The 54,807-nt window shown below is 48.0% G+C and carries 36 protein-coding genes and 4 pseudogenes; 5 read left to right on the top strand and 35 right to left on the bottom strand.

The window, feature by feature from the left end; translation table 11 throughout:
- Positions 1-166: 166 nt before the first annotated feature.
- The 10 genes and pseudogenes from ACJHX3_RS18345 to yddG all read right to left on the bottom strand — a co-directional run bounded on the left by ACJHX3_RS18345 (position 167) and on the right by yddG (position 14,577).
- The gene (locus ACJHX3_RS18345; protein WP_000804396.1) at positions 167-1,060 is read right to left on the bottom strand and encodes a PhzF family isomerase; all 894 of its coding nucleotides are present in this window, start codon (positions 1,058-1,060) and stop codon (positions 167-169) included.
- A 79-nt stretch (positions 1,061-1,139) separates the two neighbouring features.
- Entirely contained in the window at positions 1,140-1,820 is a 681-nt protein-coding gene (gene narI / locus ACJHX3_RS18340; protein WP_000617123.1) for a respiratory nitrate reductase subunit gamma, read from the bottom strand.
- A complete protein-coding gene (narW, locus tag ACJHX3_RS18335) occupies positions 1,817-2,512 on the bottom strand; it encodes a nitrate reductase molybdenum cofactor assembly chaperone (protein WP_001166372.1) in 696 nt (231 codons plus the stop codon). Before narW ends, narI begins: the two co-directional genes overlap by 4 nt.
- On the bottom strand, positions 2,512-4,056 hold the full coding sequence (narH, locus tag ACJHX3_RS18330; protein ID WP_094308376.1) for a nitrate reductase subunit beta: 1,545 nt from the start codon (positions 4,054-4,056) through the stop codon (positions 2,512-2,514). The genes narW and narH overlap by 1 nt, the downstream gene beginning before the upstream one ends.
- Complete coding sequence (gene narZ, locus ACJHX3_RS18325; RefSeq protein ID WP_001306842.1) at positions 4,053-7,793, bottom strand: nitrate reductase Z subunit alpha; 3,741 nt, start codon at positions 7,791-7,793, stop codon at positions 4,053-4,055. The genes narH and narZ overlap by 4 nt, the downstream gene beginning before the upstream one ends.
- Positions 7,794-7,887: 94 nt before the next feature.
- A complete protein-coding gene (gene narU / locus ACJHX3_RS18320; protein WP_024216640.1) occupies positions 7,888-9,276 on the bottom strand; it encodes a nitrate/nitrite transporter NarU in 1,389 nt (462 codons plus the stop codon).
- Positions 9,277-9,590: 314 nt separating this feature from the next.
- Positions 9,591-10,845, bottom strand: a pseudogene (locus ACJHX3_RS18315) (leucine-rich repeat domain-containing protein).
- Between the two features lie 433 nt (positions 10,846-11,278).
- Positions 11,279-11,576: pseudogene (locus tag ACJHX3_RS18310) on the bottom strand (leucine Rich Repeat family protein); the annotation flags it as partial.
- Between the two features lie 760 nt (positions 11,577-12,336).
- Positions 12,337-13,437 carry a porin OmpC gene (gene ompC, locus ACJHX3_RS18305; protein WP_094321810.1) on the bottom strand — a complete coding sequence of 367 codons (1,101 nt, stop codon included), beginning with the start codon at positions 13,435-13,437 and terminating at the stop codon, positions 12,337-12,339.
- A 258-nt stretch (positions 13,438-13,695) separates the two neighbouring features.
- The gene (yddG, locus tag ACJHX3_RS18300) at positions 13,696-14,577 is read right to left on the bottom strand and encodes an aromatic amino acid efflux DMT transporter YddG (protein WP_000198203.1); all 882 of its coding nucleotides are present in this window, start codon (positions 14,575-14,577) and stop codon (positions 13,696-13,698) included.
- A gap of 231 nt (positions 14,578-14,808) precedes the next feature.
- Here yddG and fdnG point away from each other — a divergent pair, with 231 nt between their 5' ends.
- The 3 genes from fdnG to fdnI are packed head-to-tail and all read left to right on the top strand — an operon-like array spanning position 14,809 to position 19,399.
- The gene (gene fdnG / locus ACJHX3_RS18295; RefSeq protein WP_012767733.1) at positions 14,809-17,856 is read left to right on the top strand and encodes a formate dehydrogenase-N subunit alpha; all 3,048 of its coding nucleotides are present in this window, start codon (positions 14,809-14,811) and stop codon (positions 17,854-17,856) included.
- Positions 17,857-17,868: 12 nt separating this feature from the next.
- On the top strand, positions 17,869-18,753 hold the full coding sequence (fdnH, locus tag ACJHX3_RS18290; protein WP_001240582.1) for a formate dehydrogenase N subunit beta: 885 nt from the start codon (positions 17,869-17,871) through the stop codon (positions 18,751-18,753).
- Positions 18,746-19,399 carry a formate dehydrogenase-N subunit gamma gene (gene fdnI, locus ACJHX3_RS18285; protein ID WP_000045648.1) on the top strand — a complete coding sequence of 218 codons (654 nt, stop codon included), beginning with the start codon at positions 18,746-18,748 and terminating at the stop codon, positions 19,397-19,399. The genes fdnH and fdnI overlap by 8 nt, the downstream gene beginning before the upstream one ends.
- Positions 19,400-19,449: 50 nt before the next feature.
- On the opposite strand, the pseudogene ACJHX3_RS18280 reads toward fdnI, so the two are convergent.
- The 5 genes and pseudogenes from ACJHX3_RS18280 to bdm form a co-directional block, all read right to left on the bottom strand.
- A pseudogene (locus tag ACJHX3_RS18280) lies at positions 19,450-19,734 on the bottom strand (HigA family addiction module antitoxin).
- Positions 19,735-19,850: 116 nt separating this feature from the next.
- On the bottom strand, positions 19,851-20,861 hold the full coding sequence (gene adhP / locus ACJHX3_RS18275; protein WP_000642406.1) for an alcohol dehydrogenase AdhP: 1,011 nt from the start codon (positions 20,859-20,861) through the stop codon (positions 19,851-19,853).
- Positions 20,862-20,994: 133 nt separating this feature from the next.
- Positions 20,995-22,692: a malate dehydrogenase gene (gene maeA, locus ACJHX3_RS18270; protein ID WP_000433469.1), complete on the bottom strand. Its 1,698-nt coding sequence runs from the start codon at positions 22,690-22,692 to the stop codon at positions 20,995-20,997.
- Between the two features lie 156 nt (positions 22,693-22,848).
- Positions 22,849-22,986, bottom strand: a complete 138-nt coding sequence (gene sra / locus ACJHX3_RS18265; protein ID WP_000841554.1) for a stationary-phase-induced ribosome-associated protein — start codon at positions 22,984-22,986, stop codon at positions 22,849-22,851.
- A 101-nt stretch (positions 22,987-23,087) separates the two neighbouring features.
- Positions 23,088-23,303 (bottom strand): biofilm-dependent modulation protein, encoded by a 216-nt coding sequence (gene bdm / locus ACJHX3_RS18260; protein WP_000495766.1) that lies wholly within the window; start codon positions 23,301-23,303, stop codon positions 23,088-23,090.
- Positions 23,304-23,647: 344 nt separating this feature from the next.
- Here bdm and osmC point away from each other — a divergent pair, with 344 nt between their 5' ends.
- Positions 23,648-24,079, top strand: coding sequence for a peroxiredoxin OsmC (gene osmC, locus ACJHX3_RS18255; RefSeq protein WP_000152305.1), 432 nt, complete (start codon positions 23,648-23,650; stop codon positions 24,077-24,079).
- 55 nt (positions 24,080-24,134) lie between these two features.
- Here osmC and ACJHX3_RS18250 read toward each other — a convergent pair whose 3' ends face one another.
- The 14 genes and pseudogenes from ACJHX3_RS18250 to ACJHX3_RS18185 form a co-directional block, all read right to left on the bottom strand.
- Positions 24,135-25,061 carry an ABC transporter ATP-binding protein gene (locus tag ACJHX3_RS18250; protein ID WP_024044119.1) on the bottom strand — a complete coding sequence of 309 codons (927 nt, stop codon included), beginning with the start codon at positions 25,059-25,061 and terminating at the stop codon, positions 24,135-24,137.
- Positions 25,054-26,040, bottom strand: a complete 987-nt coding sequence (locus tag ACJHX3_RS18245) for an ABC transporter ATP-binding protein (protein ID WP_024044120.1) — start codon at positions 26,038-26,040, stop codon at positions 25,054-25,056. The genes ACJHX3_RS18250 and ACJHX3_RS18245 overlap by 8 nt, the downstream gene beginning before the upstream one ends.
- On the bottom strand, positions 26,037-26,933 hold the full coding sequence (gene ddpC, locus ACJHX3_RS18240) for a D,D-dipeptide ABC transporter permease (RefSeq protein ID WP_000979593.1): 897 nt from the start codon (positions 26,931-26,933) through the stop codon (positions 26,037-26,039). Before ddpC ends, ACJHX3_RS18245 begins: the two co-directional genes overlap by 4 nt.
- A complete protein-coding gene (locus ACJHX3_RS18235; RefSeq protein WP_024216641.1) occupies positions 26,930-27,952 on the bottom strand; it encodes an ABC transporter permease in 1,023 nt (340 codons plus the stop codon). The genes ddpC and ACJHX3_RS18235 overlap by 4 nt, the downstream gene beginning before the upstream one ends.
- Before the next feature lies 1 nt (position 27,953).
- On the bottom strand, positions 27,954-29,504 hold the full coding sequence (locus ACJHX3_RS18230; protein ID WP_042097726.1) for an ABC transporter substrate-binding protein: 1,551 nt from the start codon (positions 29,502-29,504) through the stop codon (positions 27,954-27,956).
- A 13-nt stretch (positions 29,505-29,517) separates the two neighbouring features.
- On the bottom strand, positions 29,518-30,099 hold the full coding sequence (ddpX, locus tag ACJHX3_RS18225) for a D-alanyl-D-alanine dipeptidase (protein WP_001285843.1): 582 nt from the start codon (positions 30,097-30,099) through the stop codon (positions 29,518-29,520).
- Between the two features lie 257 nt (positions 30,100-30,356).
- A complete protein-coding gene (dosP, locus tag ACJHX3_RS18220) occupies positions 30,357-32,756 on the bottom strand; it encodes an oxygen-sensing cyclic-di-GMP phosphodiesterase DosP (protein WP_024043988.1) in 2,400 nt (799 codons plus the stop codon).
- A 24-nt stretch (positions 32,757-32,780) separates the two neighbouring features.
- Positions 32,781-34,163 (bottom strand): diguanylate cyclase DosC, encoded by a 1,383-nt coding sequence (dosC, locus tag ACJHX3_RS18215; protein ID WP_000426279.1) that lies wholly within the window; start codon positions 34,161-34,163, stop codon positions 32,781-32,783.
- 375 nt (positions 34,164-34,538) lie between these two features.
- On the bottom strand, positions 34,539-35,858 hold the full coding sequence (locus ACJHX3_RS18210) for a family 10 glycosylhydrolase (protein ID WP_094308149.1): 1,320 nt from the start codon (positions 35,856-35,858) through the stop codon (positions 34,539-34,541).
- 130 nt (positions 35,859-35,988) lie between these two features.
- The gene (gene gadC / locus ACJHX3_RS18205) at positions 35,989-37,524 is read right to left on the bottom strand and encodes an acid resistance gamma-aminobutyrate antiporter GadC (RefSeq protein ID WP_000246024.1); all 1,536 of its coding nucleotides are present in this window, start codon (positions 37,522-37,524) and stop codon (positions 35,989-35,991) included.
- A gap of 155 nt (positions 37,525-37,679) precedes the next feature.
- Positions 37,680-39,080 (bottom strand): glutamate decarboxylase, encoded by a 1,401-nt coding sequence (locus ACJHX3_RS18200; protein WP_000358943.1) that lies wholly within the window; start codon positions 39,078-39,080, stop codon positions 37,680-37,682.
- A 361-nt stretch (positions 39,081-39,441) separates the two neighbouring features.
- Positions 39,442-42,225 carry a M16 family metallopeptidase gene (locus tag ACJHX3_RS18195; RefSeq protein ID WP_170933291.1) on the bottom strand — a complete coding sequence of 928 codons (2,784 nt, stop codon included), beginning with the start codon at positions 42,223-42,225 and terminating at the stop codon, positions 39,442-39,444.
- Positions 42,226-42,281: 56 nt separating this feature from the next.
- Positions 42,282-44,653, bottom strand: a pseudogene (locus ACJHX3_RS18190) (TonB-dependent receptor plug domain-containing protein).
- 28 nt (positions 44,654-44,681) lie between these two features.
- Complete coding sequence (locus ACJHX3_RS18185) at positions 44,682-46,376, bottom strand: ABC transporter ATP-binding protein/permease (protein ID WP_094321756.1); 1,695 nt, start codon at positions 46,374-46,376, stop codon at positions 44,682-44,684.
- Positions 46,377-46,578: 202 nt separating this feature from the next.
- Here ACJHX3_RS18185 and ACJHX3_RS18180 point away from each other — a divergent pair, with 202 nt between their 5' ends.
- The gene (locus ACJHX3_RS18180) at positions 46,579-46,701 is read left to right on the top strand and encodes a hypothetical protein (protein ID WP_122987202.1); all 123 of its coding nucleotides are present in this window, start codon (positions 46,579-46,581) and stop codon (positions 46,699-46,701) included.
- Here the strand turns inward: ACJHX3_RS18180 and ACJHX3_RS18175 are convergent.
- The 6 genes from ACJHX3_RS18175 to ACJHX3_RS18150 all read right to left on the bottom strand — a co-directional run bounded on the left by ACJHX3_RS18175 (position 46,667) and on the right by ACJHX3_RS18150 (position 54,773).
- Positions 46,667-47,824 carry an anaerobic sulfatase maturase gene (locus tag ACJHX3_RS18175; protein ID WP_094321757.1) on the bottom strand — a complete coding sequence of 386 codons (1,158 nt, stop codon included), beginning with the start codon at positions 47,822-47,824 and terminating at the stop codon, positions 46,667-46,669. The two genes, ACJHX3_RS18180 and ACJHX3_RS18175, sit on opposite strands and share 35 nt — an antisense overlap.
- Before the next feature lie 51 nt (positions 47,825-47,875).
- On the bottom strand, positions 47,876-49,558 hold the full coding sequence (locus ACJHX3_RS18170; protein WP_001303114.1) for a sulfatase-like hydrolase/transferase: 1,683 nt from the start codon (positions 49,556-49,558) through the stop codon (positions 47,876-47,878).
- A gap of 401 nt (positions 49,559-49,959) precedes the next feature.
- Complete coding sequence (gene ydeO / locus ACJHX3_RS18165) at positions 49,960-50,721, bottom strand: acid stress response transcriptional regulator YdeO (protein WP_094308172.1); 762 nt, start codon at positions 50,719-50,721, stop codon at positions 49,960-49,962.
- Positions 50,722-50,795: 74 nt separating this feature from the next.
- A complete protein-coding gene (gene safA / locus ACJHX3_RS18160) occupies positions 50,796-50,993 on the bottom strand; it encodes a two-component system connector SafA (RefSeq protein ID WP_001309504.1) in 198 nt (65 codons plus the stop codon).
- A gap of 247 nt (positions 50,994-51,240) precedes the next feature.
- Positions 51,241-53,520, bottom strand: a complete 2,280-nt coding sequence (ydeP, locus tag ACJHX3_RS18155) for an acid resistance putative oxidoreductase YdeP (RefSeq protein WP_094308171.1) — start codon at positions 53,518-53,520, stop codon at positions 51,241-51,243.
- Between the two features lie 338 nt (positions 53,521-53,858).
- Positions 53,859-54,773, bottom strand: a complete 915-nt coding sequence (locus tag ACJHX3_RS18150) for a fimbrial protein (RefSeq protein WP_001559145.1) — start codon at positions 54,771-54,773, stop codon at positions 53,859-53,861.
- Positions 54,774-54,807 lie beyond the last annotated feature (34 nt).

Below are 54,807 nucleotides of genomic sequence, written 5' to 3'. Positions count from 1 at the left end.
GCATGACCGGCCAGGTAATGATTTACAGCGGCAAGTTTTACTTCAAATGAATGTTTCATAAACTGCACCTTCAGATGTCAGATTATGTCCAACATTTGGGGTGCAGTTCAAAACGCCTTATCCGGCATACATAGACCTGATAAGCGAAGCGCATCAGGCAACGGTTTCAGAATTCAATTGCCCATTCGGCATGAAACAAAATCACCGCTGTGCCAGAAATGGTGACTTTCTCCGGTTGGTTATTGCGAATTATCACCGTCACTTCAATCACGCCGTCACGCCCCAATGCGCGCCCCTGATGGCCTTTAACACGCAACACGTTGCCATCGTGGGGCAATACGTTGTGATGTACCAACCATGCACCCATCGGGCCATTGGCATTGCCAGTCACCGGATCTTCCACAATACCAATGGCAGGCGAGAACATACGACCATCGGTTTCGTTTTTGCCTGGGCGGATCTGGAACGGGAAGAAACCATTGCAGCCAATCTGTTTGCTGATAGCGGTCAGCGCAGCAAGATCAGGCGAAAGGGCGTCGATATCCACTTCTGGTTTCAGTGGGATCATCACTTTTGAGTGTCCTGTGGTTGCCACCTGAATTGGCAAGCCTGGCAGAATATCGTCTTCAGTGAGATGAAGCGCGTTGATAATTGCCGTGCGAGCTTCACCTTCCAGCGGTGGCTCAAAGCCCGGCGGACCTTGTTCCAGTGAAATACGATAATCATCATTGTGATTTTCGATAGTCACGCGATGTTTTCCTGCCAGTGACGTTTGCCAGATCGTGCAATTTCCTAAACCTAGCACCTTCGCACGGACATAGTGCGCAGCTACTGTCGCGTGACCGCAAATCGGCACTTCAACCGTTGGCGTAAAGTAGCGGATGCGTACATCGCTGTCGTCGCTGTGCAGCAGAAAAGCAGTTTCGGAATGACCTAATTCGCGGGCGATAAGCTGCATTTGCGCTTCACTGAGATTATCGGCGGGGAAAACAACACCGGCAGAATTGCCGCGAAACGGTTGTGAGGTAAAAGCATCGACGTGGTACACCTGCGGTTTCATTAACGTTCTCCTGTGGCTGGAGAACTATCATAGCCTGCAAGTGGCCGGAGAGCGAAGGGCTATCCGGCCAGGGTGAAAATTATCGCCGCGAACGCACAATCTGATACCGACGAGTAAAGTACTCAAACGGCGCGCTCCACACATGCACCAGTCGGGTGAACGGGAAGAGCAGGAAGATGGTCATTCCCAATACCAGATGCAGGCGGAAAACGAACGCTACGCCGTTAAGCATTTCTGACGATCCACCACGGAAAGTGACAATGCTTTGCGCCCAACCCACCAGCTTCATCATTTCGCTACCATCAGGATACTGTGCTGAAAACGGTATGGTACTTAGCCCCAGCAGACACTGGATCAGCAAAATGCTCATGATGATAATATCCGGCGTAGTGGAAGTTGCACGCACACGCTGATTAGTCAGCCTGCGCCACAGCAGTCCTGCGCCGCCAATCAACGTCAATACACCGCAAATACCACCGAGCACCATCGCCATCTGCTGTTTTACCGCCACCGGCAGAAACCACGCGTACATCCAGTGCGGCGTTAACATGCCGAACAGGTGCCCGAAGAAAATCCCCAAAATGCCGATATGGAACAGATTCGACCATATCACCATCCCGCGTTTATCGAGCATCTGACTCGAGGAGGCGCGCCAGGTATACTGCCCGTAGTCGTAGCGCAGCCAGCTGCCGAGGAAAAACACTGTCGCACAAATGTACGGGTAGATATCATAAAAAAAGACGTTCAGATACTGAATCATTTCCCACCTCCCGCACTGATGTCGACATACTGCGGCGCGACATCCTGGCTAAAGCGTCGCTGATATTGATTAAGCGGCGAGCTGTCACACGCCGTGGCGTTATCTTCAATAAACTTCACCTGTTCCTCTTCCCACACCGCATCCAGTGCCTGGCGGGTGTCATCGCGCTCCTCACTGTTCACCTGTTTTGTGACACTGTCACTTGAAAGTGTACTTCCTGCCAGTTGCAACAGGGTGTCAAATAACGCGTACCACGATGCCTCGCGTTGTTTTAAGCGTCCGCCAAGCAGGGCGAGGATCGGCGCAACGTTGAGCAAGCCTTCTTTCGCCTGATCGTCCGGCAGTACGCTTAAGTACTCCAGATACAGCGGTAGATAATCGGGCAGTTCTCGACAATCCAACTGCAGGCCGACCTTTTCATACTCCGCCAGCAGGTCCACCATTGCCTGGCCGCGATCACGGGACTCGGCATGAACATGTTCGAACAGCAGCAGCGATGTGGTACGTCCACGGTCAAACACTTCGCACCATTCGGCCTGTTTATCCAGCAGCGGCGCGTTAAGCAGGTTGCGGGTAAAATCCGTAAGCATCGGTGCGTCGCGGCGGATCAACGCCAGCGCATCCTCCTTACATTCCCATAACAGCTCGTCCGGATACTCCATCAACAGGCCGATCACTTTGAGGATCTGCATTATTCGCCCTCCGCTTTGTCGCGCACTTCGGTGATGTTGATGGCATCGATACGGCTACTGTTGAACAGGTTGAATTTGCTGTCCGAGCCGTGGCAACCGTCGCCAAAGGTAAAACCGCAGCCATTGCGTTCTGCGAAGGCATCGCCCGCCATTTCCCGATGACTGGTTGGAATGACAAAACGGTCTTCATAGTTGGCAATGGCGAGGTAGCGATACATCTCTTCGACCTGGGCGACGCTCAGGCCTACTTCGTCAATGGCGCGGATATCGGTAACGCCTTCCACGGTTTGTGAACGCATATAGTGGCGCATCGCCATCATCCGTTTCAGCGCCCGCAGTACCGGACCGGTATCGCCGGCACTCAACATATTGGCGAGATATTGCACCGGAATACGCAGGCTTTCGATGGCGGGCAGCACGCCTTCGCTTTTCGGCAAGCCGCCCGCATCAGCGTAAGACTGAATCGGTGACAGCGGAGGAACGTACCAGACCATCGGCAGGGTGCGGTATTCAGGGTGCAGCGGTAACGCCAGTTTCCAGTCCATCGCCATTTTGTAGACTGGCGAACGCTGAGCAGCTTCAATCACGTTTTGTGGAATACCTTGTTTCAGGGCTTCTTCGATCACTGAGGGATCGAGCGGATCGAGGAACACTTCGCACTGGCGTTCATAGAGGTCAACTTCGCGCTCGGTGCTCGCCGCTTCCTCGATGCGGTCGGCGTCGTAAAGCAGCACGCCCAGATACCGGATGCGACCCACGCAGGTTTCTGAGCACACGGTGGGTTGGCCTGACTCAATTCGTGGGTAACAGAAGATACATTTTTCTGACTTGCCGCTTTTCCAGTTGAAGTAGATTTTTTTGTACGGACAACCGCTAATGCACAAACGCCAGCCACGGCATTTATCCTGATCGATCAGCACAATGCCGTCTTCTTCGCGTTTGTAGATAGCGCCGCTTGGGCAGGTTGCCACGCAACTGGGATTGAGGCAGTGTTCGCACAGGCGCGGCAGGTACATCATGAAGGTGTTTTCAAACTGCCCGTACATCTCCTTTTGCATGGCCTCGAAGTTGCGGTCACGGGCGCGTTTTTCGAATTCGCCGCCCAACAATTCTTCCCAGTTTGGCCCCCAGATCACTTTGTCCATCCGTTTGCCGTCAATCAGTGAACGCGGGCGAGCAGTAGGGATATGTTTGCCTTCCGGTGCGCTATGCAAATGTTCGTAGTCGAAGGTGAAAGGTTCGTAGTAATCATCAATCTGCGGCACCACCGGGTTGGCGAAGATTTTGGTTATTACGCCCATCTTGCTGCCCAGACGCGGGCGGATCTTGCCATTCACATCACGCACCCAGCCGCCTTGCCACTCTTCCTGATCTTCCCAGTTTTTCGGATAACCAATGCCCGGTTTGGTTTCGACGTTGTTAAACCATGCGTACTCCATGCCTTCGCGTCCGGTCCAGACGTTTTTACAGGTCACCGAACAGGTATGGCAGCCGATACATTTATCGAGGTTAAGCACCATGCCGACTTGCGAACGTATTTTCATTTTTTCGCCTCCTGTACCTGATCGCGACCTTCATCATCCAGCCAGTTAACGTTCTTCATCTTGCGGATCATGATGAATTCATCGCGGTTCGAGCCGACGGTGCCGTAGTAGTTAAAGCCCCAGGCCAGCTGCGCGTAACCGCCAATCATATGCGTTGGTTTCGGACAAACGCGGGTGACCGAGTTATGAATGCCGCCGCGCATGCCAGTTACTTCCGAACCAGGAATATTCATAATGCGTTCCTGAGCGTGATACATCATGGTCATACCCGGCGGTACACGTTGGCTGACCACCGCGCGGGCAGTCAGCGCGCCGTTGGCGTTAAACACTTCCACCCAGTCGTTATCGACAATGGTCAGTTCACGGGCATCGGTTTCGCTAATCCAGACAATCGGTCCACCGCGAGAGAGCGTCAGCATTAGCAGGTTTTCACTGTAGGTTGAGTGAATGCCCCATTTCTGGTGCGGCGTCAGGAAGTTAAGTGCTTTTTCCGGGAAGCCGTTTGGCGGTATCTGGCGCATTTCACTGACGCTACGGGTGTCGATAGGCGGGCGATAAGCCACCAGGCTTTCACCAAAAGCACGCATCCACGGATGATCCTGATAAAGCTGCTGGCGTCCCGACAGCGTGCGCCACGGAATTAACTCATGAACGTTGGTGTATCCCGCGTTATAGGAAACGTGATCGCTTTCCAGACCGGACCATGTGGGGCTGGAGATAATTTTACGTGGCTGCGCCTGAATATCGCGAAAGCGAATCTTCTCGTCCTCTTTGTGCAGCGCCAGATGGGTATGTTCGCGTCCGGTGATCTCGCCCAGTGCCTGCCACGCTTTGACTGCAACATGACCGTTGGTTTCCGGTGCCAGCGCCAGAATCACTTCTGATGCGTCAATGGCGGTGTCAATCAGCGGACGCCCCTGTGCCGGGCCTTCACGCTTGGTGTAGTTGAGTTTGCCGAGGAAATCGATTTCATCCTGGGTATTCCACGAAATCCCTTTACCGCCGTTGCCAAGTTTGTCCATCAATGGCCCGAGCGAGGTAAAGCGTTCATAGGTAGCAGGGTAGTCGCGTTCCACCGCCACAATATTGGGCGCAGTTTTACCTGGAATCAGATCGCATTCGCCTTTGCGCCAGTCGAGCACTTCACACGGCTGTGAGAGTTCTGCCGGAGAGTCATGCAGCAGTGGTTGTAATACCACGTCGGTTTCTTTGCCAAGATGGCCCACGCACACTTGCGAAAAGGCTTTGGCAATACCTTTGTAGATTTCCCAGTCGCTGCGTGATTCCCACGCCGGATCGACCGCCGCAGAAAGCGGATGAATAAACGGATGCATATCCGAGGTGTTCATATCGTCTTTTTCGTACCAGGTGGCGGTGGGCAGAACGATATCGGAGAACAGGCAGGTACTGGACATACGGAAGTCGAGCGTCACCAGCAGGTCGAGCTTGCCTTCAATCGCCGCAGTTTGCCACTCGACTTCTTCTGGTTTGATCCCGTCGCTGGCACCGAGTTCCTGACCCTGAATCCCACTTTCGGTTCCCAGCAGATACTTCTGCATATACTCGTGGCCTTTGCCGGAGGAGCCAAGCAGGTTAGAACGCCAGACAAACAAATTACGCGGATGATTGCTGCCGCTATCTGGTTGTTCGCAGGCCATGCGTAAATCGCCCGATTTCAGCGCCTGGGCGGTAAACTCTGTGGGGGATAATCCGGCCTTGTCGGCTTCAGCTTTAATCCCGAGCGGGTTACGCCCCAGCTGCGGCGCAGAAGGTAGCCAGCCCATACGTTCGGCGCGAACGTTGAAATCAATCAGATGACCGCTGTACTTACTGGCATCGGCGAGCGGTGAAAGTAACTCCTGAGCAGAGACTTTTTCATAGCGCCATTGGCTGGAATGATTGTAGAAAAACGAGGTGCTGTTCATCTGGCGCGGTGGGCGGTTCCAGTCGAGCGCAAAGGCCAGCGGCAACCAGCCGGTTTGTGGGCGCAGTTTTTCCTGACCGACATAGTGTGCCCATCCGCCACCGCTTTGCCCGACACAACCGCAGAAGATCAGCATGTTGATCATCCCACGGTAGTTCATGTCCATGTGGTACCAGTGGTTAACACCTGCGCCGAGGATAATCATCGAGCGCCCATGCGTTTTATGGGCAGTATCGGCAAATTCACGAGCGATGGTTTCAATATACTGGCGCGGCACACCGGTAATTTGCTCACCCCAGGCTGGGGTGTACGGTTTGATTTCAGCGTAATCTTTCGCGCTGTTTTCATCTTCCAGCCCGCGATCGAGGCCGTAATTCGCCAGTACCAAATCATAAACGCTGACCACCGGACAGGTGCTGCCATCGGCTAATGTCAGGTTTTTAACGGGTAATTGACGCACCAGGACAGGATTGTTTTTTACGCTGCGAAAATGCGGATTTTCAATGCCGCCAAAGTAGGGGAAGGCCACGCCTGCAACGGCATCATGTTGACCGAGCAGAGTTAACGACAATTCGGTTTCCGTACCGGCGGCAATGGATTCCAGATTCCATTTGCCTTTTTCTCCCCAGCGAAAACCAATCGAACCGTTCGGCACCACCAGTTCACCTGCGGTATTAACCGCCACGGTTTTCCACTGCGGATTGTTGCTTTCGCCCAGTCCATCCACCAGGTCAGATGCGCGGACCATGCGCCCGGGAACGTAGCTGCCGTCGTCGCGAGGTTCCAGCATTACCAGCATCGGCATGTCGCTGTAGCGGCGGCAGTAGTTGATAAAATAATCGCTGGGATTATCGAGATGAAACTCTTTTAAAATGACATGGCCCATTGCCATTGCCAGGGCACTATCAGTGCCTTGTTTCGGTGCCAGCCACTGGTCGCACAATTTGGCCACTTCAGAGTAGTCAGGGGTAATGGCGATGGTTTTAGTGCCTTTGTAGCGTACTTCGGTAAAGAAATGGGCGTCCGGCGTACGTGTCTGCGGTACGTTAGACCCCCAGGCGATGATGTAACTGGAGTTATACCAGTCGGCAGATTCCGGCACGTCGGTTTGTTCGCCCCAGGTCATCGGCGAGGCGGGCGGCAGGTCGCAATACCAGTCGTAGAAGCTTAAACAGGTGCCACCTAATAGTGAAAGATAACGTGTTCCGGCGGCGTAAGAAACCATCGACATCGCCGGGATCGGCGAGAAACCGGCAACGCGATCCGGGCCGTAAGTTTTGATGGTCCAGACGTTAGCAGCGGCAATCAGCTGGTTTAGCTCCTGCCAGTTGGAGCGGATAAAGCCGCCGCGTCCACGTACTTGTTTGTAGCTTAGGCACTTTTGCGGATCGTTCATAATCGATGCCCACGCCAGTACCGGATCGCTGTGTTGCTTGAGGGCTTCGCGCCACAGTTCAATCAGTCGTTTACGAATGAGCGGGTATTTCAGACGGTTAGCGCTGTAGAGATACCAGGAGTAACTTGCGCCACGCGGGCAGCCGCGAGGTTCATGATTGGGCAGGTCAGGGCGAGTGCGCGGGTAGTCAGTCTGTTGGATTTCCCAGGTCACCAGACCATTTTTAACGTAGATTTTCCAGCTACAGGAGCCTGTACAGTTAACACCGTGGGTGGAACGCACGATTTTGTCGAACTGCCAACGCTGGCGATAGCTGTCCTCCCAGTCGCGGTTGCTATGCATCACCTGTCCGTGATCATCGGCAAAGGTTTCGCCCTTTTGTTTGAAGTAGCGAAAGCGATCCAAAAGTTTACTCATGACATAACTCCTGCTCCAGGAATGAATTGGGATCTGATGCCTTGTCGGATGCGACACGGTTGTAGCCTGATAAGACGTGTCAGGCATCGATCTCTTATTTTTGGCTGAACTTCCGCCGACCATAAACCAGCCAGGTCAGCAGCACACAAATGATGTAGAAGATTAAAAACACTTTCATCGCGCCTACCGGAGAGCCGGTCATATTGAGCGACATGCCAAACGCCTGCGGAATGAAAAAGCCGCCCACTGCGCCAATGGCTGAGATAAAGCCCAGAGCCGCCGCCGTTTCGGTGACGGCTTCTCTCTGAGCTTGCTCATCACTACCGCCTTTCATCTTCACCCGATAAATGGTTATCTGGCGAAAGATGACGGCGATCATCTGGAAAGTAGAACCACTTCCCAGACCTGCGGTCAGAAACAACCCCATAAATACGGCGTAAAATGCGATGAAATTACCGGAGCCTGTGCCCGGTAAGGTAAGGAACAGCAGGGCGCTGAAAATCGCCATAAAAATGAAGTTGATCAACGTCACCCGCACGCCGCCGAATTTATCGGAAATAGCACCACCAACCGACCGCGCGATGGCACCAATAAATGGGCCAAAGAACGCCAGGCGCAGAATATTCACATCAGGGAACTGAGTTTTCGCCAGCATGGCAAAACCCGCAGAAAAACCGATAAACGAACCGAAGGTGGCAAGGTAAAGCAGGCTCAGCAGCCAGAGATGCAGGCGTTGTAACACTGGCAGCTGGTCGGCAATTGACGCGCGTGAACTGGCTATATCATTCATCCCTGACCAGGCGGCGATCGTGGCAATCGCCAGTAATGGCACCCAAATCCATGCGGCATTCGCCAGCGACATCACCGAACCGTCGGCCTGCGGTACGCCATTGACGCCGAGAAAGGCAAATACGGGTACAAAAATGACCAACGGTGCAACCAGCTGCATCACACTTACACCTAAGTTTCCTAATCCGCCATTAATCCCAAGTGCGCTCCCTTGTTTGGCTTTTGGGAAGAAGAAACTGATATTGCCCATGCTCGAAGCAAAGTTCGCACCTGCAAAACCGCAAAGCAAAGCGATAACGATAAATATCCCAAAAGGAGTATTCGGATTCTGCACGGCAATTCCGAGCCAGACGCAAGGAATAATCAGGATTGCAGTACTAAAAACCGTCCATCGGCGTCCACCAAATATAGGCACCATAAAGGAGTAGGGGACACGCAATAATGCGCCAGAAACGGAGGGTAATGCGGTTAATAAAAAGAGTTGATCGGTAGTGAAATTAAAACCGATTTTATTGAGATTAACAGTAACTGCGCTAAATAGCATCCAGACACAGAAGGCAAGAAGTAGACAACTGACTGATATCCAGAGGTTTCTTCGTGCAATATGTTTTCCTTTATTTTCCCAGAAGGCCGGATTTTCTGGTTTCCAGTCGCGCAAAAGATAACGACTAGTTTTCTCATTTTGCAGTGCCATATTGTTCCTCACATGTACACATTGGTAATGAAAAAAAGACAAAACAGGAGGTAAGGCGCAATAGCCAGTTATTAGAATTAAGGATGAATTGGGTGAAGTGCTAATTGAAAGAATAGATAAGAAAGCGTAACCGCGGGGGCAGAATGGGGATTAAACAGACAGATATGTGTTACTAAATGTAACTAACAAGCTAACCATTAAACGGATGTTAAGCTATGTATGCATGTCATGATCCAACCCTTCAGATGATGAATCCAAAGGGTTTATATTTTTAACAAGACCAGACACTTATAGAATTAGTGATAATTTATTCACTAAAAAGGCCATGAACTGGAGGAAAACGTTCTGTCCAGAAAGTCTATCGGTTCCTCTCTTATCGCCTCATTGTAATAATCGTTATTACAGTAAGTATTGTTTATTTCATCTAAGGTCATATTTTTAATTTTTATATTCCTCTGGTTTACAACTTCTTCTGTTTTATAAGTATGTATATTATATGGGTTACATGCATTTTTAATATGATAGTGAAACAATTCGTTATCCACATATACTCCGTCAGAGTGAACTTCAAATGCACCAGGCGAAAGAATTGCCAGACCAGTATTAAGCTTAAGTGCTGGGGAAAACAAATTAAATAACATGAGCTGCATAGTAGGGCAGTTGTTCTCGCCAGAAACATTTAAAAAATTTAAGTTTTTGCTCTGTTTTATTATGGGGAATAAAGTTTCAATATCGGATGTATTCTTAGTGTCAATGCGGGTTATTTTATTATTGTCCAGCCTTAAACTTTTGATAGATGAAAGATAAGTCAGGAAATGAAGGTTTATTTTTTCCAACTGATTGTTCGCAGCGTTTAATGTCTGAACATTACAGAAGTTGCTAAAGAATATTTTAATTTCAGAAAGCAAGTTGTTGTTAATAAGTAACGTATTCAAGTTGGGAAATAAGACATTATGTAAACTTGTTAGTTTATTATGGGATAGATCCAGCAGTAAAAGTTCATCTTTATTCCCTGCAACAATATCAGTTAATTGATTGTGGCTGAGATTCAGGTACTGCAACCTTTCGCAACATTCTAATTGCACAAACTCTAGTTGATTATGTGCCGCACTAAAATAAGTAACTGATGAAAGCCTATCTATATCAATATTTCTGAGAACATTATTATTCATAGATATATGTGTAATACTTACATTTCTGCCTTGAGGAAAATTTATTGACTCAAGAGCATTACTATTCAGACTAAGGTTGATGAGTTTATCGTAGTTGGTTGCATCAAAATGTTTGAGTTGGTTCTCATCAAGATTGATAGAGGTGAAGTTTTGCAGCCCTGGTGGTTGGATAGTTAAATTAAGTCCTGATAAATCAATGTCATTCTGTTTTGACATAAAAGCACAGTTTATCCTTTCAGCGGCTTCTTTTCGGCATTCCGGACGATGGATTTCACCTGTAAGTGTACGTTCTACTTTCCATTTATTTAATTCGAGCATCCAGTTAAGTTCATTTTTTTTCTGGGAGTTGCTGTATGGATTGTGGTTTTATTTTATTAAAGATTGAAGGGAATTTCATAACTGCTCCGTAGTAATACAATGTTTTTCTGATTTATCACCCTTGATAAATCAGGATGTGTTTTATAACTCTGTAGAAAAGGATTGGCTTAACCAATTATTGGCTGTTGGACCATAACCTAAGGAAGGTTTATCCTCATTATGAATATAATAACAGACGGGTGTGCCCGTTGGGTCCTTTAGCCCCGAGTGTGAGGATAGAGAAGAGGAATTTGACTTATAGTCACCAACCCCGTACATGCGACGCATAGGCAGAATAGCTTTTAGTTCTGCGTCAGAAAATATTGTATCTTCTTCTATTAAGGCGTACTCTCTGGAATAATATTTTGATCTATAACGAATAGACATTGAGTCATTGTCTTTTATATGATTTCCTTCGGAATTATCGCTTACTTCTACAAGATGTTCATCACTGGTATCGATATTTGTGATTGCCAGGTTATAAGATAAATCAATGGTCACTTCATTAGTGTCATCAATTATATTTCTTACTGCAGTCCAGTACTGCATTTGGGCAAGTGGATCATTGTTGACGCCGTTAACTAATACATGCCAAAGATGTTTTGATGATATTAGTTGATCAATTTCACTGGTTGGCAATAAATTGTTATTGCTTAAGTTTAAATATTCTAGCTTTGTAGTGGTTTTCGCGTTTAAATGTGCAATATGGTTGTCGTTTAAAGTGATTTTCTCCACTATGGGGTGATTGTGTAATATTAGGTCATTGATCATATTGTGATGGGCACTTAACTCAATCAGAGATTCTTGCCGGGAGAGATCCAGCGATGCTAGCTTGTTATAATCAAGGTTAAGAAATTTCAGTTTATAACTATCAGAAATATTAATTTTTGTCAGTTTGTTATTTTGCGCTTCCAGATTGACCAATGAATGCTGATTTTTTAAATCCAAATTTTCCAGATTGTTGTGATCAATATAAATATTTTCCAGTTTTGATTCATTTGGAAAGGTTATCGTTTTAATTTTATTAAAGCTGAGGTTGATATTGACGAGGCTGGCATTGTCAGTAAAGTCAAGACAAGTGAGACAATTGTTTTCCAGATTTAACGTGTTAACTGTCGAGGGGATAGGCGGTAACTCACTCAAATCAAGATATGACAAATCAAGAGATGCCATGTTCGAATTGTAAGCTTCTTTAATTCGCTCTACGGCAATTGCTCTTTCTTCACCATTATTAAGCGACTTATTACCCCATTGTGCCAGTCGTTCACAAAAATTGCTGGAGATGGTTTCTTTGTTAGGTAATGCGTTATTTAATTGATAACTGGCATTATTTTTTACACAAGCTGTATTAATATTGGTCATAATCACTCATCAATAAATATTATAGTAAGATGTCCCCGGAGGGTATGGAAGAATATTAATTGAGGTGAATGACCAGAAATATCAAAAATTGCTCATTTTTACTTAAGGAGTCATACAGCAGCACTTAAATCAAAAACCAGCCCAGAGAAGGGCTGGTCAGGAGAGGATGTTAGAACTGATAGGTAATGCCCGTTGCGACGATGTTATCGGTGCGAATATCTACGGCACGGGTAAAGTCGCTTTCATCAATCAGGTTGATTTTATAATCAACATAGGTCGACATATTTTTGTTGAAGAAATACGTCGCACCAACGTCGATATACTCAATCATGTCCTGGTCGCCGTAGCGGCCCAAATCTCTGCCTTTTGATTTCAGGTAAGCGAGTGATGGGCGCAAGCCGAAGTCGAATTGATATTGTGCCACTACTTCAAAACTTTGTGCTTTGTTAGAGATATAACCATCGCCATAGGTGGTCATGTTTAATGTTTCAGCGTAATTAGCTGCAAAGTAGATGTTGTTGGCATCATATTTTATACCTGTAGCCCACAGTTCTGCATTCTTACCGGAGGCATTGAGAGGATTAGCAGCGGCTCTTTCCTGCGCATTTGTCCGATCGGATTTGGTATACACCGCACCGATACCAAAGCCATCATAAACATAAGTTGAGGAGATACCGAAACCGTCACCATTGGCACGCGTGTAGTCAGCACCATAAAGATGGCCATTGTCAGTGCGTTCATTTTTGCCTTGATATTGCGCGACAAAGTTCAGACCTTCAATTAAGCCGAAGAAATCGTAGTTGCGATAGGTTGCCACACCGGTAGTACGGAATGTCATGAAGACATCTTTCTGACTCCAGGTATCGCCACCAAATTCTGGCAACATATCGGTCCATGAACCAATGTCATAGCCGACACCGTAGTTACGACCATAGTCCAGAGAGCCAAATTCACTAATTTTTAAACCTGCATAGGCCAGACGGGTCTTGTTACCGCGCGAGCCGTTGGCTTCATCGTTATAGCCTTTAAAATCATATTCCCAGTGACCAAAACCAATCATTTGATCATTGATTTGCGTTTCTCCTTTAAAGCCGAGACGGGCATAAGTTTTATCACCATCGTCACGCTTATCATCAGTAAAATAACGTAGAGCGGTAACCTTGCCATAAAGGTCGAGTTTATTACCATCCTTGTTATAGACTTCGGCAGCGTGTGCTACGTTCGCAGCTAACAAACCAGTTACAACCACCGCAACTATTTTTAATTTCATTTAACAGAATCCTTTTAATTATCGTTAAACGTATTTTCTAAACGAATTTTAAACGGCGTCATTTATAAATGACATACTGTTTTTAAAATAGAATGGTGATTAAAAACAATGAGAAAAATAGATGAAATAATATTATTTATCGATATGTGATCGAAGTCGAAATGAAATATAAGGTGAACTACTGGTATTTGAAATTTATTTTTTTATGTTGTCGGAATTTATCTGTTTAACTGCCGGGCCGTAGACCCGACAATTATTTTAGCCACGACGTGTCGCCAGCCAGCAGAGCAGGGAACCGCCGCAGACCATTAGCGCGCCTTGCCAGAACGAGAACGACAGCGGGGCGCTGAGCAGCACGGCTGCAAGCGCTGAGGAAAGGACGGGCGTAAAATACGAACCTACCGCCATAATGGTGACGTTGCCATGTAATATACCGACGTTCCATGCAGCATAAGCAAATCCTAAGGTAAATGCCGCAGAGATGAGTTTAATCATGACGGGCGTGCTAAATACCATTTCTGGTTGTGGCGTGAGAAAATAGTAAACCCACAGACTTGCTCCCGTTAGCAGGACAAAAACGGTAATTCCGTTAAATCCGCGTGCGTATTTATTCGTTACTGTGCAATAGGCTGCCCAGATAAACGCACCAATAAACGCCAGGAAATAACTCAATGGGCTGGTGGTGATATTATTGATGATTTCATCATAATGTAACCCATTGTCACCGCCTAACACCCAGCAGACGCCAACCAGGGCCAATAATAATCCTGGTACAATCAGCCAGTTGGTTTTCTGACCATTAAACAGAATGGCAAAGAGAATTGTCAGGCTGGGCCACAGATAGTTCACCATACCCACTTCAATCGCCTGATGACGGGTCGCCGCATATCCTAAGGAAAGCGCCAGACAGATTTCATAGCTGACGAATAACAGACACCCGGCGAGTAAATAGCCTTTCGGGATCTGCCGAATACGCGGAAATCCAACCGTGAAGATTAACAGCAGCCCGCTTAATGAATAGATAGCAGCTGCGCCGCCGACCGGGCCGAGCCCCTCACTGACACCGCGAATCAATCCTACCATCGTGCTCCACAGGACGATCGCTATTAGCCCTATGAGCGTTGCTTTTTGTCGTGTCATGCTCGCTGTTTTGTCTCTCTTGCCGTTAAAAATTAAGCTGAATTTTATAGCATTTTTTTAACTGGCCTGTCAGGCAGTGGTGCGTTTTTCTACCGCTATTGAGGTAGGTCAATTTGCGCAGGCGGATTATTTTGTGGCAAACACGTGTTCTTTTTGATTTCGCGCAAAAAGATTCAGAATTTTACTGTTAGTTTCCTCGCGCAGTAATACCCCTGAAAAAAGAGGAAAGCAATGGACGTCAGTCGCAGACAATTTTTTAAAATCTGCGCGGGCGGTATGGCTGGAACAACAGTAGCAGCATTGGGCTTTGCCCCAAAGCAAGCACTGGCTCAGGCGCGAAACTACAAATTATTACGCGCTAAAGAGATCCGTAACACCTGCACATACTGTTCCGTAGGTTGCGGGCTATTGATGTATAGCCTGGGTGATGGCGCGAAAAACGCCAGAGAAGCGATTTATCACATTGAAGGTGACCCGGATCATCCGGTAAGCCGTGGTGCGCTGTGCCCGAAAGGGGCCGGTTTGCTGGATTACGTCAACAGCGAAAACCGTCTGCGCTACCCGGAATATCGTGCGCCAGGTTCTGATAAATGGCAGCGCATTAGCTGGGAAGAAGCATTCTCGCGTATTGCGAAGCTGATGAAAGCTGACCGTGACGCTAACTTTATTGAAAAGAACGAGCAGGGCGTAACGGTAAACCGTTGGCTTTCTACCGGTATGCTGTGTGCCTCCGGTGCCAGCAACGAAACCGGGATGCTGACTCAAAAATTTGCCCGCTCCCTCGGGATGCTGGCGGTAGACAACCAGGCGCGCGTCTGACACGGACCAACGGTAGCAAGTCTTGCTCCAACATTTGGTCGCGGTGCGATGACCAACCACTGGGTGGATATCAAAAACGCTAACGTCGTAATGGTGATGGGTGGTAACGCTGCTGAAGCACATCCCGTCGGTTTCCGCTGGGCGATGGAAGCGAAAAACAACAACGATGCAACCTTGATCGTTGTCGATCCCCGTTTTACGCGTACCGCTTCTGTAGCGGATATTTACGCACCTATTCGTTCCGGTACGGACATTACGTTCCTGTCTGGCGTTTTGCGCTACCTGATCGAAAACAACAAAATCAACGCCGAATACGTTAAGCATTACACCAACGCCAGTCTGCTGGTGCGTGATGATTTTGCTTTCGAAGACGGTCTGTTCAGCGGCTACGACGCTGAAAAACGTCAATACGATAAATCGTCCTGGAACTATCAGTTCGATGAAAACGGCTATGCGAAACGCGATGAAACACTGACTCATCCGCGCTGTGTGTGGAACTTGCTGAAAGAGCACGTTTCCCGCTACACGCCGGACGTAGTAGAAAACATCTGTGGTACGCCAAAAGCCGACTTCCTGAAAGTGTGTGAAGTGCTGGCCTCCACCAGCGCACCGGATCGCACAACCACCTTCCTTTACGCGCTGGGCTGGACGCAGCACACCGTGGGTGCGCAGAACATCCGTACTATGGCGATGATCCAGTTACTGCTCGGTAACATGGGTATGGCCGGTGGCGGCGTGAACGCATTGCGTGGTCACTCCAACATTCAGGGGCTGACCGACTTAGGCCTGCTCTCTACCAGCCTGCCGGGTTATCTGACGCTGCCGTCAGAAAAACAGGTTGATTTGCAGTCGTATCTGGAAGCGAACACGCCGAAAGCGACGCTGGCTGATCAGGTGAACTACTGGAGCAACTATCCGAAGTTCTTCGTTAGCCTGATGAAATCTTTCTACGGCGATGCCGCGCAGAAAGAGAATAACTGGGGCTACGACTGGCTGCCTAAGTGGGACCAGACCTACGACGTCATCAAGTATTTCAACATGATGGACGAAGGCAAAGTCACCGGTTATTTCTGCCAGGGCTTTAACCCGGTTGCGTCCTTCCCGGACAAAAACAAAGTGGTGAGCTGCCTGAGCAAACTGAAGTACATGGTGGTTATCGATCCGCTGGTGACTGAAACCTCTACCTTCTGGCAGAACCACGGCGAGTCGAACGATGTCGATCCGGCATCTATTCAGACTGAAGTATTCCGTCTGCCTTCGACCTGCTTTGCTGAAGAAGATGGTTCTATCGCTAACTCCGGTCGCTGGTTACAGTGGCACTGGAAAGGTCAGGACGCGCCGGGCGAAGCGCGTAACGACGGCGAAATTCTGGCGGGTATCTACCATCATCTGCGCGAGTTGTACCAGGCCGAAGGTGGTAAAGGCGTAGAACCGCTGATGAAGATGAGCTGGAACTACAAGCAGCCGCACGAACCGCAATCTGACGAAGTAGCTAAAGAGAACAACGGCTATGCGCTGGAAGATCTCTATGATGCTAATGGCGTGCTGATTGCGAAGAAAGGTCAGTTGCTGAGTAGCTTTGCGCATCTGCGTGATGACGGTACAACCGCATCTTCTTGCTGGATCTACACCGGTAGCTGGACAGAGCAGGGCAACCAGATGGCTAACCGCGATAACTCCGACCCGTCCGGTCTGGGGAATACGCTGGGATGGGCCTGGGCGTGGCCGCTCAACCGTCGCGTACTCTACAACCGTGCTTCGGCGGATATCAACGGTAAACCGTGGGATCCGAAACGGATGCTGATCCAGTGGAACGGCAGCAAGTGGACGGGTAACGATATTCCGGACTTCGGCAATGCCGCGCCAGGTACACCAACCGGACCGTTTATCATGCAGCCGGAAGGGATGGGACGCCTGTTTGCCATCAACAAAATGGCGGAAGGTCCGTTCCCGGAACACTACGAGCCAATCGAAACGCCGCTGGGCACTAACCCGCTGCATCCGAACGTGGTGTCTAACCCGGTTGTTCGTCTGTATGAACAAGACGCGCTGCGGATGGGTAAAAAAGAGCAGTTCCCGTATGTGGGTACGACCTATCGTCTGACCGAGCACTTCCACACCTGGACCAAGCACGCGTTGCTCAACGCAATTGCTCAGCCGGAACAGTTTGTGGAAATCAGCGAAACGCTGGCGGCGGCGAAAGGCATTAATAATGGCGATCGTGTCACTGTCTCAAGCAAGCGTGGCTTTATCCGCGCGGTGGCGGTGGTAACGCGCCGTCTGAAACCGCTGAATGTAAACGGTCAGCAGGTTGAAACGGTGGGTATTCCAATCCACTGGGGCTTTGAGGGTGTCGCGCGTAAAGGTTATATCGCTAACACTCTGACGCCGAATGTCGGTGATGCAAACTCGCAAACGCCGGAATATAAAGCGTTCTTAGTCAACATCGAGAAGGCGTAAGGGGGCGAACAGATGGCTATGGAAACGCAGGACATTATCAAAAGGTCCGCAACTAACTCCATCACGCCGCCTTCTCAGGTGCGTGATTACAAAGCAGAAGTCGCGAAACTTATTGACGTTTCCACCTGTATCGGCTGTAAAGCCTGTCAGGTGGCGTGTTCGGAGTGGAACGACATCCGTGATGAAGTGGGGCACTGCGTCGGGGTTTACGATAACCCCGCCGATCTGAGCGCCAAGTCCTGGACGGTGATGCGCTTTAGCGAAACCGAACAGAACGGCAAGCTGGAGTGGCTGATCCGTAAAGACGGCTGTATGCACTGTGAAGATCCGGGCTGCCTGAAGGCGTGCCCGTCTGCTGGTGCAATCATTCAGTACGCTAACGGGATTGTCGATTTCCAGTCGGAAAACTGCATCGGCTGTGGTTACTGCATTGCCGGGTGTCCGTTTAATATTCCGCGCCTCAACAAAGAGGATAACCGGGTATATAAATGCACGCTCTGCGTCGATCGCGTCAGCGTCGGCCAGGAACCGGCTTGTGTGAAAACCTGTCCGACCGGGGCTATCCACTTCGGCACCAAGAAGGAGATGCTGGAGCTGGCGGAACAGCGCGTGGCGAAACTGAAAGCGCGTGGTTACGAACATGCTGGCGTCTACAACCCGGAAGGGGTCGGTGGTACGCACGTTATGTACGTGCTGCATCACGCCGATCAGCCGGAGCTGTATCACGGTCTGCCGAAAGATCCGAAGATCGATACCTCGGTAAGCCTGTGGAAAGGCGCGTTGAAACCGCTGGCAGCGGCTGGCTTTATTGCCACTTTTGCCGGGTTGATTTTCCACTACATCGGTATTGGCCCGAATAAGGAAGTGGACGATGACGAGGAGGATCATCATGAGTAAGTCGAAAATGATTGTGCGCACCAAATTTATTGATCGCGCCTGTCACTGGACCGTGGTGATTTGCTTCTTCCTGGTGGCGCTGTCCGGGATTTCGTTCTTCTTCCCGACGCTGCAATGGCTGACGCAAACCTTCGGTACGCCGCAGATGGGACGCATTTTGCACCCGTTCTTCGGCATTGCGATTTTCGTCGCGCTGATGTTTATGTTTGTGCGTTTTGTGCATCACAACATCCCGGATAAGAAAGATATTCCGTGGCTGTTGAACATTGTCGAAGTATTAAAAGGCAATGAGCACAAAGTGGCGGATGTCGGTAAGTACAACGCCGGGCAAAAGATGATGTTCTGGTCGATCATGAGCATGATTTTCGTGCTGCTGGTGACCGGGGTGATTATCTGGCGTCCGTACTTTGCGCAGTACTTCCCGATGCAGGTTGTTCGCTACAGCCTGCTGATTCACGCGGCTGCGGGTATCATCCTGATCCACGCCATCCTGATCCATATGTATATGGCATTCTGGGTGAAAGGGTCGATTAAAGGGATGATCGAAGGGAAGGTGAGCCGTCGCTGGGCGAAGAAACACCATCCACGCTGGTATCGTGAAATCGAGAAGGCAGAAGCGAAAAAAGAGAGTGAAGAAGGGATATAATCTCTTTTGAACTTTAAGCTGAAAATGGCGCTTTAAGAAGCGCCATTTTTTTATTGCGTAACCAGACGGCGCAGTCGCGACACATCCACTGTTTTTTCTGCCTCTGCCAGACTCCAGGCATTTTGCAGATTCAGCCACATTTGCGGCGAACTGCCGATCACCACGGAAAGTTTAATCGCCATTTCTGGTGTCAAAGCTGCTTTTCCGGTCAGCAATCAGCTTGCCGTTGAGGGCGCAATTTCCATTGCTTTGGCAAACTCGCGCAGGCTGACATTAAGTTCGTCCAGTGATTCCTGAATAATGTCCCCCGGGCGGGGATGATTGGCCATTTTCATTAGTGTCTTTACTCTCAGTAGCGTTCCTTCCTACGCAACAATAATCCATTTAGCCATTTCATGTTGGAGAGTGTGCGATGCTGCGACCCGAACATGGCAGTCGCAGCAAAGGCCTCTTAGTGACGGAAATCAATCACCATACGGCCACGGATTTTGCCTTCTTCCATCTCAGTAAAGATGGTGTTGATGTCCGCTAACGGACGCAGGGCGACCTTCGGTACCACTTTGCCTTCGGCGGCAAACTGGAAGGCTTCGGTGAGATCCTGGCGCGTGCCGACCAGCGAACCGACCACTTCAATACCATCCAGCACAAGGCGTGGGATATCCAGGCTCATAGACTCCGGCGGCAGACCGACTGCCACAACACGCCCGCCTGCACGGACAGCATCAACTGCCGAGTTAAACGCAGCTTTAGCTACCGCTGTCACCACCGCGGCGTGAGCGCCACCGGTTTTTTCTTGCACAATTTTGGCGGCGTCTTCAGTGCGTGAGTTAATCGCTAAATCAGCGCCCATTTCGGTTGCCAGTTTTAACTGCTCATCATTGACATCAATGGCGATCACTTTCGCGTTAAAGACATTCTTCGCGTATTGCAGGGCGAGGTTACCCAGACCGCCAAGACCGTAGATAGCAATCCACTGCCCTGGACGAATTTTTGACAGCTTAACGGCTTTGTAGGTGGTGACCCCTGCACAGGTAATGCTGCTGGCCGCCGCCGAGTCCAGGCCATCTGGCACTTTTACCGCGTAATCCGCCACCACGATGCACTCTTCCGCCATCCCGCCATCAACGCTGTATCCGGCATTTTTAACTGAACGGCAGAGCGTTTCGTTACCACTGTTACAGTATTCGCAATGACCGCATCCTTCGTAAAACCACGCCACGCTGGCACGATCGCCTGGTTTTAATGAGGTGACTCCTGGGCCAACTTCTGCCACCACACCGATGCCTTCATGGCCCAGAATTACGCCGGTTTTGTCACCAAAATCGCCATTCTTAACATGAAGATCAGTATGACATACACCACAACACTCCATTTTCAGCAGGGCTTCGCCATGTTTCAGTGAGCGCAGTGTTTTATCCGTAACGTCAACATGATGATCCTTCGTAACAACTGCAGCCTTCATAGTTCCTCCTTTTCGGATGATGTTCTGCATAGCAGGTGAGGCAAATGAGATTTATTCGCCACTACCCAGTATGGATGAGATCTGAAAAAGGGAGAGGAAAATTGCCCGGCAGCTTTCACCACCGGGCGCAGACTTAGATGGAGGTACGGCGGTAGTCGCGGTATTCGGCGTGCCAGAAATTATCATCAATGGCTTGTTGCAAAGCTTCGGCAGACGTTTTCACCGCCACGCCTTGCTGCTGCGCCATTTTGCCAACCGCAAACGCAATTGCGCGGGAGACTTTCTGAATATCTTTCAGTTCCGGTAGTACCAGACCTTCGCCGTTCAGGACCAGCGGCGAATACTGAGCAAGCGTTTCACTTGCCGACATCAGCATCTCATCGGTGATACGTGACGCGCCGGAAGCAATAACGCCCAGCCCGATGCCCGGGAAAATGAAGGCGTTGTTGCACTGGGCGATAGGGTAGATTTTATCTTTCCATACCACTGGATTAAACGGACTGCCAGTGGCGACCAGCGCGTTACCTTCAGTCCAGGCGATAATGTCCTGCGGTGTGGCTTCCACGCGTGACGTCGGGTTAGACAGCGGCATCACGATCGGACGCGGACAGTGTTTATGCATCTCACGGATGATCTCTTCCGTAAACAGCCCGGTCTGTCCTGAGACGCCAATCAGAATATCTGGTTTTACATTACGCACCACATCCAGCAGTGACAGCACATCGCTGTCGGTATCCCAGTCACTGAGGTTTTCGCGTTTCTGCACCAGTTTGGTCTGGAAAGGCAGCAGATTCGGCATCTTGTCGGTCAGCAGGCCAAAGCGATCGACCATAAAGACTTTCTGCCGCGCCGTTTCCTCGCTTAATCCTTCGCGCTGAGTCTGGGCAATGATCATTTCGGCAATGCCGCATCCCGCTGAACCTGCGCCAAGGAAGACGATTTTTTTCTCGCTTAACTGACCACCTGCCGCGCGGCTGGCTGCGATCAGTGTGCCGACCGTTACCGCCGCGGTGCCCTGAATGTCATCGTTAAAAGAACAAATTTCATTGCGATAGCGGTTAAGTAACGGCATCGCATTTTTTTGTGCGAAGTCTTCAAACTGCAACAGTACGTCCGGCCAGCGTTGTTTCACAGCCTGGATAAATTCATCAACGAATTCATAGTATTCGTCGTCAGTGATACGCGGATTACGCCAGCCCATATACAGCGGATCGTTAAGCAGCTGTTGGTTGTTCGTCCCGACATCCAGCACCACCGGAAGGGTATACGCCGGGCTGATGCCGCCACAGGCAGTATAGAGTGACAGTTTACCGATCGGAATGCCCATCCCGCCGATGCCCTGGTCACCAAGCCCCAGAATACGTTCACCGTCAGTCACCACAATCACTTTAATATTATGGTTCGGCACGTTTTGCAGAATATCGTCCATATTGTGGCGGTTCTGGTAAGAGATAAACACGCCGCGTGAACGGCGGTAGATCTCAGAAAAACGCTCACAGGCTGCGCCGACGGTTGGGGTATAAATAACAGGCATCATCTCATCAAGATGATTGTTTACCAGACGGTAGAAGAGGGTTTCGTTAGTGTCCTGGATGTTACGCAGGTAGATGTGTTTGTCGATTTCGGTTTTGAATCCCTGATACTGGATCCATGCTCGTTCCGCTTGTTCTTCGATGGTTTCGACCACTTCCGGCAGTAACCCCAGCAGGTTGAAGTTACGGCGTTCTTCCATGCTGAAGGCGCTGCCTTTATTCAACAACGGAAATTCCAGCAGTACAGGGCCAGCGTAAGGAATATAAAGCGAACGCTGTTTTTTTGTTTTTGGTTCCATGTCACTCACTCTTTTTTGAATATCCATCCCTGGCACGCTTTTATCGTCTTTGCTTTACAGCCAGGGCGTCGGCCCCAAGTATAAAGCAGATAAAAACAAAAACACCATTGCGCAGGCAATGGTGTTTAATCGTCATTGAGGACTGATGGTTATGAATTACTTTTCAGCGGGGCGTTTTCTGCCGGTTGGGTTATTTACCACGCTGGATTTGTCACCTTCGGTAACTATTTTGCGCTGGTTAGAAATTTTATGGTCCAGTCCAAGAATATGACGTGCCTGACGGTTCGATTTCATTTTAACTCCTCAATCCTGTTGCTAGTTTTAAGGACAACATCGCCGTAGCGAAGAAACACGTGCTAAACCCCTAAATTAGGTTGCCGATCAAGCATAGCACCTTAAAGCGTAGGGTGCTGGCCACTGACCACATAATTGATCGTTTGCTGGTAGATATCACTGAGGATGTCGTTATCAGAAGCTTCCACCCATTTGGTCAGCTCCATGAGAATGTCATCTTCAGTGACAACACCGTGCTCTGCCCGAAGGCCTTGCTCAATGGCATTAACCAGAGCGGGTTCTGCTGTTGAATTTTCTGCCTGATAATAAGTAAACATAGCGATTCTCCGTGTCTGTGTATTTTTGGTGTCTGCTACGGATCGCAGATTTATAAAGCACATTCAGCATGGCAAATATTTGCCGCTTCGTTGTTAAGATTAGTCCTGGTTGATAATTTTTATATTTTAACACCATGATATTAATAGGAATTGTAATTGGGGCGATCCGATTAATATTGATACAATATCTTTTGGATTATATATTCCCCGTTATCTATTGTGGGAATTTAATTTAAGTTCAGAGATAATGTTTTCGCCGGATTTTATTCGGAATATCCTGCTTATCCTCGTGCGGTTTCTCACGTAGTCTATAATTTCCTTTTTAAGCCCACAGGAGAGCAACAATGACAATCCATAAGAAAGGTCAGGCACACTGGGAAGGCGATATCAAACGCGGGAAGGGAACAGTATCCACCGAGAGCGGCGTGCTGAACCAACAGCCGTATGGATTTAACACGCGTTTTGAAGGCGAAAAAGGAACCAACCCTGAAGAACTGATTGGCGCAGCGCATGCCGCATGTTTCTCAATGGCGCTTTCATTAATGCTGGGGGAAGCGGGATTCACGCCAACATCGATTGATACCACCGCCGATGTGTCGCTGGATAAAGTGGATGCCGGTTTTGCGATTACTAAAATCGCACTGAAGAGCGAAGTTGCGGTGCCGGGTATTGATGCCTCTACCTTTGACGGCATCATCCAGAAAGCAAAAGCAGGATGTCCGGTTTCACAGGTACTGAAAGCGGAAATTACGCTGGATTACCAGTTGAAATCGTAAAGCGTTGCCGGATGACGCGTCAGGCGCGTGATTGCCTGATGCGTTGTTAGCGTCTCTACAGCGCCCGCCAGCACCGGATCTCACGTCCGTCCTCCCTTATTGTTAATGATTGCCGGACTTCACATCCGTGGGTTGCCAGAGGGCAGCGTTCGCGGAAAAAACAGCCTTGTGGCAACGTGCGGTTTCCTGGTAGATCCGTTTTACGTAATGCCCATTCTTCCTCCAGCGGTTTATCAATGGCGGGGAGGGAATCCAGCAATAATCGGGTGTATGGATGTGCCGGAGCTGTCAGCACCTGTTGCGCGTCTCCTAATTCCACAATCTGTCCGAGATACATCACCGCCACCCGATCGCTCATATGACGTATCACCGAGACATTGTGTGAAATCAGCACATAAGTCAGCCCGTGATTTTCCTGTAGCGTTACCAGTAAATTGAGGATCTGCGCCTGCACGGAGATATCCAGCGCAGAGGTTGGCTCATCAAGCACAATCACGTCAGGCTGCGAAGAGAGTGCTCTGGCAATGGCGATGCGTTGCCGCTGCCCGCCGGAGAACGCATGAGGCAGGCGGTCGAGATACTCCGGACGAATACCCACCTGCACAGCCAGCTCCTCTGCCAACGCTCGCCGCTGTTGTTCACTACTACGCTTAGCAATCCAGAGCGGTTCCGTGATGATGCGCCACACCGGTAAGCGCGGATTAAGCGAAGAGAGCGGGTCCTGAAACACCATCTGCATAATGCGTTGTGATCCTGAACGGATGTACTGCCCGTGGCTCGGTTGCAGCATACCCATTAAAAGCTGTGCGAGGGTGCTTTTGCCGCAGCCTGACTCACCGACGATCCCTAAGGTTTCACCACGACGGATCTGTAAATCAATACCATTGATGGCATGAACATGTTCCGTAGTTTTACCAAGCCAGTTTTTTCGGGCCGGGAAATTGATATGGACGTCGCGTAACGTTAATAACGTGTCAGACACTAATGACCTCCTGCTGAGGATACCAACAGGCGCAGCGGTGGTTGTTGTCACCATACGCTGTTAGCGCCGGGACGTTTTCACACTGTGCACCTGCCGCATAGCAACGATCGCGAAAAGCGCAGCCGTCAGGCAAATGGGTGAGGTTTGGTACCGTCCCCGGAATAGCGGGTAATGGCTGGCGCGGTATTCCATGTTCCGGTGCGCATTGCAGCAAACCAATGGTATACGGATGCCGGGGATGATGGATAACGTCTGCCGTCACGCCGCTCTCAATCACGCTTCCGGCATACATCACGTAAACGCTATCGCACAGTTGCGACACCACGGCCATATCATGGCTGATGAACAGTACCGCAGTTCCACTGGCGCGGGCTTTATGTTTAAGCAGACGCAGTACCTGCAACTGTACCGTGACGTCCAGCGCCGTAGTCGGTTCGTCGGCAATAATCAATTGCGGCTCGCAGGAGAATGCCAGCGCAATCATTACCCGCTGTCGCATACCACCTGAAAGCTCAAACGGATAGCGCGACATAACTTCCACGGCATCCGGGATTTGCATCTCTTCCAGCAGGGCAATCGCTTTAGCTCTGGCTTCCCGACGACTTATTGGTTGATGATGGCGGATCACGTCCATCATCTGAAGACCTATTCGACGTGTCGGATTAAGGGCGGTCATCGGTTCCTGAAAGATCATCGCCACTCGTGCGCCGCGCCACTGACGAAGCTGCTTTTCCCGAGCGTTAAGAGCATCTTCTCCCAGCAGTGAAATATGTCCCCGATGTACGCAATAACTGCCCGTCGGTAACAGACGCATAATCAACATTGCAGTGACTGATTTACCCGAGCCGGATTCTCCCACCAGACCGACAATTTCACCGCGGTTGATTTTCAATGACACATTGTTGAGCGCGTGAACATCACCGTTAAAACCGGGGAAACTCAAATGCAGTTGTTGAATGTCCAGAACGGGTTGGGTCATGACTGCTTTCCTCCTGCTTTCGGGTCAAGCAGATCGCGAATACCATCACCAAAGAGATTAAACCCGACGGCGGTAAGCAAAATCGCTGCCCCCGGAAATGCGCAATACCACCACTGATCGAGCACATAGTTGCGACCATTCGCCACCATCGCCCCCCATTCAGCACTCGGTTGTTGAGCACCCAGGCCAATAAATCCCAACGTGGCGGCCATTAAAATCGCGCTACCAATATCCAGCGATGCCTGCACAATCAGCGGCGGCAGCGAGTTACGTAAAATATGCCAGTTGATCAGATGCCAACGCGACGCACCAAAGGTTTTCGCCGCCTGAACGTAAGTGTACTGGCGAACAACTAATGTTTGCCCCCGCGCCAGGCGCACATAAAAGGGAATTCGCACAATAGCAATCGCCAGCATGGCGTTAAACAAACTCGGCCCGAGAGCGGCTGCCAGTGCCATTGTCAGCACCAGCGAAGGAATCGACAGCATAATGTCCATGATGCGCATGATAATCGCGTCTGCGCGTCCGCCAAGCACACCGGATAGACACCCGAGTAGCGACCCCATCATACCTGCAATGGCGACTACCACTAATCCGGCGAGAATTGATTGCTGACTGCCGACCAGTACGCGGCTAAACAGATCGCGTCCCACTTCATCGGTGCCAAACCAGTGCGCCGCAGAAGGCGGCAAAAGGCGGGCGGTTAAATCAATGGCGTTGGGATCATGCGTCGCCAGCCACGGTGAAAAAATCATCATCAGTAGCATTAATACAATGATGACTGCGCCGGTCACGGTAAGCGGGCTGCCTTTCAGCATCCATACCAGTTTTGCACCGTTAAATCGCGTTTGTTTTGGTGGGCGCACGGCTGACGTTTCCTCGCTTAGCATCATTCACCACCTCCACGTCCGATACGCGGATCAATCCACAAATAGAGCAAATCCACCACCAGGTTGACCAGCACATAAGCAAATGAAACCACGACGGCAAAGCCCATCACTGCCGGGAAGTCGAGCGCCTGTATTGATGTTACTACCCATGCACCCATTCCGGGCCAGGCAAAAACGGTTTCGGTGAGCACTGCGCCATACAACAAATCGCCCAGCGCCAGACCCAATACGGTAATCGAGGGGATCAACGCATTGGGTAGCGCATAACATAAAACGATATACCAGCCGGGCAAGCCGCTGGCCCGGGCGGTACGAATGTAATCTTCACTCAATTGTTCCAGCATAGCTGAGCGGATCTGGCGAGCGACAATTCCCAGGTGAACGAACGCCAGCGTTAATGCCGGTAAGATGAGATGTTGCAGCGCATTGAAGAAGACTTCACCGTTACCTTCAAGCAGCGCATCGAGCAGATAAAAGCCGGTAACGTGCGTTGGTGGATCCAGCCAGTCATCAAGCCTTCCGCCGCCGGGAAGAATTTGCAGATGACCATATAACAGCACAATGACGCCCAGCCCAAGCCAGAACGCAGGTGTGGAGATTCCGGTAATGGCCATTATTCGCACCAGATGATCCAGCCAGCGATTTCGCCAGACTGCAGAGAGTATGCCCAGCGGGATGCCAATCAGGAGTGCCAGCAGCAGGGCACAAAAAGCCAGTTCCAGCGTCGCCGGGAAAAATATGCGCAACTCTTCCAGCACCGGACGCCCGGTACGAATGGATGTTCCCAGGTCACCCTGAAACAGGTCGCTGACGTAGCGGTAAAACTGTACATACAGTGGCTGGTCCAGTCCCAGTTGCTGGCGAATATTATCCACGATAGCATCGCTGGCGCGGTCACCCGCCAGTAACCGCGCCGGATCGCCGGGGATCAGGTGCGAGATAATAAACGTAATCACGCAGACGCCCGCCACCACGAGCACCAGCCCCCAGCAGCGTTGGCGTAAAATGCTCCAGAAGGTCACGTTATTTACTCATGGTATTGATATTGAAGACCTGTTCCAGCATGGGATTGAACACAAAGCCTTTCACCTCTTTGTTCATCGCCAGTTGGTAGTTTTTCTGGAACAGGTACACATAAGCAGCGTCATCAATGACGATTTTCTGTGCCTGCTGGTAGTCCCGGGTACGCTGCGTCTGGTCGGTGGTCGCTAGCGCATTGCGCAGTAACTTATCGACCTCACTGTTTTCATAGAACGAGCGGTTACCCGGCAGACCTTTTTTGTCTGACTCAAACCAGTAATTCATAAACATATACGGGTCGGCAAAATCCGGACTCCAGTTGCCAATCGCAATGTCATAATCACCTTTACCCACTCTGTCGCGCATGGTGGCATTCGCCAGCTTTTCCAGCTTCACATTGATGCCCAGCTTGTTGAGACTGGATTGTGTCGCCAGAGCAATAGGCTCCCAGTTCGGATCATTATCAGAATAGAGAAACGTCAGGCTGGTGGGTTTGTTCGTCACTTTATCCCATTCAGCTTTGGCTTTCGTTTCGTCATGGTTGTATTGCATTGCCGTCGCATCGTATCCCCACATGCCTTCCGGAATCGGGCCGCGCATTTGTTTTCCGTTACCACTCAGAATGCCGTTAACCATACCCTGATAATCGGTAGACCAGGAAATGGCCCGACGCAGATCCGCCTGATTAAGTGGCGCTTTGCTGTTATTCAGATACAGATAGGTGACGCGCAGTGACGGATACTCTGCCACATTGACTTTGTTTTCCTGCTTCAGGGCGTTGAGTTGATCCACCGGCAGCGCATCGGCAATGTCAATGTCGCCACGGGAGAGCTGCAGGCGACGGGAGGCACTTTCACCGATAATTTTTACCGATACTCGTTTAAAGTTCGGTTTATTGCCGGGGTAATGCGGATTTGGCACCAGAACTAATTGCTGACCTTTTTGCCAGCTTTTCAGCATAAACGGTCCGGAGCCAGCGGTATTTTGCGCGAGGAAACCACGGGCATCATCCGCCGCATGCTCCTTTAAGACCGCCGGATTGATAATGGATGCACCGTCATTCGCCAGCGTGTAGAGGAACGGTGCGAATGGCTGGCTAAGGGTAAACTTCACCGTATGTTCGTCGGGAGCATCAATCTTTAAATCTTTGGGAAATGCTTCTGCTGGCCCCTGGCCGATTTTTAGTAACCGCTCAAAAGAGAGTTTTACTGCTTCGGCAGTGACAGGTGTGCCATCGGCAAATTTAGCATTGTCCTTCAGAGTGAACGTCCACTCTTTTTGATCGTCAGACGCTTTCCAGCTACTTGCCAGATCGCCTTCAACGTCTGTTGAGCCTTTATCACCGTCCGTTTTGTACTGAACCAGTCGCTGATAAGACGGGTAGGTCACTGTCCAGTCGTTATTATCAATTGTCACCGCTGGGTCGAGGGTTTGTGGGTCGGCAGCTTTACCGATCACCAGCATATCTTTCGGTACGGCGGCGTGCGCAACCGGCATTGTTGTGGCAAGGACGATCGCGAGCAATGTAGGACGAAACGATATCGATCTCTTCATGACAGTTTCCTGATTAACTGGCGTGCTGTGTGCCAGGGGATATAAAACAGGTGAATTGATCAGCGAGTAGTGGGTAACTCGCTGCCTGGGGTAATTCGAAGTGCCACCATTCGCTCGGGATACCGACAAAGCCACCGCCAGTCATAATCGCATTCAGCAACAGCCGATTGCGCTGAGCAGCGGGCGGGACAGAAGGGTGATAAGCATGGGAACGTTCGTGCATTTCATCGAACTCTGCACCCATATCCAGGATGTTCCCGTGCTCATCACGAAGCGTCAGGTCGATCGCCGTGCCACGGCTGTGATTAGAACCGACCGTCACATCAACAACATATTGCGGGTCTGGGCAGGTTTGCCACAACATCGCCTGTGCTTGTTGTGGGCGATACGCATCGTAAATCACCAGTTGTAAGCCTGACAGCTGGGCGATACTGATACTTTTCGCCAGCGCAGTAATCGCATCCTTGTGTAACAGACAACGCGCTTGCTGATAAATAGCTTTACCTGTGATGTTATCAGCGCAGGCGTATTTCAATTCGATCTCCAGATCAGGGAAGATCACGGCTAAATCAACCAGTTCGGTGGTATCCGACATAAACGGTTCCTGTATAAGACAAAAATTGCTGCGCTTTCCGCTTATGCAGATCTCATGCCATGCCGGGATAAGCGCCAGAATGCTGGCTTAAAGTTATATTTTTTAACTTTTGATCAACATTTGTGCAGCGTAGTGCAGTTTTGGTGCAAGAGGGGAAGTTAAAGAAGGAATCTCCCGGAATCGTAGCTGAAATCACAGTATTTAAGTGACAGTGTCACGTTAAAGGAAAACCCGCGAGTGCGGGCGAGAGGAATTTGTCAGATTTTCAGCGGTAACACGCTGCTCATCCAGCCTGGAATTTCTTCGGCGGGAAGGGGGCGGGAAAAGAAATATCCCTGAATAACGCGACAGTGGATCTTGCGTAGCATCTCAAATTGCTCTTTGGTTTCGACGCCTTCCGCCACGACGGTTAAATTGAGGCTTTGCCCAATGCTGGTAATGGCTTCAAGTAAGGCAAGGATGCGTTTTTCCGTCAGACAACGATCGACAAAACTTTTGTCAATTTTGATTTCCGTTACTGGAAGACTGACTAAGCGTGATAATCCGGAAAAGCCCGTGCCAAAATCATCTACCGATAAACCCACGCCCATATCGCGCAGGATCTGAATGCGCTTAAAGATTTCGGTATCGTGTTCCATCATCATGCTTTCCGTGATTTCCACCGTCAGCTGGTGGCCGTCAATACCCCAGGCGTGCATTGCATCAGACACCTGATTAGGCAGTTGATTACTGCGAAAGTGCAGCGCCGACAAGTTAACGGAAAGCGCCGGGATATGAATATTCTGGCTACGCCATTCTGCTAACTGACGACAAGCTTCCGCGATGACCCAGCGTCCAATATTTTCGATTTCACCGATCTCTTCTGCAAGAGGAATAAACCGTGAAGGGGGCACGTGACCATGCAGGGGATCGTGCCAGCGAGCAAGGGCTTCGATGCCGTACAGTTCACCCGTTTCTGCGAAGATTTGCGGCTGGTAAACCAGTTTTAGTTGGTTATTGCTAATCGCTTCTTTCAGCGCTGCGCCTAAAACCAAACGCTCTTTTACCATTTCGTTCATCGCCGGGCTGAAGAACTGCCAGCCGTTACCGCCATTTTTGCGAATAAAATCCATTGCATTGTGAGCAGTGGAGAGCAGGTAATCGCGGTTTTTACCCACGTCGTAGCTGATGCCAATGCTCAAGGTGAGCGGGAATGGTTTATCGTCAATCATTATCGGCTTGCTGACCACATTCCGTAGCTCATCGGCGATCTGCGTAATGTTACTGACGTCGTTTTCCAGGCTCACGAGGACAAACTGCGTACCTTCGATACGACAGAGATATTGATCCGGTTTGAGTTTTTCACGAAAGCGATTGACCACTTCCAGCAATGCCTGATCGGCCCACGCATAGCCAAGGCTATCAATCACATCCTGAATATGGTCAACACCGATGAGATAGACCACCGGAGAGACGGCTTTGTCGACCAGGTCATCGAGGTAATTGTGCAGGTTATTGCGATTTGGCAGACCGGTCATCGGATCAAATTGGATGAGTTGTTCAATATGCTGACGGCTTTTTTCCTGTTCCAGCGCCAGCGCGGCCATATGCTGGCTGATATCTGCCACGCGTTCGATAAAGGCGCTGGTTTCTGCTCCTGACGAGGTTTTAATTTGCAGGATCCCCGCCGGCGCGCCATCACGCTGACGAATGGTCGCTGACCAGCTTTGCGCATTTTGAACTTCTGTACCGTGCGAAGATGACGCCCAGTGTATCGGCATCCCGTTGCGCAGCGCGAACAGCGAAACATGCGATTCGTTGAGAACAGATTCGATGTTACGACAAATGATTTCCCCCATTTCATGAAATGGCGGGCTGCTGCACATGGCGGCGAGAATATTGCCTTCAAGCTGGCGGATTTGCCGTTCTTCGGTGATATCCGAGAAAGTCATTACCAGGTTCTGCAGATGCGCGAGCACGTCATAAACCGGGCTGATAGAGGCTTTAATCCAGATTTTTTCACCGGTGCGCGTCAACAGCAGAAATTCGTCCTGATCGCGGGCGGTTTTCCAAAGCAACTGTTGTAAACGAATGCGGTTATCAGCAGGGAATTCTGGAATGTTAAGGAGTGAATCGGGCTGCATACCGCTGGCTTCGCTAATGCAGTAACCAAACATTTCGGTAAATGCGCGATTGCACTGCACAATATGGCGTTCCGGATCGAGGACAATCACCGGTCGGTCGAGATGGTCAACGGCAATAATCAATTGTCGGGTCTGTTCTTTTTGCGCCATTTCTACGCTGGCATCCCGTACCAGCGCCAGGTAATAAATTTTACCCTCGGCGCTCACTTTCGATAGCGCAAAACGTGTCCAGATTTTACTGCCGTCTTTTTTCTCCAGCTGCAGCTCCCGACTCATCCCCTCGACGCGCGCTTTACCGCCTTCACGGTTGTGACGGATGTATTCAGGATGCGCGGGACGCAAATCCCGCGGAATCAGCATATCAATGTTATTGCCAATAACTTCTTCACGTTTGTACCCCCAGAGCTTCTCTGCGGCGGGGTTGAAAAACATCACTTCATCATTTTCGTTAATTAACACCGCGCCCATCATATTTTGCTCAAGGGCGGGGAAAAAAATGCCATCGGCGGCATTATCCGCATCGGTTAGCTTCATGATTACCTCTGCATCCTGGCGCATCTAAAGACTGGCTTTCCAGAGTTCAACACGGTTTCTACCTCGTCTTTTGGCGATATACAGAGCTTCATCGGCTATTTGAATGAGGCGCTCATAGTCAGGATGACCATTAAACATGGCAGCACCGATGGAAAGTGAGAGGGCAATATCCTCGCCGTTTGCGGCTTTCAGTTTGGTTTTCTCTACCCGACTGCGAATACGTTCTGCGGTACGTAACGTTTCGTTTTCCGAAGCTTCAGTCAAAACAATGATAAATTCATCGCCCCCGTAGCGGAAAACATAATCACTACTGCGGACGTTGTCATAAAAGGCCTGAGAGACTTTACGCAGAATTTCATCGCCAGTGTTATGGCCCCACGTATCGTTAATCTCTTTGAATTTATCAACGTCAATAATCAGCACTGACAGCGGTGTACCGGTCCGGTTGGCATGGGCAATTTCGCGTTTGAAGATCGTCGGCAGGAAACGGCGGTTAAGTAATTTCGTCAGTACATCCATACCGACTTCGTGGCGCGATACTTCTTCAAACAATTCACGCAGCAAGGTAATAATTTGCGATACGGTATTTCTTATCTGTAATAAAAATTTCACCCGCAAACTTCTGTTATTCAAATTCCTGGTGTTACGCATGGTTTGATTGAAAATACCGTCGAAATCCTGAATCAGACGGGAGATATGGCCCACTTCGGCTATGCCGCTAAAATAATGTCGACCTTTATGGTTAAACCACAGGCCAAAATCAGCCTGGCTTAAAGGCAAACTACTGCCTAAATCAGAATCCAGTAGGACTTTATAGATAATATCTATTTCCCATGAAAGTAATGAGGCTATTTGCCGTTCTTTTTCTTCTTCGGCATTTTCCAGTAACGAGAAGATACGATAGTTTTCATCTTCCTTTGAGGCACTACTGTCACTAAAGGTAAACGCGCGGGTCATCACTTCCATAGCGATATCAATACTGTTAATAGAGAAATGGTAGACCTGAAGTTTTTCTGCGGCGGAATAATCCGAAGAGAAGATGACCGGATAGAGGATTTTTTTCAGCACCCGAAACCCCATCTCGACAATTTCTACTGGAATTCCTATGCGGGCATGCACTTCCGCGACGGTATGCTGGATTTGTATTAGCCTTTCGACATCGTCAACCTGGGCAGAAAGCACGTTAATAATCCAGCGTTCCATCGCACTTTTCAACTGCCGCTCAACTTGTTCATTACTCAAGAATTCTTCGGCATGCGGGTCGATACGGACAATTCGGTAAAACTCAATACTCAGATAATGGGCATGCGCAACGGCAATTTCCGCGGCTTTAGCACGAATGAGCGGATCTGCTTGTTCGACAAGCCCGGTCCACTCATCTTTCATTCTTTTAAAATACATCTCCATAATTCACACCCTTATAAGGCTGGGAAAGCAGACGGAATCAAAACGAAACGCAACGTGCGAGATCGACTAACTGCACCATATTCTCCTGAAATATGAAGATATACTGAAAACAAATAAGCGACTTAGGACAGTTTCAATCTACGCTACTGTTCTTCAGAAGAGTATAGCCCATCGTAATTATTTTTCGGTGACAGCGAATATCGTATGTTTTTTCATATTCATACATTTTTATTAGGGGATTTATGACTGTTTAACTAAGTGTGGTTAATTGCGTAGTTAATTTGACTTAAGTAAGCATGATTACTAGTGGGATATTTCAAGAGGGTAACAAGCCGGGGGGAAAGCACCGGCTTGTTACAAAGTAAGAATGGGAGTTTAACTGCCCCAACGACTTTGCAGATAGCTAACCGCTTGTTGAGTCTGTGGTTTATTCAGATAGTCCTCACGGAACAAGATTGTGCCGCTAATTTCTGGCACGGCATCGTTAAGATCGAGCTGTTTTTTCAGTTCCGGTACGCCGCCGTTAATCATCCAGTCTGGCTCTATCTTTGAAGGTTCACCCACTTTATAGAAGGCGATACCGATATACAGGCGGGTCCTGGTCGGTTTAACGACATCCGCCCACCATTTTGCCAAAACGTCATAACGTGCGGCACTCCGTGAGAACGGCCAGTAAATTTGGGGAGCAATGTAATCCAGCAATCCTTGTTCCACCCATCGACGGGTGTCAGCGTAGGATTCGTCATAGGCTGCCGCGCCTCGGGTATCGGAACCGAGCGGATCGTGTGATCGGTTACGCCACACGCCTGCCGGGCTAACGCCAAATTCGACTTCCGGCTTAATGCTTTTAATGGTGTGCGATACCTTCGCAATTAACTGCTGAGTATTGTTGCGCCGCCAGTCTGCTTTTGACGCAAATGCGCCTCCGTATTTGCGGTACGTTTCGTTATCATTTAGCCGTGAACCTGGTGACTCAGTATAGAAATAGTCGTCAAACTGCACGCCATCTACCGGATAGCGGGAAACCACTTCCGCGACTATTGATGTGATCCAGTCCTGAACTTCAGGGATGCCCGGGTCGAGGACAAAGCGATCGCCGGACGTTCTGATCCAGTCGCGGTGTTGCACATAGACGCTCGCTGGTTGTTGAGCCAGAGTGCTATTCAGTTCCCTGATAGTACCGGGCTTCGTATTAACCGATACGCGATAGGGGTTAAACCAGGCGTGTACTTTCATCCCACGCTTGTGGGCTTCGTCGAGCATAAATTGCAGCGGATCGTAACCTGGATTTTCACCAATCTTTCCGGTCATAAGATCGGACCACGGCAAAATTTTCGATGGCCACAGGGCGGTACCGTCCGGCTTGACCTGGAAAAAGACCGTGTTTATGCCGAGACGTTGCAGATGATCCAGTTTGTCGATCATCGCCTGTTGTTGTACACGGGCCCGGCTGGTGGGGTTACTAATGTTAACCGAGGAAACCGGTGGCCAGTCGAGGCGAGACACCGTAGCCAGCCAGATGCCACGCATCGGTTGTGACGATTGTTGCGTCGTAGCTGGTGGCTTCGAACCTGTTGGTGGTGTCACCATTGACTCTGGAGGCGTGCTTTTGCAACTGCACAGTAAAAGTGCCAGTGCAACCAGTACCGCTGGTCTTCTAATCGCTAATTTCTCGTTTCGGGAGCAGATATCCATATATGCTGGTTTCCGGTAAACAGATGTGCGCTCATTCTCGTACTTATCCCGGTTAAGTCAATACGACAGCGAGCACGAAAAAGGGAGCGATGAATTATCGCTCCCTTGTCTTATAACTATTCAGCCACGGTTAGTGTTTCTTGTCATTCATCACAATATAGTGTGGTGAACGTGCACGCGGGTGCAGGAAGAAGTGACCTTTTGGTGCGTTCTTACTGTTGATTGGCTCCAGAGTGACGCCGGTATTCGCTTTGCCTTTACGATCATGAACAGCATAGAGAATAAAGGGCAGGGCAAGTACCACCAGGAAACTAACGACCAGTAATTCAACATACATATCGGTAGAGTCACCCTGGATGTTATCCGGCGGCAGGAAGGAAACAATAAACGCCATAATTGAAGTCAGCAGACCGACAACAGCCACGACCAGTTTCACCCCTTTACCACCAGGGATATTAAATGTGCGTTTTAAGTCAGGATGTTTAAGAACCAACACAATGTAGCCAATAAACAGCATGAAATAAGCACACAGATAAATCACCACCGTCAGCGCCAGTGCGATCAGGAAGGACATGTTGTTACCGCCACCGGTATTGGTGAGGATGATCAACGCGATAGAAGTAATCACCAACTGCGAAATGACCAGCGTTACCGGTACGCCATTTTTGTTCATTTTAGCGAATGCTGCTGGCAGCAGGTTTTTCTGCGCTGTGACATACATCCCGCGAGAAGGACCAACAATCCAGGAAGCGATTTCCGCCAGAACACCCAGCAACAGCAGTGCGGAGATCACGCGAACCGTCCACTCAATTTCCGGTGCCACATGGGACATCAGAACGGTAAAGGTTTGCATTACCCCAGCGGAGAGGTTGATTTCATTACCCGGAATGACCATCGCAATAGACAAACCGCCAACAGAGCTTAAGCAGATTGCCGCCACCATCAGCAATAACATAGCCAACGGATAGTCGCGCCCTGGGTTGCTCATTTCATTGACGTGGGTTGCAGATGCTTCTACCCCCATATAACTCAAAATGAAGGCAACAAATACAACCAGGGTGCCCACTTTAGAGAAGTCAGGGAAGAAGGTCTTCGAATCCATTTCGATAGCAACGGGGGCACCGGAGTGCAGATAAATAGCCGCTAATGCGATCAAAATAAATGCAGGTAACAGGATACCGGCGAAGAAGCCAACTTTAGCAATTCGCGCCGTGTATTTCGTGCCACCAAACTGCGTTAATGCCAGCGCCCAAAGAATGATGAGTGCTGCAATAGTTTTGGTAATAGGGTCTTCATTCAGCGCTGGCCATTTCAGGATGTAGGAGAGTGCCCCTAACACGAAATAGAGCATCGGAATAAAACCAATGGCGATTTGCAGATAGCCAAATGAGATCGCTGCAAATCCCCATCTCGGCCCCAGAGTATTTGATACCCAGGCGAAGACACCACCTTCTTCCCAGCCGTCGACGGTAGCCATTTCCGCAGCACAAAGTCCCACGGGAATAAACCATAAAATCCCGCCTAATAGCAGGAAGAAGACTAATGAAAAGCCCGATGTTGCGAAGGTAGGGTATTCATAAACAGCCATTACCATCGATGCCGTTATGGCAAAAAATCCGAGTAATGTGAGCTGCTTAGCTTTACCTGTCTGTACTGATGTAGCCATATTATCCCCCTAAAACGGTATTCCTGTCGGAACCGCACCTGTTTTGTTCTGTAGCGTATTCAGAACAATATTTTCCGTTGCTAATGCCAGTGAACAGACTTTAGAAATTGTCCCGAAACGGGTGCGTTTCGGGACACCGTTACCGTTAAACGTTATCAGGTATGTTTAAAGCTGTTCTGCTGGGCAATACCCTGCAGTTTCGGGTGATCGCTGAGATATTTCAGGGAGGCTTTGTAGTCTTCCAGCAACAGTTCAGCAAAGTCCATTTCGAAGCCGCGACGACACATAATGCGCATCACCACGATGTCGGTGGCTTCACCGCCGAGAGTGAAGGCCGGAACCTGCCAGCCGCGCAGACGCAGACGTTCAGAGAGGTCGTAGAGGGTGTATCCCGGATCTTCACCATCTTTCAGTTTGAAGCAAACCGCCGGAATGCCTTCGTCCGGGCGACCGGTACAGATGAACTCATACGGCCCCAGTTTGGCGATTTCATCCGCCAGATAAGCGGCAACCTGGTAAGAGGCGTTCTGTACTTTGGTATAGCCTTCACGACCGAGGCGCAGGAATTCATAGTACTGTGCAATTACCTGACCCGCCGGGCGGGAGAAGTTGATGGCGAAAGTACCAATCTGACCACCGAGGTAGTCAACGTTGAACACCAGTTCCTGCGGCAGCGCTTCTTCGTCACGCCAGATAACCCAGCCGCAGCCCAGCGGAGCCAGACCGAATTTGTGGCCTGAAGCACTGATCGATTTCACACGCGGCAGGCGGAAGTCCCAGACGATATCCGGGGCGACGAACGGTGCCAGGAAGCCACCGCTGGCGGCGTCGATGTGCATGTCGATGTCGATACCAGTGTCGGCCTGGAATTTATCCAGCGCATCGTGCAGCGGCTGCGGGAACTCATAGTTACCGGTGTAGGTCACGCCGAAAGTCGGCACCACGCCGATGGTGTTTTCGTCGCAGGCTTCAATCATGCGTTTCGGGTCCATAAACAACTGACCAGGGCGCATAGGGATTTCACGCAGCTCCACATCCCAGTAGCGGGCGAATTTATGCCAGCAGATTTGTACCGGACCGCACACCAGGTTTGGTTTGTTGGTCGGCTTACCTGCGGCTTCCATACGCTTGCGCCAACGCCATTTCATCGCCATCCCGCCGAGCATACAGGCCTCGGAAGAACCAATGGTGTTGGTGCCAACGGCCTGACCATTTTTCGGCGCAGGCGCATGCCACAGATCGGCAACCATGTTTACGCAACGCAGGTCGATTGCTGCAGATTGCGGATATTCTTCTTTGTCGATCCAGTTTTTGTTAATGGATAAATCCATCAACTTATGGACATTTTCGTCGTCCCAGGTCTGGCAGAAAGTGGCCAGGTTCTGACGAGCGTTGCCATCAAGATATAATTCGTCATTGATAATCTGGAATGCGACATCATCGCGCATTTCGTGCAGCGGAAATCGTTTTGATTCTGCGATAGTGGAAATAGACTTCGCACCAAAACGTGAATCGAGTAGTTCCGACCTTAAATCCGTTACTTGCTTCTTATCCATTTTAAACTCCTTAAAATGATTGGATCGCATTAAAAAAGTAGGATTTATCGATAAAGTAAGCAAGTGCAAAGGACTCTGGTTTAAATAACAAAATCCTAATGTTATTTATCGTGAAATATTACGAGAATAATGTTTTTTCATTGAAAAACAATGCAATAGAGAATTGCTTGGTGGTAGTAAGGTGTTTTATGTTGTTATTTTTATGCGCTTTCTATGTCTCCTGAATTATCGCGTAAAAATCAGACATTAAAATATCATTATTAGCACTCGACTATTATTTTGAACGCATTTATAAAATTATTACATAAAAATGTCGAATATTGCTAAAATCCCCGCCAACGAGGTGTTGACGGGGCTGTTATTATTTTGGCAATAATACTCCGGTATAGGTATTCACCGGATGAGAAAGATATTGTTTAACGGCAGTGTTAACATTCTCTACCGTCATTTGTTTCAATAATTGCGCCTGCTCAGTCCATGCTGCAGGATCGTCATATTGAATAAGACTATTTACAATGGTGTTCGCTAATTGTTGAACGCTACGCTGTTGGATATCGAGGCTGCGCTGAACGTTTTGCTGGTATTCGTTCAGTTCTTGCTCACTGATCCCTTTAGCCAGACGCTTAACCATCACTTCATTCGCTAACGTTAACAGTTCATCATGTCGTTCCGGTTGACAAGTAAAAGCCAGCAAATGACTGATATCTTTGGCCTGAGGATCAACCGAGAGGCGAGAAGAAACGCTGTATGCCCCAGAGGCCTGTTCACGAATATTAATGCGTAGATCTTTTGCCAGTGCGACGTTAAAAGCATCGAGCGCCATACGCGTCGCCAGATTAACCGGTGTCCGGGAAGCATAACGCTTCCACTGTGAAACCTGTGCCACAGGTTCATTTTGTTCTTTTACCGTAACCGATGCATTGTCCGTCGCGCGAGTTAATGGTTTACCTGCGGCTAATGGCGAATCAGAGTGTTTGATTGATCCTAAGTAACGCGTAATTAACGGCAGGAGTTTGTCTTCTGCGACATTACCGACAATGACAAACGTGATATCCGCTGGAGATGAAAACAACTGGCGATCGGCAGCCAGCGCATCTGCGGCAGTAAACTGTGCAATCTGATTTTCTTGCAGTAATTTCGTGCGGTTATCAGCATAGCGCGTCTCATACATCTGCTGGGCGAATTTCTCCGCTGGACGCTGGTCGAGCGTTTTCAACGCCTGAATTTGAGCATTTTGTAGCGATGCCCAAATATTGTCGTTAATCGTGCTGTGGGTGATTCGCTGGTTAATCAACTGGAAACCAGGTTCAGGGTTATTAGTCCGCGCGCTAACAGAGAGCAATGTATTCATGCCACTGACTTTACTGCTCATGGTTACCGAGTTTTCCGCACTCCAGCGTTTCAGGCTGGAAGAGGAGAGTTCACCAACGCCGCTTCCGCTTACTGCTTTATTTGCCAGCGCGATAAGTGATTTTTGCTGCGCAGGGAAACTTAAATCGCCTTTATTAGATACGGCAGTAATTTGTAGCTTTTGCTCTTCACCCGCGGATTTTGCCAGAATAACCCTGGCACCATTGGAAAGTGTTAATGATGTCAGATTCTCAGCCAGCGTTTCTTTGCTGCTAATTTCCGCCTGTGGGTCAACGTCTACTGTTAACGATAAATTTCTGCCTGGGAAGATGTAAGCCGCCAGCTTTTTGTTGGCGTACTCTTTTTCCAGCGCCAGGATAGCCGCAGGAGACAATGCTTTTTTGGCGGCAACCTCATTGTTTACCATTTGCTCCCAAAATGCGTCCTGGTTCTTTCTTAACTGCTGCCATTTTTCCGCCAGACTTTGCACGGTAATTTGCTGCCACAGACGTTTCGAAAGTTGATATGTCTCTTCCGGCGACAAGAACGGCGTATTATTTAATGAGCTGGATGCCAGGCGACTGGTCAGCATACGTAAATCACGTTCAGCTTGCTGATCAACCGCATTTTTCAGCCAGGTGAGACGGGTAGATTTGACATCATCAAGTTCTTCAGCAGAAAAACCATGCTGATCAATGGTTGCCAACTCTGCCATTAATGCATTCGCAGCATCCTGCATATTATCGTCTCGTGCATTTACACGGAAAAACAGCGACTGATAATCGGGTGCAATTCTAACGCTGCGCGCAGTGCCGCCAGAAATAGTCTTCAACTCGCCCGACTGTATACGTTCCTGCAGACGTTGATTGAACAGCTGAACTAACATGCTCCATTCAGCTTGTTCGATAAAGCTTTGCTCATCGCTCACTTGCACCATTGGCAGGCGATAATAGAGTGCGATGCCGTTCACCCGGTTTTCTTTATCATTAATGATATTAAAGCGCAGGTGGTTTTCGGCTTTTGTCGGCCAGACGCGATTTTCAGCTGCTTTGTTAGCCGGAAGCTTACTTAAATTATCCTTAATCAGCGCCAGCGCTTCTTTACTGTCGATATCGCCGACCACGATAAAGGTCATATTATTTGGTTGATACCAGCGTTGATAAAATTGGCGCAATTGTGCCGGTGTGACCGTAGCGACAGTATCCATCAGGCCGATAGGTTCACGGTCTAAATTACGGGTATTTGCCAGCAGGAAAGGGCGGCGCGCCTGAGAGGTGCGCCATTTCACATCCTGATGGGCACGCCATTCCTCAGTAATTACGCCGCGTTCAGCGTCTACTTCGAGTTTATCAAAGGTTGCGGCATTACCCCATTCACTGAATATTGCCATCACTTGTTGCAGATTTTGTTTCTGCGTAGTCGGCAAACTTACCTGATACACCGTTTCGTCATAGCTGGTATAGGCATTAACATCGCGACCAAAGCGCAGACCCATCGACTCAAATGTTTCGATGACTTTATTATCCGGCCATGTTTTTGTGCCGTTAAACATCATATGTTCTACAAAATGAGCCACGCCGCGCTCATTGTCTTCTTCCTGCAATGAACCCGTATGAATTTGCAACCATAAATTTACCTGATCCTTTGGTTGAGCATGCGGATAAATCATATATCGCAAGCCATTGTCCAGTTGCCCGGTAATTAACTTTTCATCCTGCGGTAAGGCGGCGGCAATCAGTCGCCCGGGGAGCAACAGAGTTGCCACTAACGTCAGTAAGAAACAGAGGTTTCTCATAATTATCTCCATGCGAAAACCGGGCAAATTTACCCGGTTAAGTAAAATCCGAACTATTAAAATTTCATGCTGACATCAAGCCAGAAAGTACGGCCACTGGCGTAGGTCGCCACACCGGTATTCGTTGTATCAACCGCGGTTTTGCTATCCAGTACATTGAGAATATCGGCACTGATCGTCAGGTTTTGTTGTTTCAGAAATTGTGGCGTCCAGGACAAGCGGGTGTCCCAGGTCAGGCTGCTATCCAGTTTTTCGTCAACATACTGCTTGTAATCTGAATATTCGCTGATGTATTGCGCATTCGTCTTACCCAGGATAATGCGAGCTTTACGCGCTTCTTGCCAGGCCAGCGTATTCGCCCACACCAACCCGCTCGGTTGATGCGTGAAATCCATGTTTAAGGAGATCTTTAATGGGTTATTAAAATCTGCCACTGGAACGCTATCGTAAGAGACCAGATTACCGTTATAAACCACCTGGTTATCACCGGTATTGCTTTCCTCATAACCATTGTTTAACGACAAGTTGCCCTTGCTCTTGATATAGCTAAAGACAATTTGCGGGTTAATATCTACCTGGCTGATATGCAGGGGTTCGGCCAGTTCAAAACTGAGGTTGAACGAATGCGTTTTGTTTTGCCGTCGTTGTTATATTCAGTAATGGTGGTTTTAGTCGCGCTGTCGGTACGACTGCTTTTACTGATTTGATCATGCGCTTCACGATAAACATAGTTTGCACGCGCAATAACGTTCTTACCGATTTTCTGCTGCAACCCCATTGCCAGTTCATCGTTATAAGGCGTTTTCAAATCCTGATAACGCGTCAGGGTTTTATTGCCTGATACCGATTCCGTCCAGCTATTGCGGATATCACGTAATCCCATATCAAGAATATTCCCGCCATAGTAACGGTTATAACCGGCGGTTATCATTGAGGTTTGATCAGCAAAAATATCCCATTCCGTCATAAATCGCGGGGAGATATTGTGGTTTGACAGATAGTTGTCATAGTCATACCGCACACCGGGCATTAACGACACATTCCGCCAGCTAATGCGATCCGCCATATACAGCGTGTAGTTGTCAATTCCCAGGCTGCCTTTACCTTTATGGTAAATGGTATGGTTAGTTTTCTTTCCGGCAGCATTAATCACATAGGATTCAGACTGGTTATGGCGTTCAGTCCATGCATCGGAATAGATGTATTCCGCGCCGAAGTAGGGTTGATGTGAAACATTACCCACGGTGAATTTTTGCCAGTCCAGGCGTGTTTTGAAGGTGTAATTATCTACAGCCTGGGAAATGTGTCCTAATCCGCCACGGGTGCAACGCCCTGTAATATCACCATATGTACATGAAAGTTCGGTGTACCAGATGTCATGATCGTGACGGGTATAATCACTAATATGATCCCAACCAACGGTAGTACGCAGTTTGGCCCATGCGAGCTGCGTATCCATATCCCATGCCAGACCGTAGGATTTATTACCCATTTCGCGATCAGACTGCGGGAAGGTGCTGGTATTATAATCACGACTGGAGCCGGTATATTTTAATGTTAAATCGTGGGTAAAGCGGTCGCTGGCAAACCAGGTAAATTTGCTCACTGCGGTATCGATAACGTTTTTATACTGTGCCCGACCGGCGACAATGCCGTCATTCGAAACATAATCCGCGCGGGTGATATCAGACTGGCGGCGCGATAAACCGGCGGTAACGCCGAAGTTATCAGCGAGTTCCTGATTAAACGCCAAAGTATAAAAGTTCTTTTTAAAATCTGGAGAGTAATAAGTACTTCCTGAAGAACCTTGATTAAATGCGCTCTTGTTATTCTCATCGATATGCGATGTTAACCAGTCCGAACGCGTAGTGCGATAACCCAGTTCCACGCTGCTATCATCAGCATTGAAGCGTTTGATCTTTGCATCAATTACCCCGCCATTGAAGCGACCAAATTCAACCGGCACAAAACTGTCATAAAGCGTCACATTGTCAAGTAAGCTGACATCTAGATAATACCCCTGTGACATCCCGCTAATATTGGTTGCACTACTGGCATCGGACTCATTCGCTGGGTTCAGGTTATTAGTTGCACTAATACCATCAATCAAATAGGCATTCTGGTAGGGCGACGCACCGTGAATAGAGATTTTCTCCGGGCGAATATCTCCCTGGTTCAACGAGGTACTTTGCGTTGAATCCATGCGCACAGCAGGGTTGGTTCTCAGCAGATCGCTGATATTGCCATTCCCGGTCGGTAAACGCTCGATGCTTTCACTGGTGTAATGCGTATTGCCGTTTACGGGTACAGGGACAGGAGCATAGACCGTCATCTCTTCAAAAACATGCATGTACATGTTTTTGTCATCGACGGCCTGCGCCACATCAGCGCCACATAAAATGACGCCAGGAATAAGAACTCGCTTCATTTATTTTTATCTCCGTACAGCAGGGCTTTTATTGTTTTTTTAAAACCGCGCTAATGTCACAAATATCATCGGCCAGGTTCCAGACACCGGGTTGATGTGTAACCATAATGACGCCGCTTGAGGGTAGTTTTTCACGCACTAAACGCAGTAAGCGGATAGCCTCTTGTTCCTCAAGATGAGAGGTAGTTTCGTCAAGAAATATCCATTTCGGACGTCGTAAAATTAATCGTGCCAGCGCGATACGTTGTTTTTCGCCGCTGGAAAGAATATCGCCCCAGCGATCGTGGTCATGAATACGCGCAGCCAATTTCCCCAGACCAACCTGATGCAGTACTTCGCTCAACGATTTATCGTCTACGGACAGGGGAAGTGCTTTACAAATTATCTCTTTCAGTAAGCCGGTTTTGATTAACGGTGTTTGTGACACATACCAACTGTCAGCAGGAGAAGAAATATCACCTTTAAACCACGGCCAGCAGTGGGATAATGTTTTAAGCAGTGTGGTTTTTCCCGCACCTGAGTAACCTTTCAGTAATAGCCATTTGCCTGGCGAAACATGAAAGTTTAGGTTCTCTAATATGATCTTATTATCAGGAGTACGAATACTCGCGTCAGCCACTTGTACCGCATGTTGGCAATTTTTAGGCTTATTCGTAGGGCGCTGTTCGGTGAGTTGATGGAACTCATACAAGCGATCGATAACCGCAGCCAGTTCAGCAAGTTCATCATATTTATAAATAAACCAGCTTAAATTGTTCGATACCAGCATAAATGCCTGGCGCGATTTCATCAGTCCGCCCAGATTGATCTGTCCGCTAATAAACTGCGGCAATAACAGAAAGTAGGGAAGAACGCTAAGCGAGCGCGAATAAATATTCTGCCAGTAATCAAGCCACCGCTGACGATTCATTAAACGATGCCAGTTATCTTTAATGGTATGAAAATTGTCGCTCAACTCCTGGCGTTGTAGAGACTCAGCATTGCTTAGCGCAATCAGTTCAGCCTGCTTATTATGCTGCACAAGATTAGTTCGAAATGTCGCTTCGCTACGTTGTTTTTCCACATTAAGCGGACGAATACGTTTACCAACCTTATGAGTAAATAAAGTTCCACCGATCACAATGAACACGACGGTATAGACCATATACCCCTGGATATTCCATTCTGTTCCACCAACAGTGAATGAGAGCGTACCCGCGCTTTGCCAAAGAATAACGGTAAAGGTGATCAACATGCTAAGTGACTGGATGAAGCCAAATGAAAGACTGAGCGTTTTGCTGATCAGTAAGAGAATGTCTTCAGCGATACGTTGGTCAGGGTTATCTGTATTTTTATGCTCACCGTAGATCTGCGTGAAGTAGTAGTTTTTATCTGCAAACCAGCGATTAAGGTAGTAATCTGTTAACCATTCGCGCCAGCGAATAGTCAGTAGTTTAATTAGCCATGTTTTGTTTACGGATATTAATACAAAGATCCCCAGCAGGGCAGGGAACCAAAGGACAAGCTGCCAAAGTTTATCGGTTTCTTTCTGGCTTAGCGCATTGAAAAAATCATTATTCCAGTCGTTTAACCAGACCTGAATTTTAACCACGCCAAGGATCATGGCGAGGATAATAATGATTAACAGCACTGAAGTTTTATTATTCTTACGCAGCCAAAAGGGCTTCAGCAGACAGAGATACTTTGCTATCAACATACGAAACGTAATGGGAATGGTTATCATTAGCGAAAATTGGTTGTGCCATCCAATGATTATATATGGCAATGATTTACTGATGAAATTTATTTAAGTATCCTTTAACAATATGAAATATAAAGGAATATTTCATTTTCAGTGGTTATGGTTATGCTATTGATAATCAAGGATATTGCTAATGCCCTGACGCATACCACGTAAGCCAGGATTTTCGCAAGGGAAGATGATGATGACGAAACACCCGACAGGAATATGTGTCGGGTGCATTGTTAAGGTCATAAGAAGGAGGCTAAGACTGGAGCTAAGAGGGAGCGTTATTAATTATTCTCCATTTGTTTTGCAACATCCATGATGTGGTAAAGCGGTACTCTGTTCTTAGCTAACTCCACCATGGCGTTCATATAAGGTACCATGGTTGAAAAAAGGATTTTATAACCTTCGCAAAAATAAGAAACAGTCTCATTGTTTACTTTAGTAATACGATGCTTAGGACAACCGCCATTGCAGATAGGTTTATATGCACATTGCTGACATTTCGCTGAAATCCGTTTTTTTTGCGCTGTCAGTTGTACACTGTTCATTGTTTTGAGTTCAGATTTATTAATGTTTCCAATTTTGTACTGTGGATAGACAAAATGATCGCATTCGTAAATGTCTCCATTACTTTCAACAACCAGATTATCCTTGCAGGACTCCTGGAAAATACAACTGGTATGCCCATTCCCCAAAAAACGGCTGACAAAGCTTTCAAACTGACGGATGAAAATTTCACCCACATCGTTTTTAACCCATTGCATAAAAAAGGTCGACATAAACTTGCCATAAGCCGTAGGAGGCACAGAAAAATCAATGATACGGAATGTGTTCTCACTATGACCACTGAAATCAATATTCGGCGTCCCGGTTTCGAGCAATTCGATAAATTGCATATGTTTACTGCCGATGGATTTTAAAAAATGATAAACCTCAAGAGGGTAATGGACATTAACGTTATTAATGACGGTTAACGTATTAAACTCTACTTGATATGATTTCAGACGCTCGATGGCTGCTATCACTTTTACAAAAGTACCGTTACCTGAATTACTGCGTCTGTAACGGTCATGTAGCTCCTGGGGTCCATCGATCGAAATACCAACCAGAAACTCATGTTCTTTGAGAAAGGCACACCATTCATTATTCAATAAAATGCCATTCGTTTGTAATGCATTAAAAATACGTTTTTGGCCGGCATAGCGTTGTTGATAGTGAATAACTTTACGGAAAAAATCCAGGCCAGCCAGAGTGGGTTCACCGCCTTGCCAGGTAAAATAGACCTGATTGCCAGACGCTGCGATATATTGTTTGATGAACTCTTTCAGAGTGCTGTCATCCATCCATTTTTCATGAGTAAACTGCGACTCTTTTTCAAGGTAAAAACAGTAATCACATTTGAGATTACATTGAAAACTGGAGGGCTTGGCTGTAACGTGCATCGCTATCTCGCTCAATAAGGCGGCGGAAAAATCCGCCGCATGAAGGTTTAGTTATTTCGCTTCGCTTAGTGCTTTCTTGATATTGTTAAACTTCTCCTGATTTACCTCGCTAAGCGGTGGTTGGCTGCTGTCGATAAACTCTCTTACCACGCCTTGCATCTCTTTAACGACCTGCGGATTGGCGGCGGCAAGGTTATCTTTTTGCTGTAGATCCGTCAGTTTGTATAGACCTAACTGATTGTTTTCTACTGTATAGACTAGCGAATAATCGTTATTTCTCACCGTATAAGAGAATTGGCTTAAGTCCTCGGTGTTGGGGTTATGCGGGTAATCGTCTGACTGATGACGGACAAATTTGTGGTAATTATCCCAGAATGGAATATTTTCCTCATCAAACCAGTGAGAATAAGAGGTTATCCAGGTCAGATTTTTATGTGGCTCGCCTTGTTTCTTATCTTGCAACCAGGGCAGCAAGGAAACGCCATCCAGCTTAAGGTCTTTTGGAATGCTGATATCGGCTGCATCAAGAGCTGTCGGGTAGAAATCCATTGCGGAAATCAGCTTGTCATAATTACCGGGTTGAAGTTTTCCTTTCCACCACATAAACATTGGGGTGTGAGTACCGCCAGGATAAGTCTGACTCTTATAGCCTTTTTGCGCCCCGTTCAGCGGCAGAGGACCATCGATAACCGCACCATTATCGGAGGTAAAGAGAATAATAGTATTGTCATACTGTCCGTTTTTCTTCAGTTGTTCGAGAATGCGTTTTACACCCTGATCAACAGAATAAACGGAAGCGTAGTAGTTATCTGCTGTTTGACTACCAGTATTAAATTGCTTCTGATATTGCTCCGGTGCAGGATTATCATTTGGCAGGTGCGGAGCATTATAAGCCAGGTAAAGCATAAAAGGCTGGTCAAGTGTTTTGGCACGATCAACAACGCCAATTGCCTCATCGGTTAACTGATCGCTGATATAACCTTTTGCGGGGACGCGTTCACGGTTTTTGAACAGTGAAGGGGAGTTGTAATATGCCGTTCCTGCAGCGTGGAATCCCATAAAGTAATCAAAGCCACGGTTTTGAGGTTGCCATTCTTCCGCAGAAAATGTGGTGAAGTTGTCATGATAGTCACGCGTTTGTTTATCTTCCGGTACTGGCACATTACTGATTTTTGACAAGTGCCATTTACCTACTGCTGCAGTGTAATAACCATGATTCTGGAATAATTCAGGCAAGAAAGTTTCTGTTAGCGGAATACCATCCTGAGCATCGGTATTGGAATAGACACCAAAGCGGGCGGGCGCTCGACCGGTCATTATTGCGGCGCGGGAGGGGCCGGAAACACCGTGCGCCACATAGCCGTTAGTAAAACGTACGCCTTCATCCATTAATGAAAGGAGCGTCGGCGTTGATTTTTGCGCAGCTTCAATGGCTTTATCTATCCCTATTTTGTAGGTATCGACAACTTCACGATTTTCCATTGTTTTTGGGTCAAAAGATCCCTTATCAAAAGGAAGTTGTCCATAACCAAGATCATCCATGGTCAGTACGATAATATTTGGCTTTCCTTTGGTACTGTATTCAGTCGGCGTAAAGTCTGAGAAAGCAACGTTTGTTTTGGTTGCTTTCAGCTTTACATCATCTGCCGCATGAGCAGCAAATGCAGCCATACCAGATGCCAGTATCAAAGATATCGAGGTACTTACGACACTTTTCTTTAATGCAGACTTCATAAATGTTCCTCTTCTTATTGTACTTAATTCCAAAGTAATTTTACGAAGAGAAATAAGTGAATGTAAGTGAAGTTAGTCACATAAAGAGATAGCAGATTTAGCTAAAAAAAGGAAAATAACAGTCCATAAAGCGTTGACATTACTTTCTGTTCTACTAAGTAATTTCTCGATGATAAACAACTAATCTATTGATATTTAATAATTTATTGTATTTTACTGACAAAATGCCGAATTGAGATCATAAATAATCATGCAACGGGTTATGCAAATGCATAAATATGTGATGAATGTCACTTATTTATTTCAATAAATATATCGCCTAAAAACAACGCGGGGCAGGAAATGGCTGCCCCATTTAATTCTTACGCAGCGTGTGTGGTTGACTACTCGTTAGCAAATAATCAAATAGCTAAAGCACTCATCGTGTTGTCCGTGTTCATACCGGTGTGCCTTTGACAACGGTACTCCTTAGAAACTCTCTTCGGACTGTTGCCGAAATGTTTGCGGAACGCATAAATAAAATAAGATGTACTGGCATAACCACATTGTTCGGCAATTTTATTAACTGAACCTTCTACTCGTATCAAATTTTTTGCGTGCTGCATTCTGGCATCTAAAAGAATCTGTGAGAATGTCGTTTGCTCTTGCTTAAGTTTTTTCTTCAACAGGCTTTCACTGATGTACAGGCAGTCACAAATATCTTTCAGCTTCCATGGGTGCGCCAGCTTCATGTTGACAATATTTCTCACTTTCCCGGAAACGGATAGCACACCGTTAGTTAATAGTGTAATGAAACCTTTGCATGTGGCAAAAATAGACAGGCAAGAAAAAAGCAAAAGTTCTGAAAAATTATGATGATTGCGTTCTTCCGAGTTGAGATAAGCAATCATTTCATTAAGCAATCCAGTCGGTACATTTGAAGCACGTAAAAACTTCGCAGGAACAGGCACCGTCACTGTCTGGATGTTAGTGCATTGTAGATATTTTTTAATGGTATTTTCATTAAATCCGATTTCTTTGAGATGCCGCTCATAAGGTTCAAAATGCGTACGAACAGCGTTATCTACCATCAGGATCTCGCCGTCAGAGAAGGCGTAATCTTTATCTAAAATGTTAGCGTTGAAGGCATGATGAATAAATATAACAGAACAAACGAGCGACATTTTATCTCCTTAAAACAATAAAGTTTTTATCGATACTTTTTTAACATTTCATATTTATAATTTGCTGTTTATTTTCAGTCTTGCAAACTATTGATAATGAAGTGTGTAAGATCCCTTGCAATGCGACCCATTTCTGAAATACCCAGCTGATCAATTGCCGAAAAAATGGCTATCAATGTAAGGGTCAGTAATAAGACAACCACAATTACAGACATGATCCCTTTATAGTTGTCTCTTTGCGTGATTTTATTTTTCACTATGGTCGCATGCATTTCAAATGTGTTTATTAAACGAATGACGTTAAGCATCGTTAATCAGTATGCTTAATATAACAGGCTGGAGAATAGAGGAAATAGGACTGGCGCTTCAGTACTGAGCGGAGTTTCTTACAGCTGTAGGCGGAGGTATATATCTTATAACGAGCAGTTTAATTTAGCACATGTGAGTAAATTGCGCGACAATGGTCAATGAGGAATTCTTCTGCTGTGCGGATGACAGCAGAAGAAATGAGGAGGCGAATTAATTTGATGGTTCTAATTCAACCGGAATACTTTTATAGCCAGGAATGCCACTCAATGGATCGTGGTTATCAAGTGTTAGCATGTGATTCGATTCTGGAAAATAGGTCACCAGTGAGCGGTCAGCCATAGGGTAAATGACCACTTTTAATCTATCCATGCGGCGTGAGCTTCGCTTACCGTCTGGCGTAAGCGCAATAAGATTAACTCTTTCGCCGTTTTTTACACGGCAAATTTTAGCTTGTTTAGCACTCATAAAGACCACATCTCGTTGACCGAATACCCCTCGATAGCGATCATCCATACCATAAATCGTCGTGTTGTACTGATCGTGACTGCGTACTGTCGCCATGACTAGCTTACTGTTAAACGCTGAAGAGGGATCTTCTAACAGCCCTTTACTGGTAATGAAATTAGCCTTACCTGACAGCGTCATCCAGCGCCTTTCAGCAGCTGCATTTATCAGGTGAAAACCACCGGGATGACGGATGCGCTGGTTATAGTCGGCGAACTCTGGCAGCACAGCTTCAATGTCATTGCGAATGCGATCATAATCTTCCACCAGATACTCCCAGGCTACCACGCTCTGGGGTAGTGCTGCCTGCGCGATTCCCGCGACCACTGCACACTCTGATTTCAGCATTACACCGGCGGGTTTTAACACGCCACGCGAGGCATGAATCATCGACATTGAATCCTCAACGGTTACCGCCTGCGCACCGCTTTTTTGCATGTCAATCTCGCTGCGTCCCAGAACCGGCAGAATATAGCTATGCCGTGCGGTCAGCAGATGAGAGCGGTTAAGCTTAGTGGCTACGTGTACCGTCAGATCTAATTGTGTTAACGGTACAGCGCTCACTTCCCGATCTGGCATTGCCAGAGCAAAGTTGCCCCCCATGCAGATCAATGCTCGAGCCTGCCCCGTACATATTGCTTGCATGCTGGCAATTGCAGCATGTCCAGGTGCATGAGGTGGGGTGAAACCATAGCGCTCACCCAGGCGAGCCAGAAACTCTGCAGACGGTTTCTCGGTGATACCGACGGTTCGGTCGCCCTGTACATTAGAGTGACCTCGTAGTGGGCAGATACCCGCACCAGGCTTGCCAATGTTACCTTTCATCAACAGCAGATTGACCAGTTGCTGTACATTCTGGGTACCATGTTCGTGCTGAGTGATCCCCATTCCGTAACAGATAATGGTGCGTTCGGCAGCGGCATATGCATCAGCCAGTTCGGCGATTTGAGTCTGACTTAATCCAGAAATACGTTCGATATCTTTCCACTCGGAATTGAGCACGTCACGGCGTAGCTCGTCAAAGCCGACGGTATGCGTTTGAATAAATTCGTCATCCAGCAATGAGGGCCGACCTGCGGCGCTTGCAGCATCATCGCGCTCAATTAACAGGCGCATCATCCCCTTGAGCAACGCCATATCACCACCAATGCGCACGTTATAGTAGGCACTGGCCAACTGAGTCTCAGAGTTCGTCAGCATTTCAAACGGGTTTTGCGGTGCGGTAAATCGCTCCAGGCCACGTTCCTGTAGAGGATTGATGGCGATCATTTTCGCTCCCCGTTTCACTAAAGCGCGCAACGAAGTCAACATGCGAGGGTGGTTTGTACCAGGGTTATGCCCAATGCAAATGACTAAATCGCATTTCTCAAAGTCTTCCAGCAACACGGTCCCTTTACCTACACCGATACTCGCTGCCAAACCCACACTGGTCGGTTCATGGCACATGTTGGAGCAGTCGGGGAAGTTATTGCTCCCGTATTCACGGGCAAAAAGCTGATAAAGAAAGGCAGCTTCATTGGAAGTGCGGCCCGAAGTATAGAATTCAACCTGATTGGGATCACTATAGCTTTGAAGGCGTTCGCCAATTTCGTCGAAAGCTTGTTGCCAGCTTAATGGCTTGTAACAGTCGCTGACGGCATCATATTTCAAAGGCTGGGTGAGACGCCCCGCAGCCTCAAGCTCGTGGTCTCCCCAGGTAAGTAATGATTGAACCGTATTCTCAGCAAAGAAAGAGGCGTTTACCTGCTTATCCGTGACTTCCCAGGCGATTGCTTTTGCGCCGTTTTCACAAATGTCGAATGACGCACTGTGCTTAGGATCTGGCCATGCACAACCCGGACAGTCAAAGCCCTCTGGCTTATTCATGTCAAACATGGCAATAACATCCTGGCGTATATCCATCTGCTTACGTACTGCATTCGCTACGGATTTAACAGCACCCCAACCACCGGCAGCTCCCTGGTAGGATTCAATTTTTTTCTTCATCTGCTTATCCTGTGTGGAAATGAATTATTAGGATTTGTAATAGCGATGATGCACAGTATATACAAAGGGATTATCGTCAACATGGATATATAAGAGTAGGGGACTACTCTCTATCTATTTTTAACCTATTATCGTTAAATAATAGAATGGTATAAATACGATAAGTTAAGCATCATCTCTCATAGTGTTTAAATTAACATGTTTTTCAATATAAAAAATAAGACTCTGGCTTCAATTGTGCGCGGATTTTCTTACAGGTGTAGGATAATAGCTTTCACAAAATAATTATCCGCGCAATTTTCGCGAATGGAGCGTATAGACTAAGGTCAAAATCACAATTATTCATAGATAAAAGTGACACCAATGACTGACTGGACGGTTCCGGCTGCAACCTTGTTTCCTGTTTGTCCATAGGTTGCGCTTAAACCCAGAGGTACTTTGCTCTTATTTACTGTCCCCAGGGAAACATTTTCTCCCGTAGCCAGTGTTTTTCCATTACGCATCAGAGAGACACCCACGCCCGATGCTTTTGTTGCATCAGGTGCTGTGTTAGCAAACACTTGTCGGGCACTATCAGTGGTGGCACCCGAAAGATAAAAAGAGAGCTTTTGCTCGCTTGAGCAATATACCCCAAGAGGTATTTCTGCGCTTCCAGGAAAGTCCGGGAGATTCACGGTGACATTACGACTATCAACGGTGCAGCCGCCTGTTGGCATAACAACACTGTTATTTGAAATAATATTCCACGTAAAATTACGCGGATTTCCGCTTCCTAACGTGGCAATTTTATACATATGAATACGGGCAATAACTTCCCCGGCTTTTATGACAACTCCACCGGCCGCACCGACTGGGGTAATATAGAGTTTTAACGGTAATGGCATCGGTGTCTTATCACCAATATCTAATACATTAGTATTTGTCGTCAACGGGAAGGGGTAGGTCACATTATTCCAGTACAGCGATCCTTTATATGACTGTAGAGAGCCTGCGAAAGCTGAGCCTTGTACCAGGTTTATATGATCAGTGTCGTACCAGCCGCCGTAATCATTCCAGCAACTTATGTGCTGAGACAAGTCTACAACCAGATTCTGGCCCGGTTGTATTACAGGGTCGAGATTAACATAAACAGAGGTTGTACCTGCTCCAATACTTGACCCGCCATCGACATTACAACTGAAGGCAAAAACTTTGCCTGCCATTAATAGAAGATAAATACCGAACAGAAGCTTCATACTTATTGTTTTACCCATGATATATCCTAAGGTTAAAAAATTGATTTAAAAA

Source organism: Escherichia sp. WS1265 (genome assembly GCF_046487585.1).
Lineage (GTDB): Bacteria > Pseudomonadota > Gammaproteobacteria > Enterobacterales > Enterobacteriaceae > Escherichia > Escherichia coli.
Note: the sequence above shows the minus strand (reverse complement) of the source record. Positions and strands in the feature narration are given on the sequence as shown.

Coding starts and splice junctions, on each gene's coding strand:
- ACJHX3_RS18245 (WP_024044120.1), bottom strand. CDS start 26,040: ATGACCCAACCCGTTCTGGACATTCAACAACTGCATTTGAGTTTCCCC.
- ACJHX3_RS18175 (WP_094321757.1), bottom strand. CDS start 47,824: ATGCACGTTACAGCCAAGCCCTCCAGTTTTCAATGTAATCTCAAATGT.
- ACJHX3_RS18150 (WP_001559145.1), bottom strand. CDS start 54,773: ATGGGTAAAACAATAAGTATGAAGCTTCTGTTCGGTATTTATCTTCTA.
- ACJHX3_RS18230 (WP_042097726.1), bottom strand. CDS start 29,504: ATGAAGAGATCGATATCGTTTCGTCCTACATTGCTCGCGATCGTCCTT.
- maeA (WP_000433469.1), bottom strand. CDS start 22,692: ATGGAACCAAAAACAAAAAAACAGCGTTCGCTTTATATTCCTTACGCT.
- ydeO (WP_094308172.1), bottom strand. CDS start 50,721: ATGTCGCTCGTTTGTTCTGTTATATTTATTCATCATGCCTTCAACGCT.
- dosC (WP_000426279.1), bottom strand. CDS start 34,163: ATGGAGATGTATTTTAAAAGAATGAAAGATGAGTGGACCGGGCTTGTC.
- narU (WP_024216640.1), bottom strand. CDS start 9,276: ATGGCACTGCAAAATGAGAAAACTAGTCGTTATCTTTTGCGCGACTGG.
- narI (WP_000617123.1), bottom strand. CDS start 1,820: ATGATTCAGTATCTGAACGTCTTTTTTTATGATATCTACCCGTACATT.
- bdm (WP_000495766.1), bottom strand. CDS start 23,303: ATGTTTACTTATTATCAGGCAGAAAATTCAACAGCAGAACCCGCTCTG.
- ompC (WP_094321810.1), bottom strand. CDS start 13,437: ATGAAATTAAAAATAGTTGCGGTGGTTGTAACTGGTTTGTTAGCTGCG.
- osmC (WP_000152305.1), top strand. CDS start 23,648: ATGACAATCCATAAGAAAGGTCAGGCACACTGGGAAGGCGATATCAAA.
- yddG (WP_000198203.1), bottom strand. CDS start 14,577: ATGACACGACAAAAAGCAACGCTCATAGGGCTAATAGCGATCGTCCTG.
- ddpC (WP_000979593.1), bottom strand. CDS start 26,933: ATGATGCTAAGCGAGGAAACGTCAGCCGTGCGCCCACCAAAACAAACG.
- sra (WP_000841554.1), bottom strand. CDS start 22,986: ATGAAATCGAACCGTCAGGCACGTCATATTCTTGGACTGGACCATAAA.
- fdnH (WP_001240582.1), top strand. CDS start 17,869: ATGGCTATGGAAACGCAGGACATTATCAAAAGGTCCGCAACTAACTCC.
- narZ (WP_001306842.1), bottom strand. CDS start 7,793: ATGAGTAAACTTTTGGATCGCTTTCGCTACTTCAAACAAAAGGGCGAA.
- fdnI (WP_000045648.1), top strand. CDS start 18,746: ATGAGTAAGTCGAAAATGATTGTGCGCACCAAATTTATTGATCGCGCC.
- ACJHX3_RS18200 (WP_000358943.1), bottom strand. CDS start 39,080: ATGGATAAGAAGCAAGTAACGGATTTAAGGTCGGAACTACTCGATTCA.
- ACJHX3_RS18195 (WP_170933291.1), bottom strand. CDS start 42,225: ATGAGAAACCTCTGTTTCTTACTGACGTTAGTGGCAACTCTGTTGCTC.
- ACJHX3_RS18210 (WP_094308149.1), bottom strand. CDS start 35,858: ATGGATATCTGCTCCCGAAACGAGAAATTAGCGATTAGAAGACCAGCG.
- ACJHX3_RS18345 (WP_000804396.1), bottom strand. CDS start 1,060: ATGAAACCGCAGGTGTACCACGTCGATGCTTTTACCTCACAACCGTTT.
- gadC (WP_000246024.1), bottom strand. CDS start 37,524: ATGGCTACATCAGTACAGACAGGTAAAGCTAAGCAGCTCACATTACTC.
- dosP (WP_024043988.1), bottom strand. CDS start 32,756: ATGAAGCTAACCGATGCGGATAATGCCGCCGATGGCATTTTTTTCCCC.
- narW (WP_001166372.1), bottom strand. CDS start 2,512: ATGCAGATCCTCAAAGTGATCGGCCTGTTGATGGAGTATCCGGACGAG.
- ddpX (WP_001285843.1), bottom strand. CDS start 30,099: ATGTCGGATACCACCGAACTGGTTGATTTAGCCGTGATCTTCCCTGAT.
- ACJHX3_RS18180 (WP_122987202.1), top strand. CDS start 46,579: ATGACGAAACACCCGACAGGAATATGTGTCGGGTGCATTGTTAAGGTC.
- ACJHX3_RS18185 (WP_094321756.1), bottom strand. CDS start 46,376: ATGATAACCATTCCCATTACGTTTCGTATGTTGATAGCAAAGTATCTC.
- narH (WP_094308376.1), bottom strand. CDS start 4,056: ATGAAAATACGTTCGCAAGTCGGCATGGTGCTTAACCTCGATAAATGT.
- ACJHX3_RS18170 (WP_001303114.1), bottom strand. CDS start 49,558: ATGAAGTCTGCATTAAAGAAAAGTGTCGTAAGTACCTCGATATCTTTG.
- adhP (WP_000642406.1), bottom strand. CDS start 20,861: ATGAAGGCTGCAGTTGTTACGAAGGATCATCATGTTGACGTTACGGAT.
- safA (WP_001309504.1), bottom strand. CDS start 50,993: ATGCATGCGACCATAGTGAAAAATAAAATCACGCAAAGAGACAACTAT.
- ydeP (WP_094308171.1), bottom strand. CDS start 53,520: ATGAAGAAAAAAATTGAATCCTACCAGGGAGCTGCCGGTGGTTGGGGT.